This window comes from Lunatimonas lonarensis (assembly GCF_000390185.1).
Lineage (GTDB): Bacteria > Bacteroidota > Bacteroidia > Cytophagales > Cyclobacteriaceae > Lunatimonas > Lunatimonas lonarensis.
On the sequence record NZ_AQHR01000020.1, the window covers coordinates 57,672 to 102,690 of the forward strand.

The following is a 45,019-nucleotide window of genomic DNA, read 5'->3' on the forward strand; positions in this document are numbered from 1 at the left end:
ATTAGGTCGACATCCGCTTCCTTGGAAAGCACCTCTACCACTCCTCCGATCTCGTGGTAGGCGTTGCGGTACTCCTCAATGATGTGATTTCCCGTTAATAGATGTCCTCCTTCGAAATCCTCCCACTCCGTAGAATTACCCAAAAAGGTGTTCGATTCATGGTATATACCTACAATTCCGATTTGAAATGTCATGTGTTTTCATTCTCCTTTGACGAATAAAAAGGTCCAGTTTTTTTCAAAGGGATGCACCTACAGGACACCGTATTTCTTGTATACGTCCCCCGCCTTTGCACCCATTTTGATTTCATCCCGGCTTATATTTTCTGCATTCACTTTTTCCATCGCCCTACGGATGACTTCCTGCTCGATTTCCTGTGGTACGACCACGATACCGTCTTCATCGCAAAAAACCAGGTCACCCGGGGAAACCACTACCGTTCCAATCTCCACAGGCACATCAACGTTGATCACCATCTGCCGGTTTTTGCTGTCATAGATGTTGGTTCCCCTAGCCCTCACAGGAAAGCCCAAGTCTCTCATTTTGGCCAGATCCCTTATCTGACCGTCCACGATGGCACCTACACATCCTCTGTTACGCGCGGCGGTAGACAGGAGCTCCCCCCAAATACCCGACCGCTGGGAGCCACCTGCAGCTGCAATCAATACGTCCCCGGGCATACAGGAGTCCACCGCCTGTAGCTCCAATTCATACGGGGCGGGATCCTCGTGAAAGATGTCCGCCCAAAGCGTGGTCTTGCACCTGCCGACGATTTTTTCGGGCATCGTAGTAATCGGAAAATGGACATTGGGGGATTGATTTCTATAGCCAAGGCTGTCAAGTGCATCCGAAATCACGGCAGCATATAATCGGGTAGAGATTTCTTCAATAGTATAAGTCATGCAGTGATTTTTGTTTTTAGTATACGTACCGGTCAGACGGCTTAAAACCGTCGGGGCAGCACGAAATTTTTATTTTAAATGTGCAATGCTTTCCTATTTAAACCTATCCGGAATGATAAATTCATAGCCCTTTGGCGGCCAGGGGCCTATGCTTTGTCCAGTGGGTCTCGGTGCCGTAGGTCGGATAGGTTCGTGGCCCTGTACCGAGTACTTGATGGCCAGGTGAGGTGTATCCCTTGCCTTTCCGTCGTCCATTACCAGCGATCGGATGGCTGCGTCCATAATGCCACTCGTCAGCAAGGTTCTCTCTACGGGAGCAGTAGGGCTGCCCGTCAGGAAAAACTTCTGAATATTCAGTGTCAGGTAACTGAAATGGGAATAGCTCATACTATGATCCAACACAAACTCGGTGGCTACAGTCTTGCCATCTTCCAAAGCTGCATAACCCCAACCGGAATTCACATACCCAGTAAGCATCATAATGGCCCCTTTTGTCCCATCCTTGTAGCGAATGATCACGGCATGGGGATCTTTTTCGAGTTCCCGCATATTTCCCTCATGCTTATCCCGAATCGCATTGCATCCCGCTTCTATCAATTCAAGGGATATCTCGCCCGAATCCACCGCATGCCACACTTCGGAACCACGTATACCTCGTACACTTGCTACTCCGGTCTCTCCTCCCGTTCTACGCTCAACCATGCATTGCAATATTTCTGCTACATGAAATCCATAGGCATCCAAGGAAGCATACCCAATGGCAACCGCCTCCGTAATCCTCGCTCCCAATGGATGCTCTAGGGCCGGATCCCTCCAGGCGAAGGGCAACGAAGAACCAGCCATCATCGGAACGTTCAATTCCCGGCCACGGTCGTATATCCACTTGCTATCCAGCCAGCTGTATGCCAGGTGCTTGTCGGTAAATAAAGGCACCGAGCGATTGGACGCATCAAAGACACGAAATATCTGCTCAAGGTAGTTCATCCGCGGGTACATCTTCACACCTAGTCGGCTATTCGGGTACTCTCCATGTTCCCCAATGTAAATCACCGCATCCACCGCCAAGGTATTCCCCTCGAGGGTTAACGCTTCGGCAATGGTAGGGTAAACGGTCGCCCCGTTCATCTCAGAGATGCGGACGCCGGTGTCGTTTTCTCCTATCTGATCAATCCAAACCGAAACAATCTGAATCTCCGGAGTAACCATCCCCTCATCCGTCGGAATTCCCGCAAAAATCTTGGTGGCAATTACGTCGGCATGCGCACTATTTCGATAAATATTGGCGATTAGCGCGATCTTTTTCTTGGCCTGAGTTGGTTGTATCTTGGGTTCGAGGACTGAAGCAAACCCTCCCCCCGATAAAGCCAAAAAGGATGTTCCGAGTGCAGACTTTTTGATGAAATTTCTTCGTTGGTTTTGATTGGGTTTTTGCATAATAAAGGTGTCGTTATTTAGTGGTCATTCATTGCCGTGAACGCAAAGCGATCCTTGGTTTTCCTGTATTATCCAGTCTACTGATAGACCTACCAGCCCACCGCATACCCATTTCTTCTGGGATCCGCACCTCCCATCAACCATCCCGTAACCGGATCTAGGGTGATTCCCTGAGCGCCACCTACGGTCATCGACCAAGGGCCCAAACTGGTATCCAATTGAAAGCCCATTCTCTGAAGGTCTTCCAGCACTTGCTCCCCCATACGCGTCTCAACGATCGCTTCAGTGGCCGGAACCGAACCAAGCTCGTCCTTCCACCGAAAACGTGGTGCGCTGATGGCATCTTGGATATTCATACCAAAGTCAATATGGTTCATGGCGACCTGTGGCACCGATTGCAGGATGCCGAAACTTCCCGGTGATCCGACGATCAACATGGGTCTTCCATCCTTGTGAAACTGCATCATTCCTCCCACGCACCATCCAACAGCTTTACCCGGTGCTACACTGTTGGCCAATCCCGGTTCCTTAGACATCCAATCCAACGCACTGTTAAAGATCAGACCCGTCTTTCCTGCGACGTAACCTGAACCAAAACCACCGCCGTGGGTCTGAATGATTACCGCTGCATTGCCCCATTGATCCACCACCGACAAACTGGTGGTTGCGTATTGATAGGAGGCAGAAATTTCCCTATCAACCGCCGCTCCCGATATCTTCTCCTCGGAGGCTATTTCCGCAGCTTTCATTCTTTCCTTCAGGCGCTGCCGAACCAAATCGCGTTGTTTGTTCAGGTAGGCATCCGACAAAAGAAAAGCCACCGGCACATCCACGAAATCCGGATCTCCAATGTACCGGTCTGTATCCAGCCGGCATAGAAAGATTGTTTCCAATAGATGCGCAAGGTACTCACTGCTGTTATGCCCCATTCGCTGCACGTCAAAACCTTCCATAATCTTCAGCGTCTGTAGCTGTTGGATTCCCATCCCCGGAGGCGGGTTGTTATACACGGTATAACCCTTATAGGTAATGCGGATAGGATCTACCCAGTTGACCTTTTCTGGAACCTTTGCGAGGTCCTTTGCCGTCAAAAAGCCCCCATCCGCCAAGAAGGCAGTTTCAATCTCCTCTGCCAGCTCGCCTTTGTAAAAGAAGTCAGCACCTTTTTCGGCAATCTGCCGCATGGTTTTCGCCAGTGGGTTATTGGTGAAAAAATCCCCTATTTGATAGGTCGACCGATCATCCTTCAACAATATATTCACCGATTCCGGATGAGGGAGAACGCGTTGCAGCGTTCCCTCCCACATTGCCTGGTCGAATTCCGTGATAGGAACCCCCTCTTCGAGGTATTTTATGGCCGGGGCAAATACCTCATGCAAGGTCATGCTTCCATAATCCTTCAATGCCCGATCCCAACCTGCCAAGTTTCCGGGAACCGCCACGATCTTTGGCCCCACCGTTTCAAGTGCACCATGTCCAGCACCGTCTTCCGCCATGGTCACCTCGCGAAGCTTGTCCGGGTCAAAGCTTTCCGGGACCCACCCCCCGAACACCAAGGAGCGGGTTCTATTTTCCTTCGCATCATAGTACAACAAATAACCAACACCCGCCACCCCTGACATATAAGGTTCAACAGCATTCAGGGCGGCAGCAGCGGCCACGATGGCGTCAATGGCGTTGCCCCCGTTGATCAACATTTCCTGGCCGGCCAAGCTGACAAGTGGGTTGGCAGTTGCAACCATTCCCCGCTTACCGATCGCGGCCGGGCGTAGGTTTTCCTTGGCAACCTGTGCGTTTAGTTCAGAAATAAGTAAAAAACCCATCACTAGTAGGAACAAACGAAAAATACGCTTAGTGGATAGGGGCATATTAGTTTGGTTCATAGCATCATTGTCAAATACATCTTTCCCAAATCTGATCCGACACCTTTAAATTTTTGGATCAGCCTGTGTGCCAATTTAACAATTTCCAAACGGTCTACAACGTCTCAAACGCATAAACCTCGGCATCACGAAGATAAAATTTCAACTTGATGTTCCGTCCTTCCAGTAGTTTGAAACCGGCCTCCTTCCAGGTCACGCTAGCCGACGCTTGATCTCCTGTCAATGGCGCACACTCATCCTTCGAAAAACCGGGAATAATGGAACCACCCTCATCCAACACCTCAACCAATACACTGCCCCCTTCTTGGACGACATAATTCAAATGCAGCTTATCCCCCGCTACTCGAAGTGTTTTGGTCGTAAATGAGCCAGCATATCCATCACTCTGTAGGGCAAAATAACCGTCCAGCCTCATACGGATACGATACCATGTGCGCTCTCCCCTGCCATGGGCATCCCCTACTTCCACATAATGCCATAGCTCATCCCCCTCCCTATGCATTCCCTGGCAAGAGATCACCTCCGTATAGTTGCCTCTGTCCACTAGATAAGGCTCTGTTATCACATTCCATTCGTCCCCGTCCCGGCTGTGCGCAATGGCCACATTCCTATCGTCCGAATCCGCCAGATAAATCCAGGGAAAAGCGAGGTAAGTGTCCGGCGCATAAGGATATTTGATGACTCGGGTTCTATACACCTGCTCGTAGGAAGGAGGCCCTTGGGGTAGTATAAACTGTGACTCCCCCTCCCCTGTGACTACCGGAAATGGCGAATACTCAAAATAGGGTTCCTTCATTTTTTTGAACGGCCACACCTTGTAAGGATCACCGGTCTCAAACCGTACCGATACCCGTTTTTGCGGGTTGACGGCCTCCGGATTATCAAAGCTGGCATCCCGCTTCAAGTAGGTAACATAGTTGCCCCGCTGATCATCGTAAAAGGATTCGGCACTTCCTCCTGACAATAGCGGTAACATGGACGTTTCATTCCTTTTCCATTGATACGCATCGGGAGAAGTGTACAAATAGATCCCCCTACCGCAAACGTAGGCGGTTAGCTTAAACCGGGTTCCATCCCGCAGGGCCTCAGGACTGTCATCGATAAACAAGTCTCCACCCATGGGGTAATTGACCATCTTTACCGGCTTGCCATCAAACGTTAGTCCATCCTTGGTCTCGTACAGGTATACCAAGCCCAAGGTTGAGTTGTAGTTTGCTGTCGCAATGCCAAGTTTTCGATCTCCGTCCTGAACAAAGGTGATCCGCCACTCCCCGTCCACCTTTTGTATATCGGTCTTTTCGGCATCTTCAAGCCGCCAGGGCTTCATCACGATCTGGGCATTTTCCATCTTCTCTAGTAGTCTATCATCCAGAAAGAGGTGCTTTCGCCTTCCAAAGTCAAAAATAGTACCTTCCATGGTTTCTTTGGGAAAAAGTAAGGGAGGACCGGTCGGGGTGGGCAGGGAATAGGCGGCGTCGGAAAAGTTCATGGAATAGGTAGTTGGTTGAAAACCGTCTTTCCAAAACCGAAGCGTATCCGAAACCCTAAGTTCATCCAGCACTCCCGGAAGATCTCCATCTGCTGCCCTGCTTTGGAGTAGGGAAACATTGAAGCGCCGTTGTATTTTTTGCTCCTCATTGAAATCCGCCCAGTTCCTGTCTTCGTTAAAATTGTCCCTGGGGCTTTCAATGAGTGGCAAAGCGGACTTTTCCAAGGAAGAGGAAATCCCCTCAACCGTAAGGCTACCATCTAAGAAAACCGACCCATTACCTTCACCATCTATTTGTATAGCCAAATGGGTAAAATCATGCCTATGGGCGAACCCTTCGTTCCTTGTAAAAATGGTCTTAAGCCCCCTGTAATGGTTTCTCAGCTCCAGCGTCTTTCCTTCATCTAGAAAAAGTAGGCTGAACCCCACATCAAGCCCTCTCCCCAAATCTAGCAAATAGGCTTCTTTGGGCATACCATCACTTGTTTTCAGCCAAAATTCAATGGTAAAAGAAGGCCCGGCCAATGCCCGCAACAACTTCTCCGGGGCATAGGTGGGACCCCACAATCCCGTTGGCACCCCTTCCGGTTGGCGGGGCACCAGCGCGCCCCTTCCGGGAAAACCGGCATATATAACGTTATACCCTTTTTGGGAGGAAAGGGCATTTCCGAATTTTCCCTGCTCTAAGGTCGAAGAAGTTAGACGCAAGTCGGCGACTTCGTAAGGGCTTGCATCCGTAATGGTCGCATTGGGGTAGGCTTCTTCATCAAATAGCCATAGTAAAACCGTATGCTTGTCCTCAACTAATCGGGCATCCAAATCCACCGCCTCATCAAAATCTCCCTTGCCTTGATGGCAGGATAAAAACAGGTAGGCCAAAAATACAACGAGATAAGCAAGGGGATTAATTTTATAAGCCATCATGTATGGGGAGTTAAAATAGATGTTCACCTACGATACTAAAAACCAGGTAAAAAGACTAATAATGGCTATAAACATATGACCTCTTCTAAGCCGGTCTTTTTGTCCAGCAACAAATCCACGCTCAGAGAACTCTATTGGGCCTGCCGTTATTCCGCCATGCAGCTGACAGATGCATGTCATTGCTACTTGCAATAACCTGGCATTTGAAATGCTTCCCCATCTATACATTCGATTCGTATGGAGCCTTTACCTTCTCTGGTATCGAAGAAGGTTTTGTTCCAAAAACGATCCCGGAGTGATCACATGTTTATAACTTCTTCTGTATCGAAGCAGACCCCGAGGGGTCGAATTCTTTTGGATATGCAGCTTGCCCTACAAAAACCTTTGAGGTCTAAAAAAGAACTCAAAGGTTTTTGTCATCCCCCGAACTTTGAACTTCATTTTCACCGTCTATTCCTTATTTGAAAAATACCCCTTGGCCTTACTCTCTGATAGTAAGCTTTGCATCTCCTTCAAACGCTCCGGATACATCGCAGACAGGTTCTTGAATTGCCCAGGGTCGTCGCTGAGATTAAAAAGCAGTTCCGAAGTCCCGAAATGGGTATACCCCTTTAGTTCGAAAAAGGACTCCGGCATCCTGGTGTGCTGCCCGGTGCTGTCGTTGATGTAAAGCCAATCGCCATCACGAACCGCCCACCTCGTCTCATTGGTATTATGGATAAGGCTGGTACGCTGAGGCATTGGATTGTCACTATCACTGAGTTCGGGCAGAAAATGGAAACTATCCGGAGCCGCATCGGCAGGAGGGGCTATTCCCACTAAGTCCAGCAATGTCGCCATGACGTCGATTTGGGATACCAACTTATCCGATACCACGCCCGGCGCAATACGTTCGGGCCACTTGACCACAAAGGGTACGCGGTTCCCTCCCTCCCAAACATCACGCTTTAACCCCCGCAACTCTCCCATGCTAAAATGGCCATAAGCCTCGGCCCTTGAAAATGCATAGCCTTCGGGCCCATTATCCGCTGTAAACAGCACAATGGTATTGTCTTCGAAGCCCATTTCACGGATGGCCTGCAGCACCTGACCGACGACCCAATCCGACTGATACACAAAATCACCGTAGGCACCTGCCTGGGATTTACCGTCAAACTCCTCGTTTGGAATAATGGGGGCATGGGGGGAGGTCAGCGGAAAATAAAGAAAAAAGGGGGTATTGCCGTCTTGCCCTTTGATCCATTCCACTGCCTTTTTGGTCAAGGTTGGCAACACGTCGTAGGGATTCCATCCTTTTACTTTTGGACCCGGTCTAAACTCCCATTGCCCTTCCTTGACGTCAAACCCAATGCTGTCCAGGTACATTACCTCGGTCGGTGCTTCGAGGAAACGATCATTTTCTATCCAGGCATAAGGAGGGAAATTGATGGTACCGTCCCCAAAGTAGTAGTCAAACCCCCTATCCACCGGTCCACCGCTTACCGGCAAATCCCAGTTGATGTCGTCCGGATGGTAGACGGCCATTTCCCTTCCCCATTGATTGACTTTTCCGGAAGGAGGGTTTTCAAACACCCAATCCCAGCCTAAATGCCATTTACCGATACAGGCGGTACGGTACCCCCCGTCCCGCAACACCTGCGCCAAGGTAATATCCGAATCGTTGAAGAAAGGTTTTTCAAAGGAATTGACAATATTATGCTGTCTCCTCCAGTGATAGGTGCCCGTAAGCAGGGCATACCGACTGGGAGAACAGATTCCGGAGGAACTGTGTGCGTCGGTAAAGCGCATGCCTGCCGCAGCGAGTTGGTCAAGGTGGGGAGTAGGAATTTTGGAATCGGGATTCTGAATATTGAGATCCCCATAGCCCATATCATCTGCGTAAATAATAACGATGTTGGGAGGTCTTTCGCTTATATTTTCGCCGCAAGAGACTAACCATGAGCAAATGACGAGTATTAGCAGAAAGTTAGCTATTGGGTTCATAGATAATGAGTTTGTTCGTCAACCTAAGTTAGCAATTTACACCAAAACGCTATCTGACCACTTTCATCACCCCTTGCATCACATAAGCATGGCCCGGAAAGGTGCATACGTACATGTAGTCCCCAGGTACAGCGGGGGCTTCAAAGTAGATGGTCTCCGTACTTTCGGGCGATAGGATATTGGTGTGAAACAATACCTCTCCCGAATCCGGAATGTAGTTTTTCTGCGAGCCCTCCAGCCCCATTTTCAATGCTGCCTCTCCTACCTGCACGGCCATGCCTGGGGTTACAATTACCAGATTGTGCAGCATGTCGTCGTCGTTGTTAAAGGTGAGTTTGACCTTGCTGCCGGCCTTTACCTCTATCGTCTCCACATCAAACTTCAAACCCGGCTTGGTACCAATGATAATGGTCCTGTCCGCGCTTCCCGACCAGGAAGCTGGCATCGCCGTGACGCGTTTGGGCGAAGCTGCGCCGGATGAAACCGTGGCAGTAACTTTGCCGGGAGCAGTAGTTGGGGCCGCAGCGTGTTGATGATGGGCAGTATGATTCATCGCAGGGGCTTTCACTAGGGTGGAAAGGTCAATTTTTTCCCCCTCGGGAAGCTGATTGAGGGTATAATATCCAACCGAATGCAGTAGGTCTTTCCCTGCGTCGGATTTGATCCCTTCGGCGTTGATCTCGTGGATATACCCTTCCTTGAGCCCATCCACCACCAACCTTACCTTCAGGCCATCCTCAGATACCAATACGCCCTTAATGTCCAGTTCCTCCAACTCTATCACGGGACTTCCGTAGTTGTGGTGGTACTTGTAGGTAAACGAGGAGGCTTTGTAGGACGCCAGTTGTTCCGCGCTGGTCTTGGCAACGGGGAGCGTAAACTCCAGCTCAAAGCCATCCGGCTGGGCCTTTACCGTCTTGATTTCAAAAGGTGTCTTTCCTGTCCAAATCAAACGCTGCAAACCATAGGGTGCAGTTCCCGTAGACCCCCATCCCCGGCTGGTCATCCCCACAAACATGGAGGCGTCGTTGCCCCATACCATGCGAAGGATACCGGAGGAAAAGCCCTCCCGAAATGGAAAAGCAGCCCCCTGATATACGCCGTTTACCTTTTCCAAGGCCACTCGAAAGATCTTACTGTGTCCCTGATCGCCCACAAACAATTGACCGGAAAAGGGCCCAAAGCCACCTTCTGACTTATCCACAAGGATATCGGAGGTTGATATGCCCATTAGCCCATGGGGCAGCCATACGGAAGGGGTCTTAAACCCCGGAATATCCGCAGCCACCTTATGCATGGGGTCACCGGTGTCCGGAATGTCATCAATGGTCAGTTTGACCGGGGAACCCTCCAAATGACTCCATCGAAGCCCCTCGGGATTGCCCACAAAATCCCCGGTTTCCACGTGGGTGATTCGTCCGGACCCAACCCAGTCTCCTTGGTTTTCGCCATAAAATATGTCCCCCTCTGCATTGTAGCCAAAACCTGCCGGCGACCGCATACCGGTGGCGATCGGTACCATGTTACCGTCGGGTGAAACCTTCATCATCCAACCTCTCCACTTGGACTGGCTGGCACCGTGTCCTATCCAGCCTAGGTTCAGCGTCACAAGCATGTCGCCCTCCGGCGTGAAGAGCGGCCCATAGGAATACTCATGGTAATTGCCCGCAAGGGGCCAAGAGACGATGGTTTCATACGAATCCGCCTTGCCATCTGCATTTAGATCGGTCAGCTTGGTGATTTCAGACCGCTGGGTGGCGTAAAAGCTGCCCCGGTGATAGGCCAACCCAAGCGGTTCATGCAGCCCATAGGCAAAGCGGTTGAACCGCGGTATGCGTGTTCCGTCCATATAGGGATTTTCGATCACCCATACTTCCCCTCTACGGGTCGATACCCCTAGGCTACCATCCGGCGTAAAGGCCAGGCCACCGACTTCCAATTCTATGCCATCAGGTATAGGAATATCCACGATGGTATAGTATTCCTGTTCTCTGGCGATCTGGGCTTTTGGATCAGGAGAGGTTCCGCCCTGGGCAAGGAGCGTTCCGGAAGCCAAAAGGCCTCCCAGTAATATACCGGTGCAAATAAATCCCCTTCCACCAAACAGCGCAAAAGACACCGCATGGCGGATTATATTGATTGAATTCGTAAATCCTCGTTGCATGTTAAGAAACATTTTGATCAATAAATCAAGCTATATTGAATGGTTGTTGCTTCGGGCGAAGTAGAAAGGGGAACCATCAGTTCCTGGCCCAATGCCGTATTTCGGATTTGACTGCCAGGTAGAACCGAGTTGGCCAATTTTACGTAATAGGCTCCCTTGTCGATAAGGTATACTCCGTCGCCAATGGCTTCAATATTTTCCGCCGCAATAATCCTGGCCCAATAATCCTGAGATTGGCCGAAATTTTTGTACGTAAGTGTGCGGCTAATTGCTTTTCCATCCAGCTCCGGCTCAAAGTAGTCCTCAACGGCTACCTGATCAAAAACGTATTTGAAGGTAGGACGACGGGCACGATTCAACACGTAACCCTGAATCTGGAGCAGGTCGGCACGTAGGGAATCAGGCCATGCGCTTTCCCGCGTTGGCAGCTTCGCAATGGCAGGGCCGGCGGCAAGGTCCACAGTCGCACCGGTAGGCACCATCAGCTGACTTTCTCCCCGTTGTCTCCACATGGGGGAAGTATCCAAAAAACCACCCCGCCAGATTTGCAGCGGTGCCCCAAGCTGAAGGTCATACGCCAAATGGGTACCGATAGGCTCCCCTACCCCAACGGTATGCGTCCTGACGCGCCCACCATGGCTCAAAAATCCCCGCAATACTACCGGCTCCTGAATGGCGTCTACGTACAGGGGCTTTCGGATTACATGCTCCACATAGGAATTTGGATCGTGAAGGGGGCTTTTCTTGATACCGGGCCCTTCCACATAAAAGCCCAGTTGCGGTCGCCGGCCGGGATAGTTTGGTTTGTAAAAAATCAGTTTAAACGGCACCTTGCCCGTCTCTAGATGGATGGTCTTGCTACGGGAGGGTTCGGCACCATCTTCCAGTAGGTTTTCGCCATTTACATAAAGGCTGGTCCTTCCAAAGGTGGAGAGTGAAAAGGTGTAATCCCCTGCCGCTTCGATGGCAAGGCTGCCGGTGTATTCATAGGCAAAATCAAGAACCCCATGTCCCAAATCCCAGGTTATCTTGTTCAGGCTGCCGGTTTCCTCAGGTGTTTTCCCCTCGTATTCGGCCAGGGTTTGAAATTTCCCTTTGTAATAGTCGTAGCGCAAATTCTCAATTTCGGGTACCGGAGAACCAAAGAGTTTATACTTCATGTTTCGGATCGCTACCGGTCCATGGTCTCCTTGTATCATAAGGGGGCCCAGTTCGCGCTCGTCCTCAAACAGGGCCGAAGTCGTGGGCCCGGTCACCTCAACATTTTCGTGTATCAGGACACCGTTCTGGAATACCTGCACAAACTTGGCATTCTTGATCTTTTCACCCCGCGCATTAAACCGAGGTGCTTCAAATACGATCTTAAAGTGCTGCCATAGACCCGGAGCCTTGCTCACATTCATCCGGGGTGCCTTTCCTTCGAAACCGCGACGGGTTTCCAGATCAAAGCGTTGGTAAATGCCCCCCGCATCGCCGGAGTTGACGATCTGCTTACCCCAGCTATCCAGAATCTGGATCTCGTACCTTCCCTGTAGGTATACCCCCGAATTGGAACCCTTGGGCACCATAAATTCCAGTTCCAACTCCATGTCACCGTGTTCGAAGCCTGAAACAAGGTGGGGGCCGTTTTTCGGCTTGGGCGGATTCACCAAGATCCCGGTGCCCCGGGCTGTGGACACAAAATCAGTTTGATCCCAATGGCCCTGTACATGGCCCACCTGCTTCCAGGTTTTGGGAATGGGGCCAAAGTCTTTCCAGTCCGAAATGACCCGAACCTCCTGCGCGGACACCGAAGCCGCCCGCAGAAAAATAAACACCATTAGAAATGTAGCAACACGCATAGATATCATATCATTTGTAACTGATCTTACTGTTTTAAATTCAACTCATTATTGTCTTTGAGTGATTCCTCCGTTTCGGAACTGGGTGGCTTGCCCAAACGACCCTCCCATTGGCCCACCAATTTCCCAAAGGATTGCCTCTGTTTAGTTGTCCGCAAGACGCGCATCCAGCAACCGGTTGATAACCGAATCCACTACCTGGGAATACCTGCCAACTTTCCCGGAATACCTAGGGTCCAACGCCAAATTGACCACCTCGTCCGGATCGCTCTTGTGATGGTAAAGCTCCAGGTAATCGAAGTCGTCGTATCGGATAAATTTATACTCCTCATCCCTATACCCCTCGGTTTTGAGTAATTTGGGGTTGCTTTCGTGCCGATGCTCCAAGTATACGCCGGATCGCCAGGATGCAGGAGCACCTCCATAAAAATCCGTAAGGCTTTGGCCCTGATATAGGTCGGGAACGGGTACCCCCGCCAAGGCTAATATCGTAGGGGCAATGTCCACATTCAAGGCTATTTGGGAAAAGGTTCGACCCCGCCGTTCTCGGGGCTGCCGTGGATCGTAGATCATCAAGGGTACCCGAATGGAAGGTTCATGAAGCAGCCACTTACCGGCATAGCCCCGTTCGCCCAGAAAATACCCATTATCCCCCATGAAGATGATGACCGTGTTATCCGCTATCCCGGCCTCCTCCAGGGAGTACCTGATGCGGGCCAACACACTGTCCACGGCACTGATCATGCGGTAGTGTCCCTTGACCATTTCCTGGTGCTTTTCGGGCGTATCAAATCGCCAATACCAGCGCTCACGGTTCAACGAGGTCTGCAAAAACTCCGGAAGGGTGTCAAAAAAAGCCGGGTCGGCGGTCCTGTGTACCGGGATGTCCACGTCGCGGTACAAATGATCCACGTAATCGGGCCAAAAATACTGCTCCACCGCCCCGTCGTCTGCATGGGGCGACCAAAAGGACAGGGACAGGCAAAACGGATGCTCTTTGTTGGCATGGATAAAATCTATGGCCAAATCGCCGTTGATATCGGCCAGGTGAACCTGCCTTCCATCAATTTCACGGAGGTAGGGCCAAAAGGTCTTGTTGATGGTATGAAATAGCGTGTCCTCCATCCCTTCATTGACTTTCACGCCAAACTTACCTACAAAGCCTGTGCGGTAGCCCGCACCCTTCAATAGTTTGGGGTAACTGAGGTCCAGGTAGGCATCGGCAAGGGGTGGCTTTCCAAAGGTGAAATCATGCGTGCGCTCATACAGTCCCGTGAAAAGCGAAGCCCTACTGGCCGCACAGATCGCCGTGGTCACGAAGGCATTTTCAAAATAAAGACCCTCCCTCGCCAACTGATCCATGTGGGGGGTATGGATAATGTCATTGCCAGCATACCCGAGGGCATCCCAACGCTGGTCATCCGTCAAGATAAAGATAATGTTGGGCTTGGCGGGTGGGATTTCTTTCCTGTCTATTTTGCATGCCTGCCCCATGACCATCGTCACAAGCAAACACCCAATCAACGAACTCCAAGCGGAGCTACCCATTTTTGTTCTTTTCATTCACTAGTTTTGGTTAGGCACCCGATTAGGGTTTACTGACTAATAAACTGCTGGGTCAGCTCATCGGAATCTCCGTACTGCGCCCGTAACTCTATCAACTTTTGATGCAGCATTTCCTGTACCTGCGCATAGGCGGGGTTTCCATAAAGATTGTTCATTTCCCGCGGATCCGTTTCGAGGTCATACATCTCCCATTCATCGATATCATGGTAAAAATGGATCAACTTAAAGCGATCGGTCCGTACCCCATAGTGCCTCTTTACGTCGTGCGGCCCAGGGTATTCGTAGTAATGGTAATACATCGCATCCCTCCAGGGAATCTTTTGTCCTGCTGCGGGCTGACGCCAAGACATACCCTGCATATCCTCGGGAATGGGCACACCTGCATAATCCAAGATGGTCGGTGCGTGGTCAAGATTCAATACCATTTGCTGTACTTCCGTTCCCGGCTTGATCTCCTTTGGATAGCGTACCAATAGGGGTGTACTCAGCGAAGGTTCGTACATAAACCGCTTATCATACCAGCCATGTTCACCGAGGTAGAACCCTTGATCTGAGGTGTAGATGACCACCGTATTGTCCAGCAATCCTTCCTTCTCCAGGTAATCCAGCACCCTTCCAATGCCATCGTCTACCGATTTGACCACTTTTAGGTAATCCCTAAGGTAGCGGTTGTACATAAACTTGGCCTGTCTTTCCCGGTCCGGCCTTTCCCTGAGTGGGCGCTCTCCCGGGGTTCCATCCCCAAACAACTTCTCATTGGCCGGCGCATACACTTTCTCCCATGCATCTAATTCCTCCTCCGTCATTCGGCCAAAGGGTGCCGGCAATCGGCTTGGTTCTCCGGTAAAGGGGTTTTTGTCAAATTTCATGTCCCAACCCCAGTACATATCATCCACAATGGACATGGCCTGTTGCTTGGCGGCAAGGCCCCTCCCCTGATGGTCGTCAAAAAAGGTGTCCGGGAAATCAAACTCCCGATCCTCGTATAGGTCCAGGTATCGTTGCTCGGGCATCCAGTTCCTATGAGGCGCTTTGGGGTGATAGTTTACCGCAAAGGGCTTGCTGCGGTCCCAATCGTTTTCCAGCCAGTCGATGACAAATTGCGGAATCAGCGCTTCGCTGTGTCCTTCGTATTTTTCTTCCACCTCACCGTTTCTGATAAACTCCGGATGATAATAGTTTCCCTGACCGGGTAAAGTAAGCGAAAAGTTATACCCCTGCGGCTTTCCGGCGAGGTGGATCTTGCCGATCAGCGCAGTTTCGTACCCCGCAGCCTGCAGCAGCTTCGGGTACATGGGCTGGTCCCAATTGAAAGGCACCACGTTATCCATCTTTCCGTTGATATGGCTGTACTTGCCGGTAAGCAGCACTGCCCTGCTGGGTGCGCAGATGGAGTTGGTGACGAAACTGTTTCGGAAAAGCGCTCCTTCCTTTGCCAACCGGTCCATATTGGGAAAATAGGTGCTGTCCAAGAGGCCGTGACCGTACGCGTAAATCGCCTGCTGCGTATGGTCGTCGGTCATAATGTAGAGAATATTGGGCCGCTGGGTCTCTTTACTTTCCTCGCTACAGGAACCTAGCATCCAAATACTTAGCGAAATACAAAACAGAAATCTATACATGTTCACTTGTGTTTGTTGATTACGTGTGGGTTCAAGATAACCAAGCTTTTGGTAACTATCACCGCATCAGTACCTATTTTTCCACTAGCGGCAGGCAGATGCGCTACGAATTGCGCCGTGTGGGAGATTGCGCATTCTCCGATCCTTCCTGCGAATAGGGTATACTTCCATGCGAGCCCGGCACCAACTGCCAATGGTCAATGTACCACTGGGCGGGCTTGAAATCATCGCCGACTTTTTCCAACAACTGCGAAAGCTTACGATCCATCTCCGCTACAAGTGCCTCATTGCCTGAGTCCAGCACCAAATTCCGCAATTGAAAAGGATCAGACAGGTCGTCAAACAAAAGCCAAGGGCCATCCAGAGAACGCACGTAGGTATATTGGGCTGTTTTCATGGCCCGGTATTCCTTTCCATATTCGCCTCCAATCCAAGGGGCCAATTGCATGTAGAGTACGCCGTGATCCGGGATCTCTCGGGATTTGGTCACTACCTCGGAGAGGTCGTCACCCTCATACGTCTCCGGTATGGTCAGCCCCAACATCCTAAATAGTGTCGGAAAAATGTCTGGTGTGGTAATAGGGGTTTGGATGATCCTGCCTGCTGTACCATGCATACGCGGATAGCGAATAAGCATCGGAACCCGCGCAGACTCGGCCAAGGGCACTTGTTTAGCCTTCGGGCGAACCCCATGGGAACCGAGCATTTCACCATGATCTGAGGTAAAAACCAATAGGGTATTGTCCCGGATACCCAACTCATCCAAGGTAGCCAATAACTCGCCGATCGAAGTGTCCAAGGCTTCGCAGTGTGCATAATAGCCCTGCGCTTCAACCCTTGCCTCTTCGAGCATTTCGACGGGTACATTGGGCGGCAGCACCAACTGATCCACTGGGTAGTTTTTTTTCAGTTCCTCCGGTGCCGTATGGTGCGGAAAATGCGGTGTACCATAGGATAGAAATAAGGCAAAAGGCTTTTCCTTTTCCACCTGGGCTTTAATGTAGGCCACGGCGTCCTTGGTCTGGGCATACACATCGTAGCCTTCCCAGTAGCGTTTTTCATCGGAATCATTTGCATAGTAATGCGAATGATTGTAGTTGTGGTCGCATTCGGCTACCTTCCAATACTCAAAACCATGCCTGCGGGCAGGTGGTATAAAGGAATGCCTGCCATGCCCATCCAAATGCCATTTGCCGATGTATCCTGTCGTGTAGCCTCGGTCTTTCAGCACATTGCCCAGGCCATATTCACTCAGCGGCAGGTGAAGGTCGTTTAGAAACATGCCCGTGGAAGTAGGATACCTACCCGTGATCAACGAAGCCCTGTAAGGTGTGCAGACCGGGATCACAGAAACGGCGTTTTCAAAATGAATGCTTTCGCCGGCCAGCTGATCCAAATGCGGCGTCCGTACATTGGGGTCTCCGGTAAAGCCAAACGCAGAGGCCCGCCACTGATCGACCAAAATATACACAATATGGGGCTGCACCTCCGGGGCGGCGGGTGAACAACTTGCCAAAACAGACAAGGCAAGAATTAAACTACAAATTATTCTGGATACCATCGCTCGGGCTCATTTATTGGTTTGGAAAAATTGTATCTGACAGGTTCCCAAGAGTCCCGAAGGCAAAAGAGGCGTGCTTCGGTTAAACCGGGGCTTGGCATTCGTATTTGTGAAGGGTGGCTGGTCGGGGTTTTGGATATCTCCCACAATGCGGTTATTCCATGTATTTACTGCGTGCACCGTAAGGGTATTGGCGCCCTCGCGAAGGTGGGGCGTGATGCGGGCCGTATAGGGAGGCAGCCAAACCACCCCGCAATCCTCCCCGTTTACCAAGACCCTTGCCATTTCCTGGATCTCCTCAAACCGTACAAAGGCTTCCAACCCGGCTGCCAACTGATTTTTGTCAAGCGTAAATTCCCGCGTATAGGTTGCCGTTCCCGAATAATACCTGGCTCCCTCCTCTTCCATCTCCGACCAACTGATCAGCTTAGAAAGCAAGACCGATGCGGGACCACCCATCGAGGCATCAAAGCTGATTTTCCAATCGGTGGAGATATCCAGGGTTTCAAAGTCCCCTTCCACGGTGCTTTGCCCCGAAAATCCCGCTTGTAAATCGCGGTGGAGTCCGGGATCGTTTTTGCCGCTGCTTTTACGTCGAAATACCACAAAACGAGAACCAATGGGATCCAACTCCATATCCAGCTGAATGCCGTTGGGAAGCTTGGTATAGGCTAGCTTGCGCTGGATGAGGCCGGACTCCGCATCCCAAATCTCCGGTTGCATGCCGGGATCTACGCGAAAGACCAAGCTGACCCGCTCCTGCCTTTCACTGCTGTTGGAAATAAAATAGATTTCTTCCGAACTGGTCCTGCGGTGCACAAAGTCAATGTGCCGGTCTTTATTATCAACACCCTTCACTTCCAAATCCGGCTGCACACCCAGTTCCTTCAACACGTCCTGTATGGATCTTCCCCAGTAGACGATTCCCTTTCCAAAGCGGTTCGAAAAAACAGTCTTTCCGTCTGCCGCCCCCCAAATTTTATCTGCCAACTCCTTTACCTCCTGATCAACCGCTGGGTATCCTTTCAGGGACGTGGACCGAGTAGGCTTTCGTCCCAGCACCACGGCCCCTTCGTCTATCAACTGCTCCAGTTTTTTTAAGACCGCAAGGGATATATCCTCCCTATCCGGCAGTACCAACAGCCTATAAGAGGATCCGTGCGGAAGCACCAATTTGCCATCTTGGGCATCCAGCCTCGTCGTGATCACATCTTCGTTTACGTAGTCGTATTCATACCCGGGCAGGTCTCCCGTAACAATGGGCCTGTCCATTCCACAGTGTGGGCACTTGGTTTCGTCGTAAAAGTAAGCAGGAAAAAGGCCCGGCATATCGGGCGTATAGTTCGGATTCATGCGCTTCGGTGGCACCAAATTGGGCGCATCATCCCCATAATAAAGCAGCACATCTGCCACGAAATTTCCCTGCCTCAGCATGTAGGAAGCACGGGCGATGTAATCCATAAACGGCCGCGAGTAGTCCCACCAGGTAGCATTGACGTTTACATGCTCGCCTGCATGGTACACAAAGCCGGGCTTCCCGGCGATTTCCGGATTATGGGAAAAGGTATGGAAAACGACTTGGTTCAGCCCTTCGCAAAAAGCCACGTCTATTAACTGTTTGAAATCCGTAGGACCATGTTGCCAGTGGTTCCACCCGGTAAGGGATTCGGACGCCACGATCTGCTTCCCATAGATATGCGCCGCACTGGCTGCTTCCTTGGTCACCCAATGCCGCTGCCGGTTCCAAAACTCTCCCATGGGCATGTGGGAGCTGCCGAGGGCCTTCAAGGGTTCCACGCGGGGATGACCGCCATGGCCAGCCTCGGTGATCATCTGTATGCTGTGTCTATCGCCTATTTCTACCGCTTGTGCATAGTGGCTTTCAATCAACAAGTCGCTTACCAAGCGCCTGTAATCCCCCTCAAAACGAGTCTGAACCGTGGGATCCGCCAGTCGGTACCCCTGGAGAACCGGGAGAAATGGGCGTGGATCGTACCCATAACGGGTCCTAAACTCCGCAATAAAACCCGGCGTCCAATCATCCATCTGCCATACCTCGTAGCTGTCCAAAAAAATAAATTTAAACTTGTTTTCATCTGTACTGATTTGCCCCAACCTTGAAATCATTTCATTTAGGTGGCGCTCGGTAGCCCGATGGCTCAAATGATCTATGATCAGACCAGAGGAGTTGGGACTTGGCACGACCAAAGGTTGCATAGTGTTGCAGGTAAAAAAGGATAGAATATTCCACTGCCCAGCGGGCACGGCCCACTCCAGTATATTTCCGTCGGTGACCTGTTCGCTCAGATCGATGATTTCCTGATGCGAATAAATCCCGTCGTGGCGGTGGGAAACAGCCATCACCGTGATCAACTCACAATGCTCGGCCATTCCTCTAGGTGACGCTGGATTTTTCAATGGTAGTTTGATGTTAGTGGGTCCTTCCGTCAGCAGGGCGCTATGGAGCAGTTCCTTGCTTCCGTCCTCCAGGTCTACCCAATCCCCCCCGGAATTCCAAGAGCTTGCTGCGCTGATCCCCAAATCCAAACCCAGCTCGTGGCTGGTTTCCAATGCAAGTCTAAGGTATCCGAGCGACTCCGGCCCTAAAAAAGCAGGCCCGGCAGGAATCATATCGTTGGGATTGATCAATGCCCCCAGATCCCAGACAATGGCCCCGCGCATTCCCTTTTCCTTCATCTGTTCCAACTCATACACCAACTTTACGGTGTCTATGTAGCCGTTCATCCAGGTCCAGAGGGACATGGGTCGGGTTTCCGTGGGCGGATTTAAAAAATCCTCCTCGGACAGCACGGATACCGGTTTATCCCCAGAGGGGCTACAGGCTGCAACGAGCAGGAAAGATACGATGGCCAGGGCCGCCAAAGGAGACAATAACTTGGTTCTTGTACGCAACAAACTTCCTTTTCCCATCGGAATCCAACGAATTTTCGGTCTTCAACAACAACTCGTAAAGGTAGCTCCCGCCCCGGGCTTATGCTTCCATCATGTTAACGAAAAAGTGTAGTATTTTAACTTTAGACGATCACAGGTTAGGCCCCTACACCCGTAAACGAAGGCGTGTCTACGTGTTCAGTCGTTCGGCTTTTATACTTTGCTCCAAATCCACTACTCGCTGGATCCACTTATCCGCTGTCTTTTGGAGTTGGGCATCAAAAGGAATGGACGACTTCCGAACGTGATCGGATGGATAGATGCCTTGTCGAAACAGCAGTCGTTTGAAGAAATGGATGGACACTTCCAGGTGTTGGTTGGATAAAGCAAGCACTGGCAGGATGTGAAAAAACAGCTCTTCCGCTTCCTGCCCGCAGCCCTGCATCCAGCGTCGGTAAATCTCGGTATAGAGCCAATGCATGCCCGTTGGCATAAAGGCGTGAACTCCCCGCTCCAATCCATCTATCAACTGGGTTACGGCCCAGCCTCCACTCACATGCAACCGCCCTTCGGTTAGGGATAGCATGCGCGAATATTTGTACCCCGCCATGACCGACTCGATCTTGAGACACCTAAATGCCGGCACCGTTTCAAACAGGTCACATAGAAGGCCCTCGGGCAATCCGTACCCGACCGGATCCCAGTCCTGCAGCATGATCATCTCCACATCGACCTCTGCCAGTGCGTAAAAATCTTCCTTAAACTGTTGCTCATTTGTAAAAGGGATTTGGAAAAGCACCTGCTTGCAGCCAAGCTCCCGGTAGGATTTTAACAGCAGCCTACACTTGGTAAGGTCTGTCTCGGCTGCCCCGGCTATGACCGGAACCGCCTGATTAACCTCCTCTAGTACGCTTTCGACCATCTTGAGCCTTTCCAAGTGTGAAAGGCTGTGTACCTCGGCTGCCAAAGCGGGTACCAAAAAGCCCGCTACGCCGGCATTCAGTGCCTCCCGCACGTTTCGTTTTAGCGCGGCGTAATCGATTAACCCCGATGTGGTAAAGGGCGTGTTCAGCATCGTCACGATTCCGAAGAGCGGGTAACAGGTTTTGTTCATGTGGGATTGGGGCAACGCGTTTTAGTTTGTTTTCAACAGCGTACTAACACTGTACAGATCAAAGGTAGTATGGTTGTAGATTAACGCGGATAGATAGCACCCGCTGTGTTAGGCCATCATGCATTTGAAGGATTCCGTTCTTCAACATCAGCCAAATATATCGCCGCAGGCAGGTATCCACGCATATCGCGCAGCCTATTTCCCTAAAATATATCGCCGAACCTGTGGACCGACAGGTAGAGGCAGATATCTACCAATATCGCGCAGCATATATCATTTCAATATCGCTGAAGATATATTTGTCAAACATAGGAGGTTACATTTGCTCACTAACATCCTGTCAGAAAGCACCTTACTTTAGCTCCACCCGCTTCGCAAATAGGACACGTACAGGCCCTAAGAGCCCAGAGGGTTCTTCTTGCCATTCCGAATAGTTGGCCAACCAGCTTCCTCCATCTGCTTGTATGTTGGAGCGGGTAAAGCGTTCCGAGTCCGGAAGCTGCTTATCTCCCGCCAACCTGTTTACCCACAAGTTGGCCACTTCAATGCGGATGCAATTCTCTCCGGGCTGCACCAAATCGGTGATCGCTGCATGGAAAGGGGGTTTCCAAACAATCCCCGCCGACCTGCCGTTCACCATAACTTCGGCAACCTCCCGAACATCCCCCAGGTCCAAATAGATCTGCGTGTCACCTGCTAGCCAGTCACTTGGCACGTTGATAGACTTTCGATAGGTTCCCAAACCGGAATAGTATCGAATGCCCTGATGTTCGTGGTCTGTCCAAGAGATCAAATCGGGAAACACTGCCTCGGAAGGTGCTCCCCACTCCGGAGCAAACTCCAGTTTCCAAGCGCCTTCCAATACATAGGGCAAAGGGATTTGTTCGACTAGCGCTGTATATTTTTTGCCCTGCTTGCTTTGAACCGTATAGGTTCCGTTTTGCCAGCACTCCAACACCACCGATCTACTGGTCGCCTGGACAACCTCCTCTTCTGGAAGGTTCAAATCCACTGACTTACTTGAGGTGAGGGTGCGAAACGACGGGCCAGAGCCATTTTTGGCAAACACCACAAAGGTTGAACCCCCGGGGGCCAATACGACCGGCATACGGATCGCGTTGCCCATTTGCTGAAATACGTACTGGTCTTTGATGCTCCCATCGGAAGGATCCCATACCTGCGGAAACGCTTCTCCCACCCTGAAAAGGCAGGTTGCCCGTAGTGGCTCCGTGGTTTTGTTGTGGACAAAATAGATATGGGAGCTGGCTGTTTCCCGATGGATAAAATCAAAACTGGAGCGAAGAGCTGGGTCCTCCGGCGCAAAATCCGGTGTGAGCCCCTCAAGTTTCAACCATTGCTCCGGAGAGTACCCCGTTACCACTTTACCTTTTCCATATCGGTTTACCCCTTCCTTCTCGCTCCACATGGCTTCTGCCAACTCAAGCAATCGCTCCGTCTTTCCGGGGAAACCCGATTGGCCGGGGACTTCGGAAGGCTTTGGCCCCAGTAACGTCGCTCCCTGGGAAACGAGGGATTCCAGTTTTTCCAATACCTCCAAAGGCATGTCTCGTCTGTCAGGAAGAACCAAAATACGGTAGGACATGCCATCCGGAAGAACTATGAGCCCATCCTTGACCGACAATCGGTTCAATATAACATCTGTATTCACCACATCATACTCAAATCCGGGGCCCAATCCGTCAATTCTGGGCTTGTCCGGGACGTTATGATAAAGGGGCCAAAAATTGGGAGCCTGATCACCGTAGTAATAGGCTACATCAGCCACGTAACGTCCCTGCTGCAACAGATAGCTGCATCTTGCCAAATAGTCCATAAAGGGTCGGGCTTTTGACCACCAGGTTACCTGGGGATTGATATCCACACCGGCATGGTAGGTTCGCCCCGGAAAACCGTCGGTGACCGGTGTGTGGGCAAAGACATGGTAGGTGACGCGGTTTAGACCCTCCGCAAACGCCCTATCTACCAGCCGCTTAAGCGTAAACGGCCCATCTCTCCAACGGCGCCAGGTAGTCCAAGACTCGGCATCCACGATCTTTTTTCCATAAATATGGGAGGCGCTCGCTATTTCCTTTACCAAAAAGAGATTTCTCGGATTTCCCATCCAAAACTCCCCTCTCGGAATATGTACATTGCCCAGTGCCTTCAGCGCATCCACCGGGCAGCTTTCCCAAAATGGCGCACCGGGCCCCCCGGCTTCCGCGGCTAACTGTACCCCATATTCTTCACATACCTCGCTACCCGTGGTGTAATGGCTGTATATCAACAGGTCACTCACCGATTTCTGGTAGTCGTAGCGAAACCGTACAGACCTATCCTGATTATCTATATCCCAACCCAAAAACACTGGAAGCCACTTGATGGGACTGTACCCATGCTGGTTTTCAAACCAGTCTGCAAAGCCTTTCGTCCATTGGATTCCTCCGTGAAGCTCCATGCTATCATCGTCCAAGGTTTTAAGACGAGTTTGGTTTTCCTTTCCCTTTTCAAGGCCCAGTTGGTTGAAAATATACTCAAAATGAAAGCGGGTCGCCTCCGGATCCAAGAAATCGATGAAGTATCCTTTCGAGTTGGGACTGGCTGCTATCAGCTGCTGCCCGTTGGTGGAGCAGACAAAGCGTTCTATATGCCATCTGCCGGGCGGGGCATCCCACACCAGTTCCCCATTCCGAAACTTATCAGAGATATCCACCACCTCGGAAAGATCCTTTATCTGCTTGCTTTCGGAATACGGCCAAGCAAGCACAGCCACGTCCAAATACCAACTGGGGAGGCCATCGGCTCCCCTTGGGCACTCTTTGGGCACCTCCGGAAAGGGCAATCTCCTCCGAATGGATCCCTCCCCTTCCACTTGGATTCCCGCATGAAAAAGGTTTTTACTCGCCAATTCCGGCGTAATCCAGTCTCCCCCGGAATTCCAGCCGCTGGCGCAGATCAACCCAAGCTCCAAATCCAGGCGGCTTGCCTCCGCCATGGCGTGCCGGATGGCCTTCACCGATTCCGGACCCAAAAAGCGGGGACCGGCGGCAACAAAACCACCGGGGTTTCTCATGGCTTCCGAATCCCAAATTTGCAGTCCTCCCAAACCGGTCTTCTTGGCTTCTTCCATATCCCGGGTAATACCTTCGAGGGAAATGTCTCCATTTAACCAATTCCAATACGCCCTTGGCCTTGCTTCCAACCCCGGATTCCTAAACCCCTCAACAAGGGTAGGGTCATGGGGCTGAACCGTCTCACACGACAGCAGACTTAAAAGGGCCACCCAAGCCCGCACTACCGATCTTTTTTTTAAAATCATAACAGCCTCCTTTCCAACTCATACAAACGCCTCTTTCCCTCTGCAAGCCAATCGGCGGCCGGCTTTTTATATAAGGACCTAGACCCAATTTCATCCAAAAACGTTTGAAAGTCCGCCAACGCCGCATTTGCTCCCTCGGACGAATCCTCAGAAATAGAGGCCTGCAGAATCCGGATTTTTTCGTAATCCTGAATCCCTTCCCGAAGCCGCTCAAACCTAACAGAGCTTATGGCACCCGGATACATCAGATAGGTATCTCCAGCAGGCCATCGAACAAAACGGGAATCTACCATCGGATTCTCCGGCCAGCTGTTGTTTGCCCACCGTAAGAAACCATCAAAGCCCATGGCCGCCGCTATCCATCCCTGATAGGCAGATTCGGACGGAGGCGAAAAGGTAAAATTGTTCGGCTGGGGAATGCCACAGGCCACGTAATAGGTTGTTTTGAGCCCGGCCTGTCGTCGGGCAGCTATGGCGTCCTCGGGGATACGGCCCTCATCACGCCAGTTGGAACTGAAATCATCAATATAGGAGTTTACCGACTCGTGGTAGAAGCCCGCCATGGTCACCTTCAAATCCGGCGCGTTCGTTTCCAAAAATTCAAAAAGCTTCATCATATCTTCCTCAGCCCGCTCGTCCAGTGCCAGGTAGGTCATCTCCAGCCATCCTTTTCCTTTCAGGTGCGCTCGGAATGCCTGCAAAAACGCTCCCCAAATCTCCTCGTATTCTGCTGTGCCCGGCAGGGCTTCGAAAACCACTCTCTCCGCCGTCGATTCGTCGTACCATGAAAGTTTATTGTTGATAGGAATCATGGAAAAACAGCTGATCTGCCCACTAATGCCACAATCCATCGCCAACTCAACGTAGGTATCAAAATTGGCAAAGCCGAAAGACCAGCTGCCATTACTTTTCCTGACCCATTCCACCATAGATCCATAAGGGTCGAAACCGGTCTGCCCATCCCAAGGCCTGTCCAAGATGGTGGTGGTAATCGCTTTCTGACCGGCCATGGCCAACTTCGTAAGGATAGCCCTCAATAAGGCCAGGTGCTCTTCCGACCAGAGCGGTACCCCATGGTACCGTGCTACCGCGAAAGGATTCTGCCATAAGTCAAGGTGAAAAGCCCACTGACCGGGCGGAGGCAAGACCATGTCCTGAACCTCCAGGGTAAACGGATGGGATACAGCCTCGGAACGGGATTTTCGGGTAATCGCTCCCTGATAGGTGCCCGGAGAGGCATCGGCCGGGATATCAATGGCAATCCATACAGGACGTGTGGACGGACCTCTTAGAAGGAAGCGGCTCCCTGCTATCAACTTGTCGGGCGCGAGGTGTACCGGGATTTTGTCACTATCTCTGGGTCCACAAGCACTACCATTTTCGTTCAGAAACTGATCCGTAAGTACGTAGCCTAGAACGGAGACCGTAAACTGTGTTTTTTCTATCCTAGCATCACCATTCACCAAACCTTGCACTTCGATGCTCACCTCTTCATCATTTCCCGCAGTCCATACCAACAATAGGAATGCCACCCGTTCACCCTTCCACCCACTAAGCTTTAAGGATTCGTAAACTTGGTCCGTTGGAAGCTGGCTTTTCGAATAGGGAATATCCAGCGAACCAAAGGCAGAATGAACGCCGGGTGCTGTTTTTTCCCAAACGGACATGTCTGTCTCGTCAGGATCCTCTGGCTCGGATAAAAAATCCAACTTGGGCTCCTTTGCGCAGGAGGATACTAGGATTACTATTAAAAAAATCAGTGAAATTTTCATGTGTTTATAACTATTGTATTTTTCTGGATTTACCGGCCACCCTGAGGTAAATGGGTAAGTAGGTACCTAAGCATGTAAAGCCTCATATGCACTTGGGTACCTTTCCCTTCGCTCAGACCATGGTCACGATTTGGATAGGCCATGTAGTCAAATGGTTTGCCCAGTTCGATCAAGCGATCCACCAATCCTTCGGTAATTTCAAGATGGGTGTTGGTCTCCCCTGTACCATGAATGATCAGCAGGTTGCCCTTGAGTCCCTCTGCAAAATTTATAGGAGCGGAATCACGATAACCTTGCGGATTGACCTCCGGTGTTTTCATATAAATCTCCTGAAACCATGCATTGTACAGGTGTGGTTGTGGCTTCGGTGCCACCGCAATTCCCATCTTATAGACCTCCGGTTTGCGAAACATCGCGTTGAGGGTATTTGAACCTCCGCCACTCCAGCCCCAGATTCCCACACGGTCTAGGTCAACGTAGGAATAGTTCCTTGCCAGTGCCTTTACACCTGCTGCCTGCTCTTCGGTAGATAGTGGCCCCAAACTTCCTGCGATGGCCCTGCGCCATGCGGCACCTTTCGGACAGGGCGTACCCCGGTTATCCATAGATACCACTAAATAACCAAGGTCGGCAACAATACGGTGGAAATCGGCCATGGCATGTCCCCAGGAATCCATGACAGTTTGGGCATGTGGTTCGCCATACACAAAGACAAATACCGGGTACTTCAGCGATGGATCAAAATTCCTAGGCTTAATTACCCATGCATCCATATTTATTCCATTGCCGATATCAAGGCTGATAAACTCCTTGGGCTGAGAATTCAGGCCATTCACTTTTTTCGTCAACTCCGCATTATCCTCGAGTATTCGGACAACTTTATGATCCCCAAGGCTGACCAACTCGGTTAAAGGAGGTTTGTTGGCAGTCGAGTACGTATGAAATGCCCATTTGCCATCAGGAGAGATGTCATAGCTATGAGTCCCCGGCTGATCCATAGGGGATATGCGTTCGGGTTTTCCTTTACCGTCGAGCCTTACACGATACAAATAGCGCTGGGTACCCTTGTCTGGTGATGCATAATAGTAAAACCATCCCCTGTCTTCATCCACTCCTACACGCCCGATAACATCATATTCTCCCGGTGTCAGCAATACCTCCTTCTTTCCATCGCGGGAATGCAGGTAGGCATGTCTCCAGCCGTCCTTTTCAGTCAAGACGATAAAACTACGAAAGTTTTGCACCCAATCCACTCCCCCGTTGGTCCCGTAACTTGCTACCACCCAGGCCGGATCAGACTCCTCGTAGATAGTGGTAATCTTTCCCGTGGATACTTCGGCTAGTAAAAACTGCCTCTCGTCCCTAAAGCGGTTTCTTTTTTCAACCAAAACCTCCTCCGAATTCCCTGCCCAGCCAATCTCTCCCAAATAAAACCCCTCTTTCGGAACAGGTATTGACAGCCACCTGGTTTCATTCCCTTCTAGGCCCAATACGCCTACCCGTAGCTTAGCAATGGCCCCACCGACTCTGGCGAATCGCTGTTCCCTTATCTCCGGATAGGAAGGATCTACCGGAACAAGCGAAGCCCTAATGCTTACCGCAGATGCATCGGCCTGAACAAATGCTATCCGTTTACTATCCGGACTCCAAACCGCCCTTTCGTTGGAAATCGCTTCGAAATCGCCGTCAAAAGTAAGCTGCTTGGTTTCATTGGTTGTCAGATCATTGATGTATAGGTCTCCCTGTTTCGTAAAAAGAATTTGGTTTCCATCTGGGGAAATTTTACTGTTGGCTCCCGCTGTGACTTTTTCAATGCCTCCAGTGCTTCGTTCCAGCAACCAGAAAACCGAATTCGTAGCTTCTTCATCGTTACCCGCCAATTCAATTAGGATCTTGTCCCCATCCGCAGACAACACATAATTTTTGATTTGAAATGTGCCTTTATACCCGTGAGCTTCCAGTATTTCCTTGGAAAGAAGCATGGTGCGTTCACCACTGGATAAATCATACCATACAAGTGATCGGGTATCTCGTCCCGGCACATGCACAAGGTCACAGTACCCCGACCCATCGGGAAGCCATCTTCCGCCAAATGCCTTAACCTGAAATCTATTTTCTTCAAAAATCTCTTTCAGTCTTGCCTCTGCGTGTTCCAAAGCATCCGCTTGGCTATACGATTGCCAATTCGTTGACTGCGCGTGGGTACCAGTTGGTAGCAACAGTGCCGGATACATGCACATTGCAATAATCAATGTAAGCGGTGTTATATTCCTTATCACGGTGCTCATAGTCATGTCAAAACCAGGTGAATTACATTGATCGGTACCTTGTTAAATTATAAATAGCAACGCTACACCCGTCAGTTAGCTTTACGAATCTGCTCCATGGCCTGCTCTGCGGCGTTCTTCAATGTATTGCGCGGAGACCTAACCTTGGCCGCTTCACCGAGAAAACGTAGTTGCGAGGAATTGCCGATCTCACCAATGGCTATCAATGCCTGCGCCTTTACGAGATAGCTTTCATCCGTTTCGTATATCCTCCTGAAATTGCCCAGCATGGACGGATCCTTCAATTTGCCCAACGCATTTACCGACGCCGCCCTGACCTTGGAGCTGCGATCGCCAGCTCCCTCTAAAAACGCCGCTTTATGGCTATTTCGATGGAATTCTGACAGACGCTGTACGGCTGCCTCCCTTACGGCCCAGAATTCATCCTGCTTTGATAGTTCATTCCATTTTTGTATCGTTTTCGGTGAATCGTTAAAAGCTCTCAATTGATCAACGGCCCACAACCTACCGGTCATGTCGTCATTTTCCACCTGAAACAAGAGCTCTTCCTCGGACTGCGGATAGGTCAATTCTTTGAGCAGGTAGTTGCCTTCGTCAAAACGTACCAATAGTGGGGCTTCGTCGAATTTGAATTCAAATTTTTCAACCGCCTCGTTCAACCAGACTTTTTCCACCGTTTTTCCGCCCGGATGGTAAAACCCAAGCTGCACAGGAATACGATAGATGGGGACACGATCCCATTTGTCCTGTGTCTGTTTGATTTCTACGGATAGGGTCTTGGTAGCTTCATTCCATCGTTTGGTCACTTCAAAAACGGCATGCCCAGGTTTAAACAGAAACTGCTCGAAAAACCAGTCCATGTTTTTTCCACTGACGTCTTTCACACACTGCATAAAATCTTGGGTGCTTACTGCCTGAAATTCATGACGATGCAAGAATTCGCTAATCACCCTGAAAAAGGTTTCATCCCCCAACACAAACCGAAGCATATGCAGTACGGCAGCCCCCTTCGGATAGGCGTGGCTATCAAAGTTGTCCCCGGGGCTTTCGTATTGGGCAAAAACGATGGGCCGCATATACCGGTTTTGCGCCTCCCGCAGGTAGGCACCCTGTTTTCTCACCAAGTCAAAGGCTGCCTCATCCTCACCCCAATCAAATCGCTTGTACAGATAATCGGAATAGGTGGCAAAACTTTCGTTGATCCAGTTATGCTCCCAACTTCTACAGGTTACGAGGTCACCCCACCACTGATGGGCGATTTCGTGGGCAATGATACCTTCAAAGGAAAAATCGATTTCTTCCTGTTTCGTAGTCACAGCCCCCTCTCCGAGCAGTGATGCCGATGTGGCCTCTGCACCTCCGCCCTGATGCGTTGAGATCACTTGATCGTACTTTTCCCATGGATAGTCATACCCATAAATCCTGTTAAAAAAATCTATTATATAGGGCGTTTTGGCAAAGGATCTTTTGGCATCTTGCTCATGCCGTGGATAGACCCAGTAGTTTACCGGCAGCGCACCCAAGGAATCTTCAATAACGGTGTATGCGGCTATACTTAGGTTGATCAGGTACGTAGAATGGGGCTTGTTTTGCTTCCAATGGTAGGTGTGTTTTCCTCTTTCCTTATCTTCGGATATTCCGATCAATTCTCCGTTGGACAGCACCTTAAGGTTGTTGTCAACGGTTACGATCATTTCCTGTGTCACTTTGTCGTGCGGATAGTCGTAGCAGGGTATCCACTGCCTGGCCTGATTGGGCCAACAATCCGAGGAAACCTGGAAAGGGTTCGTTTCGGTTTGATCGATAAATTTTAGGCCTGAAACCTGCTCCCTAAGAGCGTATTTCACGGTAAAGGTCAGGGTATCGCTGTGCGAATACGAACGTGCAAGTTCTATGTGCAGTTTATCCTTGCCCTGCTTATAGGAAAGCGGGAACCCTCTGCTGTCAAGCACATCGCTTACTTCCAACGAAACCGCATCCAAGGTCACCCGCTTCAAATCACTTCTCAGTGGAGTCAACGTGATGGTATTCTGTCCGGTCAATTGTTTCTGCTGAACATCCACGTCCAGCATGACCTTATAGTGAAGCGCGTCAAAGTCCCTGTCCGGTTCGAAGGTCAACGGCCGTTGGTATACATCCACCTGTTGGGCGATTAATCCACTAGGTACGGCTAACCAAAAAAGTAAAACTACGAGATGTTTCATCTGACTTTCTGATAAAAGATGGTTTCTAATTAATTGTCCTTCATAAATGCCTCTATTTCATCTACCGTACGGGGCAGGCCTGCGGATAGGATTTCACAGCCGTCTTCGGTGATCACCACCGTATCTTCGATGCGAATACCCGTTACATCATCGGCTTTGCCCATGATGTCGCAGGCGAAGACAAATCCAGGCTGAAGGGGCTCTCCCCGATCGAAATTCAGCATCCGGTCGTGCACGGCCATACCAATACTGTGGTTAAATCCGCCGTCGCGCGTCCACAACCTGAACCGCGGCTCGCTGGGGTCAAAGCCCATTTTTTCGAGCTCCTTTTTCACCGCGTTGCCGATCTCCGTCAGTGAGACCCCGGGGCGGTACATTCCTTGGCATATTTCCCTGATAAAAAGCCCCAGTTCATAGATCTCCCGCTGTGTGTCGGAAAACTTGCCACTTGCGGGAAAGGTAGTGGAAACGTCGGATGCATAATAGGACACATTTGCTCCGCCATCAAGAATGATAAAGTCCTTTTCCCCCAATATGCGGTCGTATTGCATGTAATGGCCATAAGCGTGGTTTTTATCCGACATGATGATGGTGCCAAAGGCCAGTCCCTTGGCGCCTCCTGACATGGTAACCTGCTGGAAGAGGGCTGCCAGTTCAAGTTCCGGCACGCCGGGGCGGGTAGCTTTCATCACCGCTTTGTGGGCTTTTACTGAAAGCTGGGACGCTTCACGGATCAGATCTATTTCGGCCTTTGATTTGAACTTTCTCAGTTCCCAGACAAAAGGGGTGCAATTCTCCACGTTGTTTTCAGGAAAGCGTTCATTTAAAACCGCTACGAACTGCATTTCACGAGTCAGCCGGCCATCCCATTCGTTGTCGGTCACGGTACGTTTGAATGCATTGAATGTTTCCATTGAGTTTTCGCCAATATGTTCCTCCGGGCTAAATGGCGTATAAATGACTGTCGTTTTTGTAAGCCTGCTTTTTAGCACTTCGGAAAAATCCTCGTAGGGACGGTAGTGCTCTATCCCTGTGATTTTTACCGGCTCCCTCACGAGCTCTAGGGAAATGTTTTCGCCGTCGGCATGGTGCTCATCGATGGTAAAAAACAGGGTAGACTCCCGCTTTTCCCCATCCACGATAAGGATGGCGTCGGGAATCTCTACCCCGGCAAAGTACATCATGTTATTGTACTGGGTAAAGGGTAACCCTACGAGGGATTCGGATGCGCCTCTGAAGATGGCAATTCCATCGGGGATTTTGTCCATCAGTTTTTCCCTGCGGGCTCGGTATTCTTCTTTTTCGAAGATCAACTGAGCCCGAAGCTCACAAACTGAGAGTAAAAGAAGCAGTGCAAACAGTAGCGTGGATTTAAGCATACATTAATTGATTGTTGTCATTGAATGGGGTAAAACGTGATTTTCAATTTCAAACAAACTGACCGTCTCGGCAGAATAGCGTCAGTTTGAAATCAAGAAATAAAATTACAGGATTTGCAGGGGTTACCATTCAAGCATCTTAACCAAAAAATATGGTATCTTAACGAATGCTACCAGACTTACTAGGCGGTCGGCAAACCTGCCAAGGGGCTCCTCGTGGCATCAGTTATTTCAAATGTCCGTCCTAAGGGCATTGGCCAATGCCAAGGCCTATAAGAACAATACCCCTGGATGGCAGCGATCCATCCCACAGCAGTTAGCACTTGAGATACAAAGACGAAACCCGCGAGCCCGAAGGGCTCAAACAACAATAACCCCGGGTGACAACCCGGGGCAGACTAGCTACACCCTCAACCCCAACCCCGAAGCGGGTTGAACATCAGCCGTGAAGCCTACAAGCAGATACCACCTACTAACCAAACCAATCATCATTGCAGATCGCAATCAGATCCGCAGCACTATTCAACCCCTAACAGGGTTGGATACAAGTGTACATCCCATGCCCGTGGGTTAACACCCACGGTTATTGTCGTAGCGGCCCTTCAGGCCGAAGAAAAGCCAAAAGAGTCACTTTAGCATTTACAAGGTGCCACAGAATCCTAAAATCTACTATCCAAGTCTAAGCGCATTCCATTTCGGCAAAGCCCCAGGCATCGAACAACCACTTCAATAATAACCCTGGTAGCACCTATCCATCCCACAGCAGTTAGCACTTGAGATACAAAGACGACGCTCCCAAGCCCGAAGGGCTCAAACAACAATAACCCCGGGTGACAACCCGGGGAGATTAGCTACTCCCTCCACCCCAACCCCGAAGCGGGTTGAACATCAGCCGTGAAGCCTACAAGCAGATACCACCTACTAACCAAACCAATCATCATTGCAGATCGCAATCAGATCCGCAGCACTATTCAACCCCTAACAGGGTTGGATACAAGTGTACATCCCATGCCCGTGGGTTAACACCCACGGTTATTGTCGTAGCGGCCCTTCAGGCCGAAGGCACAAAGGTAACATCCACAATTTTTTTATTTCCACTATTCCCAATCACTTAGATACCACTTTTAAGTGGTTTTTTAGTAATTTGATGAATAAAATTCTCAAAGATAATGGGCACATACAAACAAATCCTCTACCACTTCGTCATCGGAACCAAAAACCGCGAGTACACCATACCGGATGAATATTGCGAAGAACTCTACCGGTACATTTGGGGCATCGTAAAGAACAAGGACTGCACCCTATATCAAATTAACGGATCCGGAGATCATCTCCATCTTTTAACTGATTTACACCCAACCATTGCGTTGGCAAGTTTTATCAAAGACATCAAAGTAGCGAGTAGCAAATGGTTAAGAGAACACGATAAATTCCCTTCATGGAACTCTTGGGGAGATGGTTATGGAGCCTTCACTTGTTCTTACCGCGATAAGAACTTAATTACCAACTACATCAAAAAACAAAAAGAGCACCACAAGAGCGAGGCGTTTCTCGACGAATATAGGAGATTACTAAAGGAGAATGGCGTAGAATTCAATGAAAGATACCTTTTAGGCTAGTTTCCGTCTCTGACCTTTCCGACACCAATAGGCGACTCCCTGACTATTTCTCCACCAAGGACTGGCAATACAGTTATTGTTGTAGTCGCCCGCTAGGCCAGGGAGAAAGCTAAAATCTAGCAGAATTTTATCCTTTTGGCGATGGATGGATAGGCAGGATCCAACAGTGAGTCCCATAACAGATTATATGCAGCCCAAAAACAACGTCATACAAGCCCTTGGGGCTCAAACAATAATAATCCCGTGTAGCAGCGATCCATCTCACAGCAATTTGGGCTTGAGATAAAAAGACGACACCCGCGAGCCCGAAGGGCTCAAACAACAATAACCCCGGGTGACAACCCGGGGCAGACTAGCTACCCCCTCTACCCCAACCCCGAAGCGGGTTGAACCTCTGCCGTAAAGCCTACAAGCAGATACCACCTACTAACCAAAGCAATCATCATTGTAGATCGCAATCAGCTCAGCAGCATTATTCAACCCCTCGCAGGGTTGGATACAAAGACGACACCCGCGAGCCCGAAGGGCTCAAACAATAATAACCCCGGGTGACAACCCGGGGCAGACTAGCTACCCCCTCTACCCCAACCCCGAAGCGGGTTGAACCTCTGCCGTGAAGCCTATAAGCAGATTACCACCTACTAACCAAACCAATCATCATTGCAGATCGCAATCAGCCCAGCAGCATTATTCAACCCCTAACAGGGTTGGATACAAGTGTACATCCCATGCCCGTGGGTTAACACCCACGGTTATTGTTGTAGCGGCCCTTCAGGCCGAAGAAAAGCCAAAAGATTCACTTTAGCATTTACAAGGTGCCACAGAATCCTAAAATCTACTATCCAAGTCTAAGCGCATTCCATTTCGGCAAAGCCCCAGGCATCGAACAACCACTTCAATAATAACCCTGGTAGCACCTATCCATCCCACAGCAGTTAGCACTTGAGATACAAAGACGACGCTCCCAAGCCCGAAGGGCTCAAACAACAATAACCCCGGGTGACAACCCGGGGCAGACTAGCTACAGCCTCAACCCCAACCCCTAAGCGGGTTGAATCATTTTTAGACTGCTTAGGAAAACAAACTACCTACCAAAACCCATGACAGGACTGGCTTGGTCTAACATATGGAAAGAGTAGAACTTAAACTTATGAATAGCCTACCTCAATACGCTGCCGCTTTACCCTTCTGAGGGATGGATTGTTGGATAAACTCCCGGAGATCATTGGTAGACTTTATCAAATCTTCCTCCCGCACATACATCATGTGACCGCTTTCATATACCTTATAATGCAAACGGTCTTTCATTTTGCCGCTTGGATCCAGCTTCCACATACCATTCATTTGCCTAAAATAATTGACCAACATATCGTAATATCCTGCTTGAAACAATACTTCAAGATGGGGGTTCTGCATCATCGCACTTCGCAACTTCTCTCCGGTGCCATCGGTAAATCTGTCCCAGGGCCAGGGGAATACAGGACCCGAAACTTGGTATTGCAGATCTGTTTTGAAATTTAAATCATCCCGAAGATAAGCATTAATGGCGGGAGTGAAGGCATTATCCCAAGCAGCTGCCTCCGGTGGTGTAACTCCGGTGAAGGTATCGCCGCCGTCCACTTTATCTATGCCCTTATACCGGGCATCGGATAAACCCAGGAAATATCCTTCATCCCTAAGCAACTCTTTTCTAAACGCACTATTGGGGACTGTCAGGTTGTAATCCAAAATAAATTCCTTTTTGAGGCCGGTGTACCGGGCTAATTTTTCCGCTACCGCTTGTTTCTGGGCTTCATCAATAAATCCACCTCTTTCGACTGCTGGCAAATACTCATCAATGGCATACTTTTCAACTTCTGAGAGAACTTCGGTAAGATTTTTCTTCTGCAAATCTTCCGGCAGCTTTTTGTGATACCATGCTACCGCGGCATAGTTAGGCAATAGCAGTACTTCATTGCTTGCGATAGGGAGTTCCATTTTTGTCCCGGAAACAATAACTACTCCGTTGAGGTAAATCCCATGGTTGTCCTGCAGTTCTCCTGACAAGCCCGCTACGCGTGTTGCCGCATAACTCTCCCCTATCAGATACTTTGGGGATCGCCAACGCCCTTGTCGTGACAGGAAATTGTCAATCCAGGAGGCCAGGTACCTAATGTCTTGATACACGCCAAAAAAATCCTCCCGCTTGCCGTCATTCAGTATGCGTGAGAAACCCGTGTTAACTGGATCAACAAAGACGATGTCTGCCTCATCGATAATTGAATAGGGATTATCAACGACACCATAGGGCTGTATGGGGTATCCTTCATCACTTATTTGCAGCCGTTTCGGACTTGTATAACCCAAATGCATCCATAACGACGCTGCGCCTGGCCCACCATTGAATGAGAATGCAATGGGCCGATTCTCCACCTGATCGACATCCCGTCGTTTGTAATAGGTATAAAACAGCGCAGCATCAATTTCTCCATCTTTAACGTATACCGGCTGAGTGCCTACCGTAACCTGATAGGGAATTCTTTTCCCATTAACCGTTACTTCATTGAAAGAGACAAGCGCCGTGTCGGCCGGCAATTTATTCTTTTGGGCATGCACAGTAGTAGCGCAAAAGATAATCAAAAGTGCATGGAAGGTTATTTGATAGAGAAATTTACTGGTTGTATTAGACATAGCGACGTATATATTCCGGGGTTAAACAATTGCTTACTTTATTCGATTGGGATGATCTTCGGTCAACAACACAGGGTATCTCCTCTTTATCATAGCCTGCTCCTCAGGACCTAGTTCATCAATTTTCGTTGGTACATCCTGCTCACGCGAACCTTTTTGATTTAAGCGGTTCATCAAGCTCCAGTTTCGAATGGGATGTCCGGGTTTGGCATCTTCGGGTTCGGAGGTTTCCAGGTCATACCGCGTAAAATCGATCACCTTTTCCGGCGTTTGGGCGATCCAATCCCGCAAGGTAGCCAAGCGAAAGTCCTTGTTCATAAACCAGCGGATTTCCAGTTCTGGCTCAGACCCGCAGATCCCGGATCCCCGGTGCACAAACTGATAATTCAACGCATCGTTGTTTTTGTAATGTTCCCTCCAAAGCATCCCAAACTCCCCGTGGGTGACCATCTGGGCGTTGGGCCACCGCCTGCGTATTTCACTGAGCCATACAGTAAGACCTTCCATGCCGTTTCGACCCTGATAGAACGGAAACAACTTTCTGGCCTCCACCAAACTGAGTTCCCAGGTAGAAGTGACCCAGGCAAACCCATTCAGGTCAAATCCCTTGTCAAAATGCGTGGACGTGGTCGCCAGCATCTGCCGCACGCCCAATTCAGTTCCCAGCCTGATTACCGTTTCTATGGGCCCCACTCCCATCCTACTCCCGCAGTTCACCCCATCGATTCGCCTAGCACCGGGATACCTTGCATTCAGGAAATCAACCGTCCACCCGTCTAAGTTTACGCAGTCTATCCGATCCGTCTCGCTTTGGGCAGGTTTGCAAAAATGCTCTGTAGACGGGTAATAGGGATAGACTATCGACCCATCGCCATCGCCATTATCCACGGCATATTGACTCCAAATGGTACCCTGACAAACATGGATTCCTTCTTCCTCCGCAAGGTAGCGTAGGTTTTCGGCAGCCATAAAGCCCGCTATTACCGCTTGGGGCCGGTACCCACCGCCTACCATTTCCGAAACCTTCTTTAGCCCCTCGTGCAGGTCTCGGTTGGTCTGCTCCCGGGAGTTGTACATGGGCGAAAAATAGGCTCCGGGAATAAACGTGATCTCATCGCCATACTCTCGGTGATACGAGACAATCAACTCCCGGAGATCCCTGTAATTCGAACGCTCATCGTGTAGCGCCAGCCAACTGAAGGCCCAGGTCATTCGGGCACCCGGCCAGGCCGCTGCAATTGCTTCGCGTAAGATTCGGGCTTCGCGGGGGCTATGAACGGATGACTCGTCCACGCCATGAAACTCGTCCCTGGAAACCTCGATCTGATTGACGCGTACCACGGAAGCGAAGGTGAGAAAGCGGTTGCCCATCAGTTGTGTGGGCGGTTCTACACTTTCAAGCATTCGCGGAGTTTCGGTTTCTTGCCCCTCGTTGGCGTGGGGTTGCCCCGTCAGGGAAGTCCAGGCCAACAGACCTATGCCCGAAAGCAATAGTGTCAAAAATGCAAATTGGGGAATCTTTATGTTCGTCATTTCTATATTCATCGTTTTACCAAATCCGTCTAACATTCCATGTGCCTCAAACTCCGTATTGGAGACGGTAAACCAAGCGGGCTGTAGTTAAAAAAGCCGTCCTCATTCAGGCTGAACCAGCGTGTAATCGGCATCGTAAAACATTAGATGCCGTACCCTCCAACTTGGAGGCTCCAGAAAAAGGGGCTGAGGCAATCGGTGGTCCCAGTCTCCCAGTTCTTTCAACATGGCTTTTGTCCGATCCAAATGAAGGAGGGCCACGTCATGTTGCTCCGCGATGTCGGTGGACAGATCGTATAGCATGGGAAGTCGGTCGGGCAAACGGATAAGTTTCCAATCCCCCTGCCTGTAAGCCATGGAAACCGTATAGCCCCATTTTAGAGCGCGAGTCGGTATAGATTTACGGGGATCGGTGAGAAATGGTAAAAGATCCATCCCGTCCAAATCCTCCTCTGTGGAAGGTGGTGCGCCAGCTGCGGCCAGAAATGTGGGAACTATATCCAGTGCGGTTACTACTTCGCCAATTTCCATACCCTTGCCCAATCCCTTGGGCCACTTAAAGATAAAAGGAACCCGAATTCCTCCTTCCAACAGGGTGGTTTTTTGTCCACTGAAGGGTGCATTCACCGAGCCATTTGCAATTGGATCGACAGAAGGACCCCCATTATCACTCAAAAACACCACAAAGGTGTTTTCCTCCAACCCCTGCTCCTTAAGCGTGGCCAGTATCTTTCCTACGTTTTGGTCCAGCCGATATACCATCGCGCAAATTGCAATGTATCGGTGACAGAAGACCCTCACCGTCTTTCCTTGCTTCAAAGTAATTATGGCCTCCTCCCAAAAAGCCCCAAAACTCATCAAAACCTCGTTTCACCGGGTGAAAATGTGGCTTTTCGCCCAGATGCCACTTCCCTATCAATCCGGTGGTATAACCCAATACGCTTAATCTGTCTGCCAACGTCCGTTCACTTAGTGGAAGCCCTTTGAATTCAGGATTGAACCCGGGTTGGTCCGGGCCAAAATTGTTGTTGAACCCAAAGCGAAGTTGGTTCTTTCCAGTCAACAAACCGGCTCGCGAAGGGGCACACACGGATGATGATACATAAGCTGTTTTGAAAACTATGCCTTCCGCTCCCAATCGATCGATGTAAGGGGTAGGTATCTGCTTGCTGCCATGCATGCCCAAGTCACCATAACCGAGGTCATCGACCAAAATAATGATCAGATTGGGCCTGTCCTTTCCGACAGAGGCTTGCCAATACATCACCAAACCCAACCCGAAAAGCAAAGAGAAATACTTGGCTTTTATTTTACCTAAATACATCCTAAATACCATCGAAGTATTGTATCGTACCCTATACTTGTTTGGTCCGAATATCTTCCGGACAATCCAACCTAAGACTAAAAAATAGGCAGGGCAAAGGTCTTAAAAAAGACCTCTACCATGCCTATCTGCAAAAGATTTCAAACCCAATCACTGGCTACCGGACACTAACTACCATCCGGGGTTTTGACCTAGGTTCGTATTCAATGTCAACTCATTGGTAGGAAGTGGCATCAAATAATCCCTATTAGGGTTGAAACCAAAGGTGCTTCCCGGACCACTCAGTGCATTCTGATACGGGTCAAAAAACCCGGCCTGATTCCTCGGAACCGCAGGAGCCATGGCAATTAATTCAGGCGTGGCAAAGGTACCTACGAACCTGGTGCCCACCCAATAATTATGCGCTCTCCAACGCATAAGGTCGTCAAACCTGAACCCTTCGGCAAACAGCTCTACCGTGCGTTCCCTTCTGATCTCGTGAAGATAATCGGGTAGTGCATAGCCGTAATTTGGCCAGTTTGGATCCGGCGTAATGTTATTCAGCATCAAGTGCGGCATACCTACCCTATCGCGGATTCTATTGATGGTCTTATCCACATCCCCTTGGGTAAGCGTACCCAACTCTGCTTTCGCTTCCGCATAAACCAGCATCGCTTCAGGCAATCTCATAAAGATATAGTCCACGTTATGGTTTTGTATACCGACTGCGGGATCCACCACAATATGCCGAAACTTTCTAGATTCTATGCCCGTTCCCGAGTTGAGCACATCAGGCCGCAGAAAGAAGGTGGTATCTGTACCTTGGATTCTTCGGATATCGGTTGGTACCATCACCGTCTGAGCAAGACGTGGATCCCGGTTGACCTGAACCAGGTCCAGGGTAGCATCACCCACAAAATGGGGACTCACCGCAATGGGCAAACCATCCTTGCTAAGGAAAAATTTGGTTGCCTCGTAGGTATATCCATACGCATTTGGCCAGTTCCATAGTTGGTTGCCAAAGGTGTTGCCGTGGGTTTCCCGGTCATAGTGCTTGTAAAAGATCACTTCCCGAACCCCCGCATAATTGGTTCTGTTAAATAGATCAGCGTATACCCTACTGGTGTCTCCGGTTACAAGCGAGAAGTTGCCGCCATCGATGATCTGAAGGGCCGCATCGGCCGCCTGCTGTAGGAATCCCCTTCCGTCGGTTTGACCTTCAAAAGGGGTTCCACGGTGGTATTTCTCCCAAGTGCCTTCGTACAGACAAGCCCTTGCCTTAAACATAAGGGCAATGTCCTTGCTAAGTCTAGTTCCCGGAGTAGCCAGCTGATGGCTATGGCGCATTTTTGAAATGGCTATTTCGAGATCGCTAAGGATGAAATTGAACACCTCTGTCCGGTTATTTCTGGGGGCATACAAAATGTCCTCATCGGACTCATTCACGGCACGGTTAATGATTGGTAAGGCCCCAAAACTCTTCATCATTTCGTAATAAAACCATGCCCTGAAGAAATGTCCTTCACCGATGTAGTGGTCTGTCATGTTGGTCCGGGTTTGGACTCTATCAACATTATCGAGAAAATAGTTGATATTTCGGATATTCACCCAGCTCCAGTATTGATTTGACGCTGATGCAGGAACATTGATGGCTCCGTCCAAGCGGGGGGTCCAACTGGCCCCAAAGACATTTATTGCGGGAAGTGCAATATCTGTACCCCTATCTTTTGTGGGGGCAGACCCGCCACCGGATGGTGGCCACCCATCAAAGGTGTCATAGAACGTATTGAGGAAAAGCTCCATATCACCCGTGGAATTCCAAAACTCCGGATCTGAAATCTGATCCAACGGAACCCTGTTCAGAAAATCATCGTCACAGGAATAAAGCATGGTTCCTGCTAGAAATGCGATTACATAATATATTCTGTTCATCTTTTTATAATTTGTGTTTTAAACGCAGGACCTGAGGCTATCTGGATAGAAACAAAACTCCTAACCAAAAACCTTTTAGTCAACTGATACCCTCTGTATTATGACCTTTTGTTAGAAGTTAAGGTTAATACCTCCAGAAAGCGTCCTACTCAACGGATAGGCATCTCCAGATCGATACCATCTACCCGCCAGTGCTTCCGGATCAAAGAACATCAAGCTCGTGAATGTCAGCAGGTTTTCACCCGATACGTACACCCTCGCATTGCTCAAGAGTGCCTTTTTGGCGATATGCTTGGGAATGGAATATCCAACCTGTAGATTTTTCAGCCGTAGGTACGCCGCGTTCTGCAACAGATGGTCGGTAGGCCTAGCGTAGTTCTTTTGGTTCTCGCCAAAGAATTGCGCATAGGGTCTTGGAAAATATGCATCGAAATTGGCGCCCAAAGCACTGGTTTCATCCCTCCAGTAATCCATGTGGCCCTCCAGTACGTTGTTGTGCATAGGACCGGCAGCCGGCCCCCTAAAAACAGCACTCTGCCCAAAACTCCAATCTCTCTTGGCGACACCTTGGAAGAAGACGGAAAAATCAAAGTTTTTCCAGCTTGCTCCCAAATTGAGCCCATAAGTGTAGCGAGGCGTTGTATTTCCCAAAATGGTAAGATCTCCGGGATTGTGCACTGTATTGTCACCGATATCGATTTTGCCATCTCCGTTCAAATCTTTGTAGCGGAAATCCCCGGGACGCCATATACCTGGAAAAATAAAGCTTTGGTTAACGCCCTCGTTGATTTCAGCTTGGGACTGAAAGTGGCCATCGTATCTGAATCCCCATATTTCACCCATGTCTTGGCCAATGTAATAGATATTGTCACCCAACAGTCCAGTTGGATTGGTGTAATTGACCACAATGCTTCTGTAATCCGCCAATTGACCTCTGATTTGGTATTGAAAATCCGATCCTATCGTGTTTTTGTACCCAAATTCAAACTCCCAACCTCGGGTTCTGATCTCTCCCTCATTCCGCTTTGGAACGGTAGTTCCCAACACGGCCGGAAGCGGTCTTCCCGGGGAAACCAGGTCTTTGGTGCGGGTTTCGTACACCTCAAAGGTAAAATCCAATTGGTTGTTCAATAACGCAACGTCCAAGCCTAAGTTGGTGGTCGCCACGGTCTCCCAACTCAGGTTCACGCTATTTAGATTGGGCGCACCAACTGCCCAGGCACGGTCATTGCCAAACAACCACTGATTGGTCTGACGGATGGGCAAGGTAGGAACATACAGGTAGTTGTCTACATCTTGGTTACCCAGCCTACCGTAGGAACCCCTAACCTTTAACAAATCCATGATACCGGATGATGGGAAGAATCCCTCTTCGGAAATAATCCAGCCAGCCGATGCTGACGGGAAAACGCCTCTCCTACGAGTTGGCTCGAACCTGGATGATCCATCCTGCCGCACATTCACTTCTAGAAGGTATTTTCTATTGAAGATGTAATTCAAGCGCGAAAAAACACTTTGGGTACTCCAGTGCCCAATCTCGTCTCTTACCAACTGATCACCCACTGACGTACTAATAGACGGTACTGCATCACTCAACAAGAAAAAGCTACGCGCAAACAGGTTGCTGTAATTCCAAATCTCGTGCTGGTAACCCACCATTGCCTGAAAGTCGTGTTTTCCGAATGTTTTTGAATAGGAAGAATACACGTTCGGGGAGAAATAGGTATTTCTGATCAAATCATTCTCGTACCTTGTTGCCTGCCTGCTTTGGGGTTCCAAGGCGATTTCACCATTGGGTCTTACCCAGGGCCATTGCTTGGCTGTCCTTGTATCTTCAATTTGGTCTGCGGTAAAGTTAAATTGAGCGGTAGTTACCCATCCTTTGATCGGTTCGATGTTGATTTTTGGAGACAATACGATCTGATTGCTCTGGATTCGCTGCCTCATTTGCCGCCATTCCTCCACACGGGTCTGCATGGTCCAAATATCTGAATCAGGGTATTTGGCAGGTGTACCAAACTTGATCTTCCCGATCCAGTTCATATACCAGGCACGTCCAAAATCACCGTTCCAAGGGAAGTCCTCGTTTTCAGACTTGTACTTGGTAAAAAACTCAATGTTCATCCAAGGTGTTACCTTAGCGGCCACTTTGGCATCCACGTTCAACCGGCTAAACGACTCATCTCCAAACCGCAGCAACCCATCCTCCGTGTAGTAACCGGTAGACAAGTAGTAGTTAACGGTCTCGCTGCCACCTGAAATGGCAATATTGTGCTTGGTTCTCATAGACCTATCTCTCATGATAAGGTCTGAAATCCCATCGTTGGCTACACCAAAGGTACCCGTATTCAATATGTTCCAGTCGTTTGCGCCGGGCATGGGAAGCATACCTGGAGCACTTCCCGGATTCAGCAAGTTCTGCTGTAATCGCTGAAGGGCTTCTTCGGGATAAGGCGGTGTACCACCAAAGTTCCTATTGGCATCGTTCAACGCATGCGCCCAATCCATTCCTCCCTGCAATCTGGGCCAGATGGTGGGAGAACTAAATCCAATGTTGTTGGAATAAGAAATACGTGATCCTGTAGTTCCTCTTTTGGTAGTGATCAAGATCACCCCATAGGCTGCACGCGCACCGTAGATGGAAGTAGAGGCCACGTCCTTCAAGACTGAAACCGACTCAATATCGTTGGGATCAATGTCGTTGATATTCATAGGAACCCCGTCCACCAGTACAAATGGAGCTGTACTTCCTTCAAAAGACGCCAACCCACGTATGGTCATCGCCATATCGGCACCAGGCTCGCCGCCGGCTAAGTTGGGCGTGATGACCAGGTTGCTGACCAAACCCTGTAATGCCTGCTGCACGTTGGTTACGGGTCGGTTGGCCATGTCCTCGCCCCTCGCGGTAGAAACGGCACCGGTCAGGTTAATCTTCTTTTGGGTACCGTAACCGATCACAACGACTTCATCCAAACCGGAAAGCTCGGCCTTTAAGACCACGTTGATCGTTGATCTGTTCCCCACAGGTACCTGCTGAGACTGGAACCCGATGAAGGAAAATACCAAGGTGGCATTATCCGGAACGGTAATCGCATACATCCCTTCAATATCGGTGACCGCACCTATACTGGAACCCACGACCGTAACCGTAGCCCCCGGCAAGGCCTCGCCGTTTTCATCGGAGACTTTCCCGGAAACCCTGATATCTACGGGAGCTACATTTGAATTTCCCTTACGAGAAGGTCTTTCAGCCGATTTCTTGGCAACCCGATCATCCTCTCCATTTCCGTTGTTGACCTCGGCAAACGCAACGTTTCCGACGGAACACGCCAAAAGGCATGCTGTTGCATAAATTCGGAACATCTTCGTGTGCGATCGCCAAAGATGCCCTCTCTTTAAAAGGTAAGTGTAAAGTGTCCTCATATCCTTTATGTTTATAAGATAAATAAGGTATAAATATAAAAAACTGACGACGCGGACTATTCAATCAAATTAGCCAAAATGTATACTATATTAACCCAGCTACCATCACGGGAAATAGTGATAACAAGCTAAGTTTATCAATTAAAAAAATCTATATTTTTTAATTGAATTAGGCATTTTGTAAATGATCAAAATCTGCCTATAT

Annotated in this window: 26 protein-coding genes (1 of these 26 running past the window's edge); 2 read left to right on the forward strand and 24 right to left on the reverse strand. The window is 49.8% G+C overall.

Features of this window, described 5'->3' with window-relative positions; genetic code table 11:
• From ADIS_RS02105 to ADIS_RS02190, 18 genes are all read right to left on the reverse strand, one after another.
• Window positions 1–194: the beginning of a M81 family metallopeptidase gene (locus ADIS_RS02105; RefSeq protein WP_010852622.1), read on the reverse strand. The gene continues 1,285 nt to the left of window position 1, outside the view; the window shows 194 of its 1,479 coding nt (coding positions 1–194); its start codon is at window positions 192–194; its stop codon lies beyond the left edge, outside the window.
• Between the two features lie 57 nt (window positions 195–251).
• Window positions 252–902 (reverse strand): RraA family protein, encoded by a 651-nt coding sequence (locus tag ADIS_RS02110; RefSeq protein WP_010852623.1) that lies wholly within the window; start codon window positions 900–902, stop codon window positions 252–254.
• Window positions 903–995: 93 nt separating this feature from the next.
• The gene (locus ADIS_RS02115; RefSeq protein WP_010852624.1) at window positions 996–2,336 is read right to left on the reverse strand and encodes a hypothetical protein; all 1,341 of its coding nucleotides are present in this window, start codon (window positions 2,334–2,336) and stop codon (window positions 996–998) included.
• Window positions 2,337–2,425: 89 nt separating this feature from the next.
• On the reverse strand, window positions 2,426–4,219 hold the full coding sequence (gene ggt, locus ADIS_RS02120) for a gamma-glutamyltransferase (protein WP_155907050.1): 1,794 nt from the start codon (window positions 4,217–4,219) through the stop codon (window positions 2,426–2,428).
• A 94-nt stretch (window positions 4,220–4,313) separates the two neighbouring features.
• Window positions 4,314–6,632 (reverse strand): hypothetical protein, encoded by a 2,319-nt coding sequence (locus ADIS_RS02125; protein ID WP_010852626.1) that lies wholly within the window; start codon window positions 6,630–6,632, stop codon window positions 4,314–4,316.
• 450 nt (window positions 6,633–7,082) lie between these two features.
• Window positions 7,083–8,615, reverse strand: coding sequence for a sulfatase family protein (locus ADIS_RS02130; protein WP_010852628.1), 1,533 nt, complete (start codon window positions 8,613–8,615; stop codon window positions 7,083–7,085).
• A 49-nt stretch (window positions 8,616–8,664) separates the two neighbouring features.
• Window positions 8,665–10,779 (reverse strand): plastocyanin/azurin family copper-binding protein, encoded by a 2,115-nt coding sequence (locus ADIS_RS02135; protein WP_155907052.1) that lies wholly within the window; start codon window positions 10,777–10,779, stop codon window positions 8,665–8,667.
• A gap of 17 nt (window positions 10,780–10,796) precedes the next feature.
• Entirely contained in the window at window positions 10,797–12,620 is a 1,824-nt protein-coding gene (locus ADIS_RS02140) for a family 16 glycoside hydrolase (protein ID WP_010852630.1), read from the reverse strand.
• Window positions 12,621–12,764: 144 nt separating this feature from the next.
• On the reverse strand, window positions 12,765–14,183 hold the full coding sequence (locus ADIS_RS02145) for a sulfatase family protein (protein WP_010852632.1): 1,419 nt from the start codon (window positions 14,181–14,183) through the stop codon (window positions 12,765–12,767).
• A 32-nt stretch (window positions 14,184–14,215) separates the two neighbouring features.
• On the reverse strand, window positions 14,216–15,808 hold the full coding sequence (locus ADIS_RS02150) for a sulfatase family protein (protein ID WP_010852633.1): 1,593 nt from the start codon (window positions 15,806–15,808) through the stop codon (window positions 14,216–14,218).
• 103 nt (window positions 15,809–15,911) lie between these two features.
• A complete protein-coding gene (locus tag ADIS_RS02155; protein WP_010852634.1) occupies window positions 15,912–17,369 on the reverse strand; it encodes a sulfatase family protein in 1,458 nt (485 codons plus the stop codon).
• A gap of 9 nt (window positions 17,370–17,378) precedes the next feature.
• Window positions 17,379–20,300 (reverse strand): glycosyl hydrolase, encoded by a 2,922-nt coding sequence (locus tag ADIS_RS02160; RefSeq protein WP_035804353.1) that lies wholly within the window; start codon window positions 20,298–20,300, stop codon window positions 17,379–17,381.
• A gap of 151 nt (window positions 20,301–20,451) precedes the next feature.
• Window positions 20,452–21,375, reverse strand: coding sequence for a dihydrodipicolinate synthase family protein (locus tag ADIS_RS02165; RefSeq protein ID WP_035804355.1), 924 nt, complete (start codon window positions 21,373–21,375; stop codon window positions 20,452–20,454).
• Window positions 21,376–21,727: 352 nt separating this feature from the next.
• On the reverse strand, window positions 21,728–24,691 hold the full coding sequence (locus ADIS_RS02170) for a glycosyl hydrolase (RefSeq protein WP_010852638.1): 2,964 nt from the start codon (window positions 24,689–24,691) through the stop codon (window positions 21,728–21,730).
• Window positions 24,688–26,463, reverse strand: coding sequence for a DUF4091 domain-containing protein (locus ADIS_RS02175; RefSeq protein WP_010852639.1), 1,776 nt, complete (start codon window positions 26,461–26,463; stop codon window positions 24,688–24,690). The genes ADIS_RS02170 and ADIS_RS02175 overlap by 4 nt, the downstream gene beginning before the upstream one ends.
• 29 nt (window positions 26,464–26,492) lie before the next feature.
• On the reverse strand, window positions 26,493–28,757 hold the full coding sequence (locus ADIS_RS02180) for a S9 family peptidase (protein ID WP_202900544.1): 2,265 nt from the start codon (window positions 28,755–28,757) through the stop codon (window positions 26,493–26,495).
• Window positions 28,758–28,822: 65 nt separating this feature from the next.
• Complete coding sequence (locus tag ADIS_RS02185; RefSeq protein ID WP_081634847.1) at window positions 28,823–30,955, reverse strand: M1 family aminopeptidase; 2,133 nt, start codon at window positions 30,953–30,955, stop codon at window positions 28,823–28,825.
• Window positions 30,956–30,984: 29 nt separating this feature from the next.
• Complete coding sequence (locus tag ADIS_RS02190; RefSeq protein ID WP_010852642.1) at window positions 30,985–32,334, reverse strand: M24 family metallopeptidase; 1,350 nt, start codon at window positions 32,332–32,334, stop codon at window positions 30,985–30,987.
• Between the two features lie 235 nt (window positions 32,335–32,569).
• On the opposite strand from ADIS_RS02190, the gene ADIS_RS22865 reads away from it, so the two are divergent.
• Both ADIS_RS22865 and tnpA read left to right on the forward strand, forming a co-directional pair.
• Complete coding sequence (locus ADIS_RS22865; protein ID WP_010852643.1) at window positions 32,570–32,770, forward strand: hypothetical protein; 201 nt, start codon at window positions 32,570–32,572, stop codon at window positions 32,768–32,770.
• Window positions 32,771–33,503: 733 nt separating this feature from the next.
• Window positions 33,504–33,953, forward strand: coding sequence for an IS200/IS605 family transposase (gene tnpA, locus ADIS_RS02195; RefSeq protein ID WP_010852644.1), 450 nt, complete (start codon window positions 33,504–33,506; stop codon window positions 33,951–33,953).
• 1,164 nt (window positions 33,954–35,117) lie between these two features.
• Here tnpA and ADIS_RS02200 read toward each other — a convergent pair.
• From ADIS_RS02200 to ADIS_RS02220, 6 genes are all read right to left on the reverse strand, one after another.
• Entirely contained in the window at window positions 35,118–36,623 is a 1,506-nt protein-coding gene (locus tag ADIS_RS02200) for a S10 family peptidase (protein ID WP_081634848.1), read from the reverse strand.
• Between the two features lie 33 nt (window positions 36,624–36,656).
• The gene (locus tag ADIS_RS02205; protein WP_010852645.1) at window positions 36,657–38,156 is read right to left on the reverse strand and encodes a DUF3863 domain-containing protein; all 1,500 of its coding nucleotides are present in this window, start codon (window positions 38,154–38,156) and stop codon (window positions 36,657–36,659) included.
• 102 nt (window positions 38,157–38,258) lie between these two features.
• The gene (locus ADIS_RS23215; protein ID WP_010852646.1) at window positions 38,259–38,918 is read right to left on the reverse strand and encodes a sulfatase-like hydrolase/transferase; all 660 of its coding nucleotides are present in this window, start codon (window positions 38,916–38,918) and stop codon (window positions 38,259–38,261) included.
• Window positions 38,869–39,492, reverse strand: coding sequence for a sulfatase-like hydrolase/transferase (locus ADIS_RS23220; RefSeq protein WP_010852647.1), 624 nt, complete (start codon window positions 39,490–39,492; stop codon window positions 38,869–38,871). The genes ADIS_RS23215 and ADIS_RS23220 overlap by 50 nt, the downstream gene beginning before the upstream one ends.
• A gap of 159 nt (window positions 39,493–39,651) precedes the next feature.
• Entirely contained in the window at window positions 39,652–41,391 is a 1,740-nt protein-coding gene (locus ADIS_RS22140) for a RagB/SusD family nutrient uptake outer membrane protein (RefSeq protein ID WP_010852648.1), read from the reverse strand.
• 111 nt (window positions 41,392–41,502) lie between these two features.
• On the reverse strand, window positions 41,503–44,724 hold the full coding sequence (locus ADIS_RS02220; RefSeq protein ID WP_162141548.1) for a SusC/RagA family TonB-linked outer membrane protein: 3,222 nt from the start codon (window positions 44,722–44,724) through the stop codon (window positions 41,503–41,505).
• Window positions 44,725–45,019: the final 295 nt, after the last annotated feature.

Bases quoted from the DNA above. Each gene is read 5' to 3' on its own strand.
- ADIS_RS02155 (WP_010852634.1), bottom strand. From the start codon at position 17,369: ATGGTATCCAGAATAATTTGTAGTTTAATTCTTGCCTTGTCTGTTTTG.
- ADIS_RS02130 (WP_010852628.1), bottom strand. From the start codon at position 8,615: ATGAACCCAATAGCTAACTTTCTGCTAATACTCGTCATTTGCTCATGG.
- ADIS_RS02125 (WP_010852626.1), bottom strand. From the start codon at position 6,632: ATGATGGCTTATAAAATTAATCCCCTTGCTTATCTCGTTGTATTTTTG.
- ADIS_RS23215 (WP_010852646.1), bottom strand. From the start codon at position 38,918: ATGGTATATCGGCTGGACCAAAACGTAGGAAAGATACTGGCCACGCTT.
- ADIS_RS02185 (WP_081634847.1), bottom strand. From the start codon at position 30,955: ATGAAACATCTCGTAGTTTTACTTTTTTGGTTAGCCGTACCTAGTGGA.
- ADIS_RS02140 (WP_010852630.1), bottom strand. From the start codon at position 12,620: ATGCGTGTTGCTACATTTCTAATGGTGTTTATTTTTCTGCGGGCGGCT.
- ADIS_RS02170 (WP_010852638.1), bottom strand. From the start codon at position 24,691: ATGATTTTAAAAAAAAGATCGGTAGTGCGGGCTTGGGTGGCCCTTTTA.
- ADIS_RS02150 (WP_010852633.1), bottom strand. From the start codon at position 15,808: ATGTATAGATTTCTGTTTTGTATTTCGCTAAGTATTTGGATGCTAGGT.
- ADIS_RS23220 (WP_010852647.1), bottom strand. From the start codon at position 39,492: ATGGTATTTAGGATGTATTTAGGTAAAATAAAAGCCAAGTATTTCTCT.
- ADIS_RS22865 (WP_010852643.1), top strand. From the start codon at position 32,570: ATGTCCGTCCTAAGGGCATTGGCCAATGCCAAGGCCTATAAGAACAAT.
- ADIS_RS02135 (WP_155907052.1), bottom strand. From the start codon at position 10,779: ATGCAACGAGGATTTACGAATTCAATCAATATAATCCGCCATGCGGTG.
- ADIS_RS02115 (WP_010852624.1), bottom strand. From the start codon at position 2,336: ATGCAAAAACCCAATCAAAACCAACGAAGAAATTTCATCAAAAAGTCT.
- ADIS_RS02200 (WP_081634848.1), bottom strand. From the start codon at position 36,623: ATGTCTAATACAACCAGTAAATTTCTCTATCAAATAACCTTCCATGCA.
- ADIS_RS02160 (WP_035804353.1), bottom strand. From the start codon at position 20,300: ATGGGAAAAGGAAGTTTGTTGCGTACAAGAACCAAGTTATTGTCTCCT.
- ADIS_RS22140 (WP_010852648.1), bottom strand. From the start codon at position 41,391: ATGAACAGAATATATTATGTAATCGCATTTCTAGCAGGAACCATGCTT.
- ggt (WP_155907050.1), bottom strand. From the start codon at position 4,219: ATGAACCAAACTAATATGCCCCTATCCACTAAGCGTATTTTTCGTTTG.
- ADIS_RS02175 (WP_010852639.1), bottom strand. From the start codon at position 26,463: ATGAAAATTTCACTGATTTTTTTAATAGTAATCCTAGTATCCTCCTGC.
- ADIS_RS02205 (WP_010852645.1), bottom strand. From the start codon at position 38,156: ATGACGAACATAAAGATTCCCCAATTTGCATTTTTGACACTATTGCTT.
- ADIS_RS02165 (WP_035804355.1), bottom strand. From the start codon at position 21,375: ATGAACAAAACCTGTTACCCGCTCTTCGGAATCGTGACGATGCTGAAC.
- ADIS_RS02180 (WP_202900544.1), bottom strand. From the start codon at position 28,757: ATGACTATGAGCACCGTGATAAGGAATATAACACCGCTTACATTGATT.
- ADIS_RS02145 (WP_010852632.1), bottom strand. From the start codon at position 14,183: ATGAAAAGAACAAAAATGGGTAGCTCCGCTTGGAGTTCGTTGATTGGG.
- tnpA (WP_010852644.1), top strand. From the start codon at position 33,504: ATGGGCACATACAAACAAATCCTCTACCACTTCGTCATCGGAACCAAA.
- ADIS_RS02110 (WP_010852623.1), bottom strand. From the start codon at position 902: ATGACTTATACTATTGAAGAAATCTCTACCCGATTATATGCTGCCGTG.
- ADIS_RS02190 (WP_010852642.1), bottom strand. From the start codon at position 32,334: ATGCTTAAATCCACGCTACTGTTTGCACTGCTTCTTTTACTCTCAGTT.